The following is a 57,671-nucleotide window of genomic DNA, read 5'->3' as shown; positions in this document are numbered from 1 at the left end:
TGATCAAGTAACAATTCCAGCTAATGCGGATTTATCCAAGCAGCAAAAAGAGACTTTTTCACATTTAGAAATTCGTACTGGTGATCGGGTATCGGTTCGAGATCTTTACACGGCCATGTTTACGAATTCTGCTAATGATGCAGCCTTTGCGTTGGCCACTTACCTAACCCCCGCTAATCAAACTACCCAGTCCGTCATTCAGGGGTGGGCTAAGGAATTAAAGTTAAGTAAATCAGAGTGGTATAACGCTGCTGGTCAGCAAAATGGGGATGCCTTTGATAATCGGATAAAAACGGCACCGGTTTCGGCTGCTAATCGTGCCAGTGCTAAAGAGGTGGCCCAAATTGCTAGCGCTGATCTGGACTTGGATCCAACCTTAAAAACTGTGGGGCAACAGCCTTATTTGACCTATACCAAAAATGGCCGGATTAAAACAACTATCCTAACTGATTTTGGACAAGATAATGGTCAAACTGCGGCCCAATTAAAAAGTCCGTATAATTTATCTATTGTGGGTCTTAAAACCGGTTCAACGCCCGAATCAGGTGCTGCTTTGACTGCGATAGTGACAGATGGCCAAGGACACGAATTTTTGACAGTTATCAATGGTGCTGGTGATTATGAAGATCATGTTCAGCGTTTTCAAAAATCGCTTGACATGGTTGGGCAAGTTTTGGATGAAAAGCAGGCGCGCACATATCGTAAGGGTGAAAGTTTGCAGGCTCTGCCAGCGCCTAATACGCAGGCTGGTAAAATAGCAGTGCATGTAGCTAATAATCAAACCTTTTGGGTTAAAAAGGGGAAATCATTAGCATTAAAGCTGCTTGACCATATCACTGAATCGCAAATTAAAAAGGATGAACTTATTGGTACTGCTGAAACTAAATTAAGAGCTGAGTATTTACCGTCAAATACGAATCGGCAACAAAAGATTTTATTAGCCAGCAGTCAAAGCAGTGGTCCCGCTAATAATTGGCAGAAAATTTTACGCTTTATTTGGCCTTAACTTGTGAAATAAGTACTTCGATGTTCTTTATCGCGGTGAATATGCTATAATCGCGGTAGCGTTTACAAAAGCAGAAAGGGTTAATTGTTATGACACATATCAAACTAAATACTCAACATGTAGCACCATTTATGAGTGAACATGAGTATGAAGAAGTGCGGCCTTTAATCGCCATGGCAGATCAAGAATTACGCCAAGGAACTGGTGTAGGAGCAGAATATTCAGATTGGTTAACATTACCATCTGATTATGATCGGGCAGAATTTAAGAAGATTCAAGAAGCAGCTAAAAAAATTCAATCTGATTCTAAAATTTTAGTTGTGATCGGAATTGGGGGCTCTTATTTAGGGGCCAAGATGGCTTATGAATTCTTACACCCTTCTTTTAACAATGAATTAGCTGCCGATCAGCAGGCCGGCGTGAAGGTTTACTTTGCTGGTAATTCGCTGTCTTCAACATATTTGACAGACTTAATTCGTGTAATTGCTGATCAAGACTTTTCTGTAAATGTAATTTCTAAATCTGGTACTACTACTGAACCTTCTGTAGCCTTTAGAATCTTTAAACAATTGCTGGAGAAAAAATATGGTACTGAGGGAGCTAAGAAGCGTATCTATGCCACTACCGATGCTAGTCGGGGGGCTTTGTACGAAGAATCCCAAGAAGCCGGATACGAAACATTTGTCATTCCAAACGGGATTGGCGGACGGTTCTCAGTTTTGACGGCGGTTGGTTTATTGCCAATTGCTGCTAGTGGTGGGGACATTGAACAATTAATGGCCGGTGCCAAAGCGGCCCAAGACGATTACAGCCAACCTAACTTGGATGATAATGATGCTTATCGTTATGCAGCTATTCGACGTACGCTTTATGATAAGGGCTTTACGACGGAATTATTAATTACCTGGGAACCAAGTATGCGTTACTTAGCTGAGTGGTGGAAACAGTTAATGGGTGAGTCTGAAGGAAAGAACCACAAAGGTATTTATCCTTCTTCTGCTAATTTCTCAACTGATTTGCACTCCTTAGGACAATACATCCAAGATGGTCGGCGGGATTTGTTTGAAACGGTGATTCGTTTGGATAATCCTCAGGCTGATTTGGACTTGCCTAAAATGGCTGACAATCGTGATGGGTTGCAGTACCTAGAAGATATGACAGTCAACGATATTAACGTTACCGCAGCTAATGGGGTGGCTTTGGCCCATGTTGACGGTGGTGTTCCTAACATCGCTGTTCATATTCCTAAACAAGATGCCTATACTTTAGGCTATATGATTTACTTCTTTGAATTAGCGGTTGCAATCTCAGGATATAGCTTTGCCATTAATCCATTTAATCAACCTGGTGTGGAAGATTATAAGAAAGCAATGTTTGCCCTGTTGGGTAAGCCTGGTTATGAGGCTGAAACAAAGGCATATCGTGCTCGTTTAGATCAGTAATAAAAAAGACTTGAAAATATTTTCAAGTCTTTTTTAGTTGAAGAATTGTTGCATAGCTTGCATACTTTTATCGGCACCAACAAAATAAACGGTGTCGCCTGGTTCAATCACAGCGTAAGGCCCCGGCGACAAGATCAAGTCGTTTTGATGCAAAATGGCCACTACGGTAGCCCCTGTATTTTGCCAAATATTTAATTTCCCAATTGATTGATGTAATTTATCACTGGAAGCATTGGGAATGTATTCATAAGGCGACATGGGGCTATGTTGTTTAATTTGAACGGTCTGTTCCTGTAAGGTTTGTAAGAGATCTTTAAGCTCATTTAGATTATTACTTTGTGTTTGTAAAATATTTTTAATTTTTTGATTGGTAGCTTGAATATCTTGACTTTCCTTAGTACTGTTTAGGAAATCCTGAGCCTTTTCGCGGGATAGAACTTCAACGCCACTACCATGAACCGGTTTTACAATGCCTAGATCGGCTAAAACGCTAATCGCTTTGCGGGCGGTTTCGGCTGATACACCAAAAGTAGCCGCTAAAGTTGAACGAGCATGTAATTTTTGGCCAACTAGAAAATGATTGTCCACAATATGTTGGGCAATTTCTTGGGCAATTCTATGGTAACGTGGTTCACGAATTCTTGGCATATGACTGATATCCTTGGCGTGTATATGAACAATTAAAAATAGGAATGTGAGCGATTTGACAAAAGTGACCACTAATGTAAAAATAGTAGGTGGTCACTATTGACCACCACTTACAGTAAACGGGTGGTCACTTGTAGTTTATTTTAAAATACATAGTTAGTCAATACTAGGAGGATATATGCCTAAAGTTGAAATTAAGCATCTAACTAAGATTTTTGGAAAACATCAAAAAGCTGCATTGAAGATGGTTAAAGAAAATCGTAGTAAAGATGAAATTTTAGACAAAACCGGTAGCACAGTTGGGGTTTACGATATTAATTTGGAAATAGAAACCGGTGAAATTTTTGTCATTATGGGATTGTCCGGTTCCGGTAAATCAACCTTGATTCGTTTGTTGAATCGGTTAATTGAACCTACCAGTGGACAAATTTTTATTGATGGAGAAGAAATCACCCATTTGAATAAGCGACAAATGTTAGAAATTCGTCGTAAGAAAATGAGTATGGTTTTCCAGAACTTTGGTTTGTTTCCACATCGGACGCTGTTAGAAAATACGGAATATGGTTTGGAAGTCCAAGGGGTTCCAGCTGAAGAACGGACTAAGCGAGCAGAAGCAGCTTTAAATAATGCTAAATTATTGTCCTTTAAGGATCAGTATCCTAGCCAATTATCCGGTGGTATGCAACAGCGAGTTGGCCTAGCGCGAGCATTGACCAATGATCCTGATGTTTTATTGATGGATGAAGCCTTTTCAGCCTTGGATCCTTTGGTTAGACGGGAAATGCAAGATGAATTGCTTGATTTACAGGCCAATGTACAAAAGACCATTATCTTTATTACCCACGATTTAAATGAGGCTTTGCGATTGGGTGATCGGATTGCCATCATGAAGGATGGTCAATTACAGCAAGTAGCGACTGGAGAAGAAATTTTAACTAATCCAGCCAATGACTATGTAAAAAGCTTCGTTGAAGATGTTGATCGTTCGCGTGTTTTGGTGGCTGAAAGCATTATGGTACCAGGATTTACGGCTAATGTTGATACTGATGGGCCTAATGTGGCTTTGCATCGCATGTCTAAAGAAGAAGTTTCTGGTTTGGTGGCCATTACTAAACAGCGTAAATTCTTGGGTTACTTAACATCGGATGAAGCTGTCAAGGCGCGTAAAGAACAAAAGCCTCTGCGAGATGTTGTGGAACCGATGCCAACGGTGACACCAGATACTTTGATTGCTGATATCATGCCGATTATTTACGATGCCAAATCACCGGTAGCAGTTGTTGATGATGACCAACGTTTAAAGGGCATTATCATTCGGGGAGCCGTGATTGAGGCACTAGCTGCTACGGAGGGAGATGGACATAACGATGCCTAATTTAATGATGACTTCTAAACTGCCGTTAGAACAATGGATTAGCGATGCAGTGGCCTGGTTAACCAAAAATTGGGCCGGATTTTTCAACTTAATTCAACAACTAGGCCAAGGGGTTATGGATGGCTTAACTGGTTTTCTAATTGCCATTCCCATGCCTTTAATGATTGCTGGCTTAACCCTTATTGCGATTGTGACTAGTCCTAAGAAGTGGGGATTTCCGGCTTTAGTTTTGGCAGGCCTTGCCTTGGTTGCTAATCAGGGATTGTGGAATGACTTGATGAATACGACCACGTTGGTTGTGATGGCCAGTGCGGTTTCCTTAATTATTGGTATTCCATTAGGAATTATTATGGCTAAGTCAGCTAAGACTGAAGCGATTGTGAAGCCAATCTTGGATTTCATGCAGACCATGCCAGCCTTTGTTTATCTAATTCCAGCTGTAGCCTTCTTTGGCATCGGGGTGGTACCGGGTGTTTTTGCTTCGGTTATCTTCGCTCTGCCACCAGTAGTTAACTTTACTAACTTGGGTATCCAACAGGTACCAGTTGCTTTAGTTGAGGCGGCTGATTCCTTTGGTTCAACTACCTGGCAAAAACTTTTTAAACTTGAATTACCTAATGCTAAAAACACAATCATTGCCGGAATTAAGCAAACGATTATGCTGGCACTTTCTATGGTCGTAACGGCCTCTATGATTGGGGCACCCGGTTTAGGACGAGGAGTCTTGTCAGCTGTGCAACACGCTGATGTTGGTTCTGGTTTCGTAAACGGAATCGCGCTAGTTATTTTGGCTATTATCATTGATCGTTTTATTCAGAAGTTAGATACTAATCCAGAACAAGTTCAGGCCGTAAGTCATGGGAATGTGCGAAAATGGATTGTCTGGGGAACGATTGTCGTTGTTGCATTAGGTGGTATTGTCAACGGTATGATGAGCCAAAAGGCAACTGGTAAAAAAGTTAACATTGGTTATGTTCAATGGGATTCTGAAGTGGCCTCTACTAATGTTTTAGCTGCGGCAATGCGCCAACATGGCTATAATGTGACAATGACACCTTTGGACAACGCTGTTTTATGGCAGTCATTAGCGAACAAACAGGTTGATGCAACGGTGTCAGCTTGGTTGCCTAATACGCATAAAAAGCTTTATAGCAAGTATAAACAGGATGTAACCTTACTTGGTCCTAATTTAAAGGGCGTTAAATTAGGGTTGGTAGTTCCTGATTATATGAATGTTAATTCCATTAGTGATTTAACCAATCAGGCCAACAAGACAATCGTTGGGATTGAGCCGGGTGCTGGTATTATGACAGCTGCCCAAAAGACAATTGATTCCTACCCTAACTTATCGGGCTGGCAGCTTCAAGCATCATCATCCGGTGCGATGGCTACTGCTTTGGATAAAGCTTACAAAAATAAACAGCCAATCATCGTGACTGGTTGGTCACCACATTGGATGTTTTCTAAATATCATTTGAAGTATTTGGAGGATCCTAAGGAAACCATGGGTACTACCGAAAGTATTAATACGGTGGTGCGCAAGGATTTGAAGAAGACTAGTCCGGACGTCTACAAGGTTATGAAGAATTTCAAGTGGTCTAAGGATGACATGGAAAAAACCATGCTAGAAATTCAAAATGGTAAGTCACCAGAGGCAGCTGCTGATGATTGGATTAAAACTCATCAAAAGCAAGTTGATCAATGGTTTAACTAATTTAAAAAGCTTCCCAGTTGGGAAGCTTTTTTCTTATATTTTAGTTCTTCTAAAAATTTGCAGCAGTTGTTTTGTAATATTTTCATCGCTGTAGGATAACACGTTTTTGGCATATAGCTTTTCACCGTAATGGGTTAATGCTATTAGGGTCAGCGTGGCGAGGGCCAAAGAAATAATGGCTTGTAACCAACTGGCTTGGTGATTGGCTAGTTGACCGGGCATGAGTGATTGGGACATAAAGGGAATATAGCTAATAACTTTAATTAAACCATTTTGGTTACCCATGGAGCCAGCTAAAACACCAATTAGATAGGGAATCATTGCTAGCATGGTAATTGGAGAAAGCGCTTGCTGAATCTGCGAATTGTCGTTGACCAATGAAGCTGTAATGGCTGCTAAGACGAGGTAAAGACTAGTTGCAATTAAAATACAAAAGATGGTATAGATTAAAAATAATGGGGTAATGCCTGATAAAAGCTTTAGTCCCTGTTGAAAGATTGGCTGGTTTCGGGTAGCTAAGTAGGCGCCGGTACCAGCTAGAAGATAGGCTAATAGTTGGGTGGCTAAGAGGGCAATGACGCCCATAATTTTACCTAAATACTGGATATGAGCTGAAGAAGCGGCCAGCAGTGTTTCCATGATACGGGAGGATTTTTCATTGGCAATCTCATTAGCAATAATGGAAGCATAGGTCATGACAATAATCATAATAATGACACTCACGCCCGTGGTTAGAAGACCATTTACAATTGCATTACTGGTACTATCCTGGCTATGATGGTCGTCTTGTACAATACCAGTTATCTTGTAGGGCTTGGTGATGGCGTTGATTTGCTCGGTGTCTAGACCGTATTGTTGCGCTTTATCTTGGAGTGATAGCTGTTTTAGAAAATTCTGGAGTTGATCTTGATCGATTCGATTACTTTTTGGCTGGCGAATTAAAGCTGCTTGGTTATCACCAATTTTTAAAATGGCATCAATTTGATTTTTTTTAAGTGCTTGTTGCGCGGTTTGCTCATCGGTAATCGTACTAATTTTAATATTTAGCTGATTTTGGTGTTGCTTTAATTCGGCTCTGACAGTTGCTTGATTAATAACTGCAACAGTTGCTGGACTATCATTTTGAAAAAAGGCAAAACCGGCTCCGATTGCGGCCCCAACTATTAGTAAAATAAAAGGTCCCAGAACCATCCACCAAAAGCTTTTACTCTTTAGGTGGGTAAAGTAGGTGTGTTTAATGGTGAGGAGTAGTTGATTATTCATGAATTGCGACCTCCTGGCGGAAAATTTCATCAAGGGTTGGTGGTTGTTGACTAAAGGCGGGAATGTAACCATTGGCAGTGACTAGCTTGAATATCTCAGGCCCAACGGTTTCATCCTCTAAGGTTATTTGCCAACCAAGACCACTGTTTTTGATACTTTTAACACCGGCTAATTGCGTTAGGCTTTGAATATTAAAATTAGGTGCTTCTAAATAAAGGTTAGTACGGCCGAATTGTTCTCGAATGGCTTGTAGGGGACCTTGCAGTACCGTTTTACCCTGTTTGAGCATGGTTAGATGGTCAGAAATTTTAGTCACATTATTCATATCATGACTCGAAAAAATAATCATCGCGCCCTGATCACGGAAGCGTAAGATTTCATCCATCATTAAGCTCGTATTAACTGGATCAAGACCTGAAAAGGGTTCATCTAAAATAATAAAGTCCGGTTGGAAAATTAAAGCTGCAATCATTTGGACTTTTTGGGCATTTCCTTTGGACAGTTTTTGCACCTTGTCAGTTGGCTTGCCGACCACGGCGAGGCGCCCCATCCAGTGTTTAAGAGCTTGTTGAGCATCAGCACGAGCCATGCCGTGCAATTGGGCCAGGTAAAGAATTTGTTCCTCAATAGTTTGTTTTTGGTAGAGGCCGCGTTCTTCAGGTAGAAAACCAATTTGTTGACGTTGGCGGGGACTGAAGGGATGACCGTTCCAGGTGATTGTGCCACTGTTGGGTTGGATAAAATTAAGAATCATACGAAACGTGGTTGTTTTACCAGCACCATTTTGCCCGATTAAACCCATTACCTCACCAGGTTTGAGGGCGAGATTTAAATCGTTAACAGCAGTATATTTACCAAATGTTTTATTAATATGTTGAAGTTCTAGCATAAGCGAGTCCTTTTGAATAGATTTTTTAGTATGTTGAGATTGTTTGATTGATGGATGAGCTATTTATCTTCATAAATAAAAATATCTTCAATTGATTGGTTGAAAAAATGAGCGATACGATAGGCTAACAGTAAAGAGGCAGTATATTTTCCCTTTTCTAGGGCAATGATAGTTTGGCGGCTGACTTCAAGTTGATCGGCTAACTGGGCCTGAGTAATTTGGTGCTCTTTACGTAATTGTTGAATGTTATTTTTCAAAAATAGCCTCCTTAAGTAAAGTTAACTTTACATTTAATTTATCATAGATTTTTGGTGATGTAAAGTTAGGTTGACATTTTATTGGAGAATTAGAAAAACTATATTTTCTAATTGACGAATGCCTCTCCATCTAGTAAACTGGTAAATGTTGTTAACTGGCCCCATGGTCAAGTGGTTAAGACGTCGCGTTCTCAGCGCGGAATCGAGGGTTCGACTCCCTCTGGGGCTACTAGGTATTAAATTGAAGTAACTAAGAGGGGCTAAGAAGCACTAAAAGGTGCATTCTTAAGCCTTTTTTGTTTTTTACAGGTTGATTGAATAACTAAGAGAAACTAAGAAAAACTAGGGAAAACTTCCCACAAAACGCCCCACAAAATAAATAGTCCTATCAGCAATGTAACGGCATTTAAGCCGTTTTTTATTTGTTCAAATGCCCCACAAACTTCCCGTAAATAGTAAAATACTTTGTTAGTATATTGTTGATGTGAATAGGACAAGTGTGTTTACAAGCACGGTTGTTAGACCACCGTAGTTATAACTACGCAGGTAAAAGATAGATACCAGTACATAGTTGATTGATGGGGGATGAATGGCAGACTACAAAGACAGAATATTAAAAGCCTACTTCACTGGTAAGATGGCGTTAGCAATTAAACAACGAGCTTTTAACGTCAAGCATGGCCACAATACGCAAGACGATATAAACCGAGGCATTCATGCTCAAAACACTATCAGTAGGCAAGCAGAGACTCAAATAGCTGTGATAGATGGCGACCCGTACATAAACGCTACTAGGGAGGCCATGGAGTATATTAGTGAGTGGCTAGAAGTCTTTGATGAGTTAGATCAACAAATTATCAAACTAAGATACACAGGCCATAGCTGGGTAAACATTGAGCAGCGGCTACTTATTAGTAAGAGTGCAGGTCAAAGACGTCTTAATGAGTCTAAGACATGGCTAGTGCTAGATAATAGCTACTTGCTCGGCATAAGGTCGTAAGAATCTGATAAAACTTAATATAACAAGAGTCATTAACTTAGTGCTGAATTGCAGACTAATATAACAAAAGTAGTCCTAAATATACCTGTTGTTTGATGATAGTAGATAATCATTGTTTAGAAATTAACTCTCATTAGAGTATTGGAATATAACAAATTGTAAGGGTGTCTAACTAGTCTAGTTGTTACACTAGTTTCATTATAAAAAATAGGGAAGGGAAAATTTAATCATGTCTGTTGTCAGAAAAGGAATGAATACTTTTGATATTAAGATACTAGGGATTATCTTAATGTTTGTTGATCATATTCATCAAATGTTTTTCTATGCCGTGCCCCAGTGGATCGACTATTTTGGTAGACCAGTAGCTACACTTTTTTTCTTTGTTAGTGTTGTTGGGTTTTCGCATACTAGTAACAAAAAGAAATATCTATTACGCCTATATATTGGTAGCTTGATTATGGTTATTGGTAGTGCGTTAATAGGACATTTAGCGCCAGCTAGTGGGCCAATGAGTAATTTTGGATTAGCTAATAATATTTTTCGAGATTTATTTTTGGGTGTTGTTTTAATGTATGGTGTTGATGCTTTTCAACACTTTATTAAGACTCGGAAAATTTTGGACTTTTTGAAGGGAGCTTTGTTACTTAGTTTACCAATATTATTATCAATCCCAGTTCTATTTGCAGGACAATTACCGACTGCGATTCTTATTGGATACACTACACTAGTTCCCAATATTTTGATTACCGAAAATACTTTTATGATTTATGTAATTCCACTATTGTATGTTTTTCGTAAGAAACGTTTATTGCAAATACTGATCATTGTGCTAACGTCTATGATTTTCCTTGTTACTGGTGGCGGCTCACAATGGCTAATGATTTTTGCCGCAATTCCAGTATATTTATTTAATGGAGAAAAAGGTAACAGTATGAGAGGGTTCTTCTATGCTTTCTATCCAATTCACATTTGGATTCTTTATGCGCTGTCTTGCTGGATTAGTGGTTAAGTACAGTCCAGTAATATTGCTAATTCTAAGGGAAAATTAATATAATTTTGAACAACGTTTAAACGTGTTTTAAGGTCGTTTGAACGTTTTTATTTTGCATTGGTATATCTTGCAAGAACGAAAACATAAAAAGCCAGATAACCTCGAATCCATTGGTACCATCAAGAGACGTCAATGGGAGGGTAAAAAGCCATGTTTAAGCGATTTTGATTAGACTATGCTTAACAAAAAAGTCGTGATTAAAAAGTTGCGGTTAAAATATAAAAGACCGACATAATGGATATGTACATTATTTTTAACCACATTAAAGAGTAAATATTGTTCAAAGTTCTTGATGGTCATGAATTAGTTAAGTTATTTTTAAACATGTCATAGATAAGCCAAAAAGACCCTAAATGTGGCAAAATTAAATAGTGTATATTTATTCTTTGAAAGTTAGATGGTGAAAAATGGTTGCAAGTATTGAAACCACGGTGAAACAGTGGGGGGATGGACAGATACGCTCTTTAGGGTGGCCAAACATTGCCTCTGAGAATGAAAGTGTAGATCCACGAATTGATGAAACATTAAAAAGTAACCCATCCAAATTAGGTGGTGAAGGTGGAGGAAGGCCAGATTATACGGTTATTATTTCTAATGGTGATAAAACGATTCCCGCCTTCATTGAGTACAAGGGTTCAAAAGGAAAGTTAGAAAAATTAGACAAGCAAGATTTAGTTGTCCTGCGTGGGAATACTGGCGATTTTGATTATAAGAGCGCAATTTCAAAATACGCGGTGAATGGTGCTAGTTATTATGCTATGAATGCATTAAAGGGGACTGATTACCCAGAAGCATTAGCCGTTGGTGTTAATGGAACTAAGGATAGTACTGGAAGCATTAATTATGAGATTAAGTGCTACGTATTGAACCAGAAAGACCCAGAACTGCCAATCTTTTTAGGTAGCTACAGCAACTTTGACTTTCTGAAAAACAGTGCTACTGAAAAGTCTTATCTTTTTCAAAAGATAGCGGACGTCCAATTAGATCCACGAGAACTTGAACAAAGACTAATTCGTGATGACGCTAAAATTGAAGCCGTTTTGCAAGAACTAAATCAAAAGATTCACGATGAACAACAGATTATCCCGAGTCAGCGAATCAACATTGTAGCGGGGTCTTTGATGGCTGCTGTTGGGGTACAAGATAGTAAAGGCGACTGGAAGGTTCGTCGACTAAATCCTAGTGACTTGACGGGTTCAACAGAAGAAGGAAATACTGACGGTGAAAAGATATTAATTAAGGTGCGTAGCTTCTTAAAAAAGCGGAATTTACCAGCACCCAAACAGAAACAAATTTTAGATTATCTACAACCTAACTTCGTTAACAGTAATTTAAATAAAAAGTCGGCTAATGAATTACAAACACCACTTAAGACCATTTACCAAGAGATTTACGATAAGTTAATTCCAATCTATGATGTCACGGGAATTAATGATTTTACTGGTAAGTTGTTTAATGTCATGAATGCTTGGGTCGATGTTCCCGATGGCGGGGCAAACGATGTTGTTTTAACGCCACGGTATATTACACACTTCATGGCACAATTAGCACAGGTTAATCAGGATAGCTATGTTTGGGATTGGGCTCTTGGGTCGGGTGGCTTTTTGATTTCTGCCATGAATATTATGATTGGCGACGCTCATATTAACTATGCCAATGACTTAACTAAACAATATGAAAAGATTGAAAATATCAAGACTAAGCAATTACTAGGTGTTGAGTTATTGCCTAATGTTTATATCTTGGCCGTCTTAAACATGATTCTCATGGGGGATGGCTCTTCTAATATCGTTAACGATAATTCTTTAACTAGTTATGAAGGTAAGTACGCTTATAACGAAGGCCCTTTTCCTGCTGACGTATTCTTGTTAAACCCTCCATACTCTGCTGAAGGCAACGGTATGATTTTTGTGGAGAAGGCTTTCAGCAAGCAGAAAAAGGGCTTTGGTGCTGTCATTATCCAAGATAGTGCCGGAAGTGGTAAAGCTACTGAAATAAACAAACGTATTCTCAAAAATAATAAATTAAAGGCAAGTATCAAAATGCCGATTGACCTGTTCAAGGCTAGTGTGCAAACATCAATTTATCTGTTTGAGGTTGGAAAGCCACACAAAGCCGATGACAACGTTTACTTTATTGACTTACGTGAAGATGGCTACACAAGAACTAATCGTAAGAAGGCGAAAACAAATTTGTTTAATACCAATGATGCCAAGGGCCATTACCAAGAAGTCTTGGATATTATCTTAGATCGCTCTAAGAAAACAGATTACTTTACTGAGGGTGATAATTACTATAAGGGGACGATCGACCCTGAAAGTGGTAAGGACTGGAACTACAACAAAAAGATTGATACAACACCAACCGAAGCAGACTTTAAAAAAACGGTTAGCGACTACTTGAGTTGGGAAGTTTCTCAAATTCTTAAAGGGGAAAACCAGGATTTTTAATGAGCCCTAATTCGAATGTTGAGAAAAGAGTTAGGGCCAAGTATCCTGATATTGAGATTAAGAAGATTCTATTGAGTCAGATATTTAATAAAATTGGTCGTGGAAACATATCGCGGCAGAAAGATTTAATTCCATCCAAAAATGGAGTAAATCTAATTGTTCAAAAAAATGTAGATAACGGTTATTCAGGAAACTTTGAACTAGGCGAGAACCGAATTTTTAAAGCGCAATCAATTATTATTGGTAGGCAAACTGGCTGGGTTTACTATCAACCTGAGAAGTTTATGACTACTGATGGTGTATTAGTTTTGGAAAGTGATTTTCAAATTACTGATAGTCAAGGATTATATTTAGCAAGCGCAGTTAATAAACAAATGGGACCCTTTGGTTATAATAATCCTGTTTCAGTTGCCAAATTAAAAAAATTGGATATCTATTTACCATTTAGTTCAAACGGGATGATTGCTTTTGATTACATGGAAGCGTACATCAAGGAGCTTGAGGCTGAGCGCATCAAGGAGCTTGAGGCTTACTTAGTTGCTACTGGACTAAATGATTATGTCTTGACTGATGAAGAAGAAAAAGTGCTTGGTCACTTAAAGAGTGGTGAAATAGAATGGGGAGTATTTAAAATAACTGACGTTTTCAATATAACTAATACACATAATATTCTTAAAAAAGATATTGTGCCTGATAGTGGCTCTACTCCATATGTGACTGCCGGAGAAAATAATAACGGAGTATCTACTTGTATCACTTATGATTTGGGTAAAATTGAACGAGGAAATTCCATTTTGATAGCTGGTAAAACAATGGTTGTTACCTACCAACCTCAAGATTTCTTTTCCAATGACAGCCATAACCTTTCTCTGAATTTACGTGAAAATAATAGATATGAAAAAAATACTCAGTTGTTTTTAGTCTCTTCTCTAAAGGCTGCCTTGTTCCATAAATATGAGTGGGGCAATTCTATATCAAGTAAAAAAATAAAATCGGATTACATTAGTTTGCCTATAAATAACGACAAGAGGCCAAATTATCAAATTATGAGTGTATATATAAAGGCTATTGAAAAGTTAGTAATTAAAGGTGTTGTTGAGTGGAAAAATAAGCAGATTGAAGCGACCAGGGATGTTGCGAATTCTGACTAGTCAAAAATATATTTTAGGTCATGCCAAAATAGGCATGGCTTTTTTGTTCGATTTATAAATAGACCATATAAGGCGATTTTAGTGTTTTTATTTATCGTTAGTATCCGTTAAGACGTAAAATGAATTAAAACGTTAGATACCCCCGCCCCCGTTTGTCACAACGAGAGAGCGCTCACATATCGTCGTCTTATAAAAAAGTTCAATTTTTGAAAATTTTAGGTAGGGGGGTACCCCTGACAAATCCCAGTGTTAAGCGATTTGTGTTTTTGCCATTTTTGGCAGAAAAAGGCGCTAAATAGGGCGATTATTGAGTGCATTCTAGCTATTTGGAACAGCTATAAAGCCAGTGATAGCAATAGTTTAGCCGTTATTGGACTAAAAGCGTGCGCATTTTAGAGTAAGTAGCCATATTCTAAAAAAATAATAAGTTGACGGCACTTAAACCATTGATATATAGGCGTTAGTAGCTGTTTTTGCTGTTCTCGTGGGAACATTATCGGTGTTTTAGGGGATGTTGTCCTAAACTGGACAACTTAGAAACAAACGAGAGTGCTGTGCCCAAAAGTGGGTATAAATATGCCCCACGATTGACTAAAAGAAAAATAAGGTGTGACTTTTAGGCTGGGGTGTCAAATTACCATTTCAGACCTGCTACTGTGAGCTATAGAGTCAGGGTACAAGAAAGTCCTATCTGTCCTAACATTAAGTAGGTGCAGGGGGGTGGCAAATCACCACTCCCTAAGTTGAACTTAGACCGTGATGATGTTTGCTGAATTGTTGAAATGCATTGCCATATCTGGCAACGGTGTAGTATTTTTAGCCAGTACTGGCGAATGTGTTTGAGATGACGCCCTGAAACGAGGCCTCATATAAAGGAGTGTCTGTTTTGGACAGTTCTAATTAAATAGTTAAATATCATGGTGAAATATTGTTTTGAGTTAGTTAGTTTTGTTATCATGAAGAAACAAGAGGAACTTAAAGGCAACGATATGAAAACGTGGAGTGCATTACAGGTTGTAGATTGGCTAAGAACTTACAACTTTGCTGAACTAAAAGAAAATGAAAACGCAGAAGAGCTGACACAAATGAAGGCTATGAAGCTCTTATATTACATTCAGGGTATTGCCTTGGCAGCTTATGGGAAAAAGCTTTTTACAGAGGACTTACTTGCTTGGCGTTATGGCCCCGTGGTGAAAGATGTGCATGATAAGTACAGCGGTATGCGTGGTATCGTCAATATTGTAGTAAATGATTATGATGTGAACGAGAACAACGGGATTGATCCGGAAGCACGCAAGAATTTTGAAGAAATTTCTAACGACGATGACGCAGAAGTAGTGTTAGATACTGTAATGGAATTTTATGGCAGCAAGTCTGCTATTGAATTGATGAAGTTGACGCACAACGAAACACCTTGGCAAGAAACAGCTCAGAGTGATGTTATTGATCCAGTTCTTTTGCAAACCTACTTTAAAGAAAATGTTTTGAACTAGGTATGAGCATGGCCAAAAAGAAATCAAGCTTGAAGCTTAGGACAACAGAAACAGACAATACCAAAGTTACATTGGTACAAGAAAGGCCAAACGATTATTTTTCTTTTAATTGGAGTTTTATAACTAGTTCAAAAAAGTACGCTTTTGAGAACTTGGATAATTTAAAACTGACAATTCTCATTAAAAAAATTCATTTATTATCACAGAATAAAAAAGTTGAAGTACTATCCCTTTCTAAAAAGAATGGGCTTGAACAAATTAAAGTCAGAAACCTTAAGCATAATCGGTTAAAACACGATATTGTACCAGAAGAGTTTAAGAACGGCGAACGTGCGAAACGTTGTGGCGAAGATTATTGGGTGTTTAGATTGGGCGCCGACGGCCGAGTGATTGCTAAGATTGATGATAATATTGTTTATATTATGGCTATTGATACTACTTTTGATCTGTATGATCACTAACACAGCTATATGACATAGATAGTAAAATAAAGACCTCATGAGTTCAGCTCGCGGGGTCTTTTTGTTTGTGTTTAAACCAGATTATCTGGCAGAAGGGGGATGAGGTAGCTTGCTGATGGTTGCGAAAAGGTTGCAACTTTGTGTGCAACGGTTGCAAAAAATGCAATAGTCATAAACGTTGATATAATAACGATATCAAGCGGTACAACTTTAAAAAGTGTGCAACAGGGTTACAAAATTTGCTTAATGATTGAGACATTATGAAACTGATTGAAGACTATCCAAAGTTGAATATAAAGCGTTTAGAGCTGTCTAAGTATTATCAGCCTAGCAGTGTAACATGGCACGATAAAAGCATAGCTATAGCCACCACATCCCCAAATTATGGCGGTGTACGGCATTGGCTAGTATGCCCAGTTTGTCAGCAAAGGAGAACGGCATTGTATTATGTGAGTCACAGTGTGACTTGTCGGCAATGTGGCAACCTTTACTATACTTACCAAGATAATAAGGCGAATAGGGATATTATCTGTAAGGCATTGGCGCTAGATATTCAACTCAATAAGCAATTAAGAGCCATTAACCCAGTAGAGTGCAATATATTACCACCTAACTATATAGGCTATATCAATGTTTCAAAGCCAAAGGGGATGCACTGGACAACGTACGAGCGTAAGCTTGGCAAAGTCCACCAGCTTATAGATGAATTAAGCACGATATTAGGCGTATACAAGCGTTTAAGAAAGCAACACGGAAATGAGATAGCTAAGCAGTTAGACAAGGCACAAGGACGCATATACACAGCATAGTCAGCAAAATAAAAAGGCTACCTAGATGGTTGGCCTCTTTTTTTATTTATTGTAGATGTAATAGCTTAAATAGTTCTGTAAACAAGCCTGTATCAATCATTACGAATAGACCAATAGCAAAGTAGATCAAGCGGGTTAGTGGCTCACCCCATCTATTTAGCATCTTCTTAACTGGTGCATACTCTTTTATAAAGTTGATAGCGATTAATATAATAATTGTCAATACAACGAAGTATAGTGCAATTAATGCGATAGATTGGGCTGGGATAGTAGCCAACACTGGGACATATACTGCTATATTATCGGCTCCGCAGCTTGTTAGATAGATTAGTAGCACGCTCATAACTTCTTTAGTGGTGCTTTTATGTTGCTCCTCGTTGTCTCCTTCTCCCTTGATGGCCATGATAATAGGGATAAGACCCAAGAAACCAATACACCACTCAGGTATTAAGGACTGAATAGCTTGACCAGCTACCACACTTATCAAGAAGACTAGCAACATGCCAGACAGGTAGCCAATAAGCACATTTTTAAACTTATATGTGTTCAATAGCATCAATAAAATAAGCATAAAATCAAGGTTTACACCTAGATACAACATTGTGATTAGTGGAAAATTCACCATTTATTTACTCCAATACTTTAGCTTGTAACGTTGCCAAAATACTAAAGTACTTGATAGATAAGTGGGTGTATATAGCCACATTGGCAGATATTACAGGCATCTCCCATAGCTTTAAGTTTCCTTTCTGTGTGGTTATTCAGCTTTCTTGTTGGTTGGTAGCGCTGGACTGGTTAGCACCATCTTGACCGCTTACCTTGTTGCCGTTGTTATCATACCCGTGCGCCTTAGCCCATTCTCGTTGACCTTTTACCCAGTCATCATCCCCAGACTTTAGATAATTAGGTGTGCTACTGGATTGAGCTGGATCGAGTTGCTGATAGTTGGCTGTGTCCTGTTGTATTTGTGTTACAGGTTGCTGTTCTGTATCTTGGCTTTGTGGTTGCTGTACCACTTGTTGGCTAGTAGCTTGCGCTTGAATGCTGGATACTTGGCTAGAGCTTGAGGCCATACTAGATGAAATAGAAGAGTTAGAGTTACTTACTTTACTGCTCTTGTGGCTTGTCTCGTGCTTGCTAGTCGTGTGCTTATGGTTGCCAGTAGCAAAGATAGTAAAACCAACTACTAGGGCAGTAATAACGATTATTGAGACTATAATAGTGCGCTTGTGTTTCATGGTGTGGCCCTTTCTTATTAGGCTTTATTAGATTTTTAGGCCGTAAAATTTTCATGTTTTCCCAGGTTTAGAGTTAAACAGTGTCAAGTTATGACAAGTTGCTATTCATCACCTTGTATAGCCATTCTTAACCTAGAAAGGCAATGTAACCAATCATAGACAGCACGGCAATAACGCCTAGGGCGATAAACCATGGCTTTCTATAAAGGGCGTCTGTTGGCGGTTGGTAGTCGTTGTTATGTTGTTTGTTTTTCATGTACTTACTCCTCATCCCCATTGTTGTTTACATTCTTACTGCTACCGTCCTCATTGGGGGCGTTTTTTTGTTTACCTGTATTGGTTGAGGGGTCTAGCTCATCTAACAACTCACTAAGAATCTTGATTAACTCTGATTTAAAATCTGGATCTTCTTTAAATATGGACGGATCACTGATGGCCACATTTAGGAAGTGCATTACATAGTAAATAGTATAAATAGAGCTGGCGTTATCAGATAGTAATAAGTTGATTGCTTCAACAATGTAGGCATTTTGATTGGGGTTGAGTTGGTCATTGTCTAATAACTTACTAATTTGTGCTATTTGTATCTTTGCCTGCTTAGCTGTGTTTGAATTTGACTTAGCCATAGCCATAGCATCAGAAACAACCTGTAAGGGTTTAGTAATAGATTTAATTTGCTGAGAAACGTTAGGAAAAAAATTTGGGTAAATGTCCGAAAAGTTTGGGTAATGAGCTATTAGATTTTGTAGGGCTACTTTTAGTTCTTCAATGGTTTCGGGGTCTTTTGTGTCCTGATTAATAACGTTATCTAGGTCAATTATGTCTCGGCCTTGTAGGTAGGAAATCGGCGAACCAAAGTAATCTGCCAACTTTTGCCATACTTCATATTTTCCGTTTTCAACGACACCGGTTTCGTACCTTGATAAGGTAGCGTGACTTACACCGATGGCTTTTGATAATTGGTCGAGAGTTAAGTTTTCATTTTCCCTCATTTTTCTAATTCTATTATTTTTCAAGAACATAACCTCTTTAGTTTATCTAATAGAATAATAACATTTTTTACGAAAAACGAAAAAGTATATTGACTTTACGAAAAACGTACAGTAACATTATTTTTGTTATTGTACGAAAAACGTAAAAGGAGTACACATGAAAGCACTGACAAAGAACTTTGTTGACGCCCTAATAATTAAACAAGCACGAGAGCGACTTAATTTTGGGCAGTTAGCAGAACAGACAGGCGTGAATAGCGTGACAATTTCACGCATTATCAATCGCAAAGTAGATACAGCTCAGGAACGGACATTTGACAAGCTGAATGATTGGCTACTAGCAGAGAAGGTATAGGGGAAAAAACATGGAACTAGTTTATTATCACGGGCTAACAAAAGAGCCCTTTACGACAGCAAAGGTTATCTCTGATTTTAGTGGGGTAGATATCGAAAGTATCAACCGACTAACAAGAACACACAAGGAGCGGTTAAAGAAGTTTGGTAAATTGCATTACTCATTAGAAAAAGTAAAAGATAAAACGGATTTGAAATCCGTTTTAAGTAAGCAACGATCTTCCAAAATTTGGCATTATAACGAGCGACAAGCAACGGTGCTAATCACTTACTTACGAAATACTGATAAGGTGTTGGACTTTAAAGACGCTTTGGTAAATGCCTTTTATGAAATGAAGCAAGAACTTGATAAACGCAGGGTAGAACGGCAAGTAAACCGCCTGCTAAACATTGGGCTGGCTGAGACGATTAAGGAATATCTACCTGACGATAAGCACGCCTACAGTAATTATCACCGCTTAGCATTCTCTTGTACTACTGGCATGACCCAAGCCCAATATAAAAATGCCTATGGGGTGGATGACCCACAAAGTGCCTTGGATAGTGTTCAGAGTCAACGCCTAGAACGAGTTAAGCAGCACATCGCTTTATATATCCAAGATGGCAAAGAGTACCAGGATATTAAGCGTCAGTTACTAGCAGACTTTTAGATAATTTAACGATTTCAAATCGCAAAACCTAATAGATTGCTGATATATGGGGTTTTGGCATTTGAAATGCCGAAACCTAATCGGAATATTGCGACTGTGTGTCGCAGTATTAGCGAATACTTACTCAGGAAAAAGTAAGTATTAAAGCCATTTGAAATGGTAAAAATAGACTAAAAAGGGGATGAAATGACACCACGACAGTTATTAAAGGCCTACTTTACTGGACGAGCACGTATGCTGCTAGCTCATACAGTGACGAGTAACCGCTATGGCCGTGAAAATGCTGAATTTTGGCAGGATGTGATTAATCAGTTTGATCAGTATTTAGACCAACAACCAGCTAAGTTAGTGGACATGCAAAAAGAACACTACCTGCATGGCGTGCCCTTTGGAACGTTTTATAACATTGTGGCACCTACACAGACAATTAATGACATGAATAAGCAACTCATAGCGATAGCAAAAGCTATTAAACAACCAGAGCGATTAAAAGGAATGGAGGTATAAGCATGAGCGTAGCAATGGCACGCACAGCAGAACAATTTGAGGCGTTATTAGCAGCCCAACGCTGGCCTAGGTGGTTGAACTTGAAACAGGCGGCTGAATATTCAGGGTGTGCAGTCGATACCTTTAAACGGCACCTTATTAAAACGGGTCGAGTACAGGCCAAGGTTACTGACTTTGGTAAGCGATACGACCGTGATGAAATTGACCAGGCAATAAAGAACTATTACTAGGAGGTAGTACATGGATCACTTATTTAGTATTTGTAGCAGTGTCGTTGTGTTCTTGGTGGCAATCGTGGCCGCCTATGACATTGGCTATAACACAGGGAAAGACGATACACGTAGGAAATAGGAAAGGGAGAGCATGAAAAAGGGCATAAAAAAAGAACATTCCTCTAAAAGTTTGGCGACTTGGACGGAATGAACTCGATAACAAAGCCTTTTTAATAGCTCTTATACAGGTAATTATAGATGAAATCAGCAACGAATAACAAGGGAAAAGTATCCAATTCTTTATTTTTAGATGTAATTGACGCCACTGGCTTAAAAATGGATCACATTGGCATTCTTTTAGACCATCTTCAGGACGTTATCGAAGACGTGCAGAGTATGCCAACCAACGAAGCCGTATCACAACGTTTAAACCAGCTTTTAGACACTAAATTATTTATTGATAGTGAGGTGGGGGAATTGCTAGACAAACTAGAGCAAGCCACAGTGAAATCACAGGAGGGCAACTAATGGACGACTACACACGGGAAAAGCTAAAAGAAGAACTGGCTCTGATTGATAGTGCTAAGGAATATATAGCCCTGCTACAAAATATTTTGCTAAATGAGTCGGTTAGCTTGCCTACGATCATCCCCGAAAAAGGCCAGCTAGAGAACTTTAAACGGGCTAATTTAATTGTTACAGCTACTAAATTAAGTGGCGCCGTTAGTTGCTGACTGATCACATTGAAACGGCTAGAAACGCCCTAGAGGAGGTAATAGGATGACCGAAGTAAGGATGACCGAAGTAAGGCACCAAGAACAACTTACCGGAATTGAAAAGCGAGTATATGAGTCCTTGCCTATAGGTGCTGCTAACGCTATCAAGGTTAAAGATCTAGCCTTACAGTTACATGTACCGTGGCGCAGGCTCTACACAATTTTGCACGCTCTGGCTAGTCGTGGTTATCTTGTCGGCAGTTCACGTACAAAGCGGGGTGGCGTGTTTAAGATACAGACTAGTTCTGAGTATTGGTATAACGTCCGTATGCTTGAGAAGAACGCTAATAGCTATCGAGAGCGAGCCAACGGTTTACGGCAACACGAAAGGCGGTTTGAGTAATGGCAGCCAATCAATTAGCAGTTATTCAAAGTTATCTGGATTTAGGTGCTTATGTATTCATGGCCTTACCAAACAGCAAACACAACGCTACCGAGGGCGGTTATAAGAACAGCTTTAATAGACTTGCTGATTTACGAGCATGGGTAGCCGATCATCCCCAATATAAGGGCGGTAATATTGGCATTGATTTAGATAAAAGCCCCTTGATTGTGATTGATATGGATAAGCATACGGGCAACGGGGTTCAGTCGCTTGGCCAGTATTTCAAGAGCAATGGTGTAGACCCGGAAAGCCTGCAAGAAACCTATATCGAACGTACGGCAGGCGATGGGTTACATGCCTTTTATCGGCTTAATAACGGTCAGAAACTAAACCACCATATCAAAGCCCTTGAGAGTGTTGATATGTTGACGACTGGGGGTGTGATTGTGGCACCGTCCCAAGTTGATGGAAAAGTATACCGAGCCCTTACACCGCTGAACACGATTAAGCCTGTACCTGATTGGGTTGGAAAGCTGGGAACAACTAAGACCAGCCACAAGCACAGGGAAGCCCGTTACAGCACTGTAGAGCGTTGGGAGATGGTGCGAGATGGCTTTACTACTGGCCAACGAAATGACCAGGCCACTAGCCTATTTGGTTATCTCTTAAATATTAAGGGAATGTTACTAGAAACAGCGACTGAGATTGTCAGTGAGATCAATGCCCGCAGTAATGAGCCACTACCAACTAGCGAGCTTGAGACCATCTTTGTGAGTGTTGCTAAGAAAGAGATCGCTCGAAGAAAGCGAATCAATCAGCAAAGAAAACAATACAAAGGAATGGAGGCTTAATCTATGCCAGATATTGAAGAATTAAGCCGAGAGCTCCAGGAAGTAGAGCAGTATAACTCTGATATTCCTAGTTGGGTCTATATGAACCGTGAGGGTAAAGTTGAAAAAATCGACTTACTAGAGGTTGCTGATTTAATCAAAGAACAAACGCATTTTTTTAACACGTCTAATAACTTATCGGGTTATTACTACAATGGACAATACTGGGTAGCATTAGAAACCAAGGCGAAGCGGGACAACATGCTAAGAAATGAAATCGCTAAGCTACTGGCTACTTATCGCAACCCTAATCGGGTTACCAATGCCTTACAAAATCTATTAGATACAGCGACTAGAGATGATTTAATTGGGATATTTGAGCAACGTCCTGCCCTAGTATCGTTTAAAAATACGGCACTAGATGGCGACACAATGGAGATGTTGCCCAATAGTCCCAGTCTCTATATTCTGGGTGGTTTTAACTTTGACATTAGAGCCAATCAAGCAACTCCACTCACAACTAAGCTTTTTAATCGAGTGTTAGGCGAGAACAGTCAATTCATGCTTGAATTTGTCGGAAGTATGTTTCGTAGAGAATACCAGCCCTTTCAATACCTGGTTATTATTCAGGGGTTAGCCGGTACGGGAAAATCCTTTTTAACTGAAATCATCCGGGCAACAGTAGGACAAGAAAACACGGCCAGTCTATCACTCTTACAACTTGCTACCGAGAAATTTCTCACGGGGATGTTATACGGGAAATTTGCTAACATTAAGAACGATATTGAGAGTAAGTTTATAACAGCCACGGCCACTATTAAAAACGCTACTGGTGATGATACGATGACGGCACAATTTAAGGGCGAGAATGGCTTTCAGTTTATGAACCATGCCAAGCTACTCTTTACCAGCAATGACACCCCACATATCACGCCAGATATTGGTATTGAGCGGCGTGTCATTGTCATACCCGCTGTAGGAGATAAATACACGGGTGCTAAGCAAGACAAAGCGGACTATTTGAAAGAGCGCGGGGCGTTTGTCTACCAAGCTATTAAGGCACAACACGAGGCCATTCAGCGTAATAGTATGAGTATCACGCCCAGTATTGAAGCCACAACTAAGGAATGGTACAGCCAAGGCGATGATATTAAGCAGTGGGCAGAAGAACACCTACAAGTGTGTGAGGGTAGGCGACCAACAGCTAAAAGTATTTACTTTAAATTTGTGCAAGATTTTAAAGACGGAGGCCATAAAGAGCAGGTAACTGATCGAGCATTTTTAAAACGGCTGCAAGAAATTGGGTATACCATTAAGCCTGCTGCGTCTGTAAGCCAATTAGATGAAGAGCCAAATAAAGTAAGGCGTAGGATTATAAATTTTAGGTATATGGACTAAATTAGTTAGGTTTTTAGGGTTTTATCTAGCGTTTTTCGAAAAAGTTTAGACTTATTTTAGAGTGCAAACCGTTGGGGCTCTAAGCCCTTTAGATGTTTTAGACATTATTTTATATCTTAAGAAAAAATAATAGGTATATATAAAAGAATATATTTATAAGGAATTGAGAATATGTCTAAAATCGACAAACGACTTACAGCCCCAAGGCATACAGGTCTAAAAAATGTCTAAATAAAGTGTAAAAACACCCCTAAAAACCAAAAATAACACCGTTACACTGTACAGATTGGCAGATATAGGGCAGAATAAAAGTGTTTTAGTTACTGTTAGTTGCTAATAGTGATTAAAGCACCTTTTTTCATCCCCAATTACTGCATTCTGTACATAGCTGATAGGACTTAGAAAGCTATAAAAGGTAACTAGACCAATGTATGTAAGAGAGATTGAAACGAAAAAAGGTAAGGTCTGGGAGATTCAAGGCTATCTAGGTAGACAGCCAGACAATACCCCAGCCAAAGCAAAGAAACGAGGTTTTAGCAGTAAACGCAGTGCCTTAACTTGGCTCAACAACGAAAAAGTACTGTTTGAAGCTGGCCAAAGTAAGTACAACAAAAAAGAGCTACCTGATGTTCTCACGATCAGACAACTCTATGAGATGTGGCTGGACACTTACCAGTACACGGTAGAAGAAAGTACCCTAAACAAAACGTTAAGAATATTTAGGCTGTACATCCTACCTTTTTGGGGCAACACACTGGCCAACGATGTAAAGCCTTTAGCCTTACAGCAATATGTTAACACATTACAAAGTAAGATTATTTATTACCGTAAAGCAGTGGGATATTTTCGTAAGTTGTTAGATATGGCTGTGCGCTTTGGTATGCTGGCTAGTAATCCTTTTGATCAGATTGATTTACCTAAACAACGCAAGGTATCAGATTTAAAGCCTAAGTTTATGGATGTTGACGAGTTTAAGGCCTTTATCGAGGTGTTAGATAGTCAATACTCTAAAATCAATCAGCAAGCCTATACGTTATTAAGATTAGCCGCCTTTACGGGGATGAGAACTGAGGAGTTACTAGCGTTACAATGGCAGCACATTGACTTTGAACATAACTATATTCATATCGAGCAGGCGCTAGGACGTGGCCTAAATGGTGGTACTTATATCAAAGCGCCTAAGTCGCGAACTAGTCAAAGAACGCTCAAGATTGATAGTGAGATGATGAGGATACTAGCTAGATGGTTTGAGTCCAGCATTTATAATAGCCCGACTGATTATGTGTTTAATCACGACGGTAAGACTTTGCAGGTACTAAGGCCGAATAAATGGCTACACGATGTGTCAGCAAGATATAGCGTAGCTAGTGGCCTATCAATGCACAAGTTACGACATACCTGGGCAACTTTGGCATTAGATCGAGGGGCAACCATTAAACAAGTTCAAACCTATCTGGGTCATGCAGACGCCTCAATCACTTTGAATGTTTATAGTGAAATAACGAGGCAAGCTAGTGATAATACAGCCGAACTATTGAGCGGTTTAATTGACTAAAACGCCCCGTAAAAGTTCCCATAAACGTGTAAGCGTTGATATAACAGCATTATATATACTCCCTCTGGGGCTATAAAAGGCTATCTACTGTACAAAGCAGTAGATAGCCTTTCTTTTTTTGTATTCGTTGATATGACAGACTTTATATCCGTTTTATTGGCCCAAGCTAAATCAATTTTTAGAACGGAGTGTTACAAATTATTTAATCAACAATACCGTTTTTAAAAATAAAAATAATACCAATCATATAATTAATTTCCGCCCCACTATTCATAGAAAATACTATTTAAATTCAAAAATATGAAAATGAAAGTATACAATTGAAAATTTTCATGTATACTAAATGTAATAAATCTAAGGAGAATTGCATATGTCATTTGAAGAAAAGCTAGATGCTACCAAGGATCAATTGGAAGGAAAGGCTAAAGAAGCCCAGGGGAAGGCCAAGGAATTGGCTACTGATGCCAAAGATGCAGCTAAGAATTTTGCTGAAAAAGCCAAAGAACAACTAGACCAAATTACTAAGAAATAGTATGAAAAAGGTTTCGGTTTAATTGTCATAAAGCGAAACCTTTTTTGTTGTTTTACGGGAATGATGATAATTTCGGAGAATAAACATGAAAAATTTTTTCAATGAGTTTAAAACCTTTATCACCAAAGGAAATATTTTTGACCTAGCCGTTGGTGTAATTGTCGGTACAGCCTTTGTCGCCTTAGTAAAGTCATTAACGACTAATTTAATTAACCCTTTGATCGGCGTTTTTACTGGCCAAGCATCGAGTTTATCGAATTTGAAGTTGGTTGTTACTGACAATCTCGTCTTTAGTTATGGCGCATTTTTAAATGATTTCATCAACTTCTTGATTACTGCCTTGGTGGTCTTCGTGTTGGTTAAGATTATCAATAAATACATGATTAAGCCTAAAGAAGAAACTACAAAGCCCAATCAAGAATTGTTGGTCTTACAAGAAATTAGAGACATTATTGCTAATTCAAAATAAGCTGGTTGGCTATTTTGGATTAATAGTTTAAAAAAGCTCGATGAAAATGATATGAACCTCGGAATTTGGACAAACTAAGTTTCGAGATTTTTATCAAAATAATCGAGCTTTTTGAATATGTAGGGGACTTACATCATCAGTAAAGTTGAAATGTATGACAGTAGCAATGCTCATTTAGGAAATGTATTTGCTGGTGAAAGCCCTATGTACGCGTCCGGAGACGTGTTAGTTAGAATTGGATTTGTATATCAAGAGATACACGTAGTTGGCTTTTAACGTGATCCCTAGCACGTATGTAATGGGACTTATATCTGAAATAGCGTGCAGATTGGTAGGAACACTAAGTACTTTCAGAATGCCCATTGATGGTGTTAATTAGTTGGTCATCCGCCCAGGTATGTAAATTAGGACTTATACCAACGGTCTATCTGAGCATAGACATCGGTGAAAAGAGGAGTTGATGTATACCGTTGGTGGCCTAATGATGCTAGGACTTACAGCACTGGTCATAAAGTTGAAAGAGCTATTGGGTTTATGTTGAGAGATATAACAGACCAGTGAAAGCCTATATGTAGTGGGACTTGTATCACTAGTAGCATTAATTCTAGTGACGAAATAGATAAATGGATGACCAGTGAATGCCCACTGCTATTGGAAATTATTCAAAATTAATAATAACTTGGACCAGCTTGCCGATAATTTTAATCGGTGAGCTGTTTTTCTCAAAGTCGTGATAACGATACTCTAGGGTTTTAAAACTATCGGATAACCAGGTGTCAGATTCGAGCCGAATTCGGTCGGGATAACTATAGACATGCCGGAGTGTGGCCGCTTCAATTCCGATAATGACGGCTTCAATATCGCCATTCATTATTTTAGAGGGAGTGACTTTAGCTAAAATAGCAATCGCTCCTTTAGGAATAATGCGATTCATGCCATCGGTTCGTACTCGAAAAGCTAAGAGATTTTCTAAACCATACTTGGTCAATAAATCATCATTAACCCGAATACGACCGTCGATATCTTCTTGGGCTCCTTGAGGATAACCGCTGGATATTTGTCGATAAACTGGTAAGAAATCATTGCTTTTAGGCATTGAAATTTCGGAAGTGGTTAATAAATGGGGTTGAATGATGCCTGCGGCACTAAGCATTTCCTCGTTTGAAACCCGTAAACCATGGGCTAATTTATATAGCGTTTCGGGTTTGGGGATGTTGCGCTTAGCATTTTCAAGTTGTGATATGTATGAATTAGCCATGCCTGCCTGTAAAGCGACTTGTCGAATCGAAAAGCCCTTTGCCAGGCGAATATTTCGGATTGTATTGCCAAAATTTTTGTTTGTAGATACCATGTTGCTGTCCTGCCGTGTTACGAATCTTAGTTTAGAGGTGCAACAAAATCATATACCAAAAATGGATAAATTATGAATAAAACCCCAGTAAAAGTACTTGCAAATAAATAACTACCGACGTATTTAGCATGAGATTATTAGAAATAATTGGGACAAATCAAAAAGAAAATAATTGGGATGTAATTCTTGAAAAAAAGAAATGGAAGCGTTATCATCAAGGTGGAAAAAGTTAGGAGGATAACGTAATGAAGAAAGTTGCGATGGTTACTGGTGGTGGACAAGGTATCGGAGAGGCGATTGTTAGGCGTTTATCCGATGATGGCTTTGCTGTTGCAGTAGCTGATTTGAATTTAGAAACAGCTCAAGGCGTAGCCCAGTCTATTAATGACAATGGTGGTCAAGCGACCGCCGTGCAAGTTGATGTATCTGATCGGGATAGTGTTTTTGCGGCAGTGCAACAGACCGCTGATGCTTTCGGTGATTTCAATGTATTGGTTAGCAACGCCGGTTTAGGCCCTACGACACCAATTGATACGATTACTCCAAAACAATTTGACTTGGTTTACCATGTCAATGTTGGCGGTGTTTTGTGGGGTATCCAAGCTGCTCATGAGATGTTTAAAAAGTTTGGTCATGGCGGTAAGATTATCAATGCTACTTCACAAGCGGGGGTAGTTGGTAACCCTAATTTGGCCTTGTACAGTGGTACTAAGTTTGCTGTACGTGGGGTGACTCAGGTTGCTGCCCGTGACTTGGCAGCCGAGGATATTACGGTCAATGCTTATGCACCCGGTATTGTTGATACGCCAATGATGCGTGATATTGCTCACCAAGTTGGTGCTAATGCTGGTAAAGATGATGCTTGGGGTATGCAAAGCTTCGCTAAAGATATCGCTTTGGGTCGTTTGTCTCAGGCTAGTGATGTGGCGAACGCAGTTGCTTTCTTGGCTGGACCAGATTCAGATTATATTACTGGTCAAACCCTTGAAGTTGATGGTGGTATGCAGTTCCATTAATCCTTAATAATTAGTTAATAAAAAACTTTCAGTCCATTTAGTTGGATTGAAAGTTTTTTTGTTAAAATAGGCTACAATACGCAGTAATAAGTGGAACAAGGAGACAAGTACATGAACGAATTAGTCAAGGTAGAACTCGACGATATCCTCACCCTACAAAAAATTGGCATGGAAACCTTTGCGGATACTTTTGGTACTGCAGATAATCAGGCTAATTTAGCCCAGTATTTTCAAGAAAATTATAACGTAGATCAAATAGCCCAAGAACTTGCTAATCCAGAGAGTCAATTCCAGTTTCTTTATCATAAAGGGCATTTAGCTGGCTATATGAAAGTGAATGTTGGACAGGCGCAGTCTGAATTTCAACAGGAAAACGGACTAGAAATTCAGCGTTTGTATATCAAAAAGGAATACAAACGCTTGGGGTTGGGCAGTCAACTAATCAACAATGCTATTGAACAAGGGAAACAGCTAAATAAAGACTATGTTTGGTTAGGTGTCTGGGAACATAACGCCAAGGCAATTCGTTTCTATGAAAAAATGAATTTTCATGCATTTAGTGAACATGATTTTACCTTTGGAGAAGAAATTCAACGCGATATTCTAGTACGACGGGAACTTGTTTAAAACCCACATCCACTAAGTGCGCGCAATTAGGTGAAAATACGATAACAATTGTTACATTTTGATTGCAGTTTTTTTATTTTTAGTAGCAGATTTAGAATAGGCCAATAAAACATGATACAATTTTTTTACCAACTCGTATTGTATTACGGGTCTACGGAGCATTAGATTGGCTTTTGACTACAGGACTGTTTTTTATCAGGACAGTAACAAAGATTTACAACACTCCAAAATTCTACTTATTATCGTAGTTATAATGTAAGTCCAATGGCGATAAGCACCCAACTCTGGGTGCTTTTTTATTGTCCATTTTCGCGTAACCAAGGGCGTTCAGAGTGTTCACTCTCGGTTAAGATCCGGTGTAGGGTTGCTTGGGCTTGCGGGACAAACATAACTGGCTCCGGATTTACCGGTACGAATTGTAAATCTAAGGTTTCAGTGCCATCTTTTTGTAAAGAACCACCAACTTGGCGGACTTCAAAACCAATCCCGATGGTTTCCTGGGCATCTCCCCAGGAATTTTTTTCAGTAATATTAGTGGATAATCCTAACATTCGGACAACTTCGACGTCCAAATTGGTTTCTTCTTTAAACTCACGTACGACGGCCTGCATGGGCGAATCGCCATATTCTAGGTAACCGCCAGGAAAGCCCCAACCGTGATCGGAATCCCAACGTTTTTCTAGTAAGATAGCAGTGTGCTCTGGATTCCAAAGAACCCCAAAAGCTGATACAAAAATCATGCCTTCATGCCCAACTTTGGCCCGCATCCGGGCGATATAATTTTCTTCCATGAATTAATGCCTCTGTCTATTATTTTTCTTTCATCTTATCAAAATTAGGGACGGGTATGGGAACGTTAATCGTAGGTATTTAGGAGCATGTTATACTACTAAGAGTGTTTTAAACAGAAAATATGGAGTTACTATGACAAATCAAAAACCAGCGGTTTGGTATGAGCATTTACATACTGAAAAGCACACGGGTGCTCGTCGTGGCCGGATTCATACACCTCATGGTGTTTTTGAAACGCCAATGTTTATGCCAGTCGGGACCCAGGGGGCAGTTAAGGGTGTTGATGCCCGGACCTTAAAAGAAATTGGTTCTCAATTTATTTTGAGTAATACTTATCATCTCTGGGTGCGACCAGGAGATGAATTAATCGCTGAAGCCGGCGGATTGCACAAATATATGGGTTGGGATCAGGCAATTTTGACTGATTCGGGTGGTTTTCAAGTATTCTCCTTGTCGGATGCTCGTAAATTAAAAGAAGAAGGGGTTACCTTCCAAAACCACGTGAATGGGGATCGAATGTTCTTGTCGCCTGAAGTGGCCATGCGAATCCAAAATAATCTAGGTTCGGATGTGATGATGCAATTAGATGAAGCCATTCCATATTTTGAACCCTATGATTATGTGAAGGAATCGATGCAGCGATCCTTGCGTTGGGCGGACCGGGCTCAGCAGTACCATAAAAAAACGGATAGTCAGGCCTTGTTTGGGATTGTACAGGGGGCTGGCTTTCGGGCTTTACGAACTGAATCAGCGCAAGAATTAGTTAAAATGGATTTACCTGGGTATGCCGTTGGGGGTCTTTCAGTCGGAGAATCTAAGACGGAAATGAACCGAGTGCTTGATTTTACTATGCCACTTTTACCAGAAGATAAACCGCGTTACTTGATGGGCGTGGCCGCACCGGACTCTTTGATTGATAGTGTTATGCGTGGAATTGATATGTTTGATTGTGTCCTACCAACTCGAATTGGCCGTAAAGGGACCTTAATGACCCGCCATGGTCGGGTAGTGATTCGCAATTCTAAGTATAAAAATGACTTTACGCCAATTGATGCTGATTTATCCTACTACTCTGATAATGCCATCCGTACCAATCAATTTGGCAATTTAGCCCAGTATGATATTCCGGGTTACAATCCTTTCCAGACTTTAACACGGTCCTATCTACATCATTTATTTAATGCCCATGAATTATTGGGCGCTCAGATTGCTTCGGCCCACAATTTGCGCTTCTTATTGCAGTTTATGGAAGATATGCGACGGGCAATTGAAAATGATGAATTATTAGAATTCCGTGAACAAGTGATGGAAGAGTATGGTTACAATAAACCAAATGCCCGTCTATTCTAAAGTTTGTTATAATTGTTGTTAAGAAAAATAAGGAAGTGTTTTATTTATGTCAACTAGTTTAATTTTGCCCCTAGTTTTGATTATTGCCATGTTGTTTTTCATGTCACGGAATCAAAAGAAGCAACGGGCTCGTCAAGAAGAAATGAAGAATAACTTGAAGAGCGGGGCTCACGTGGTGACTATCGGTGGGATGCATGCCGTAGTTGAAAGTGTTGATACTGAAAAGCAAACGGTTGATTTAAACGCCGAGGGTGTGATTTTAACTTTTGATTTGACAGCTATTCGCACGGTTAAGGCTGTTGAAACCACTCAAGCTGCACCAGCAGCGGCTACTGATGATTCAACTGCTCCTAAGGAAGTCAGCGAATCAACCACTGATTCACAAAGCACTGCGACTCAGACTGAATCTGAAAAGTAATGATTGATTGTTTAAAGAGGCCTTTGGCCTCTTTTTTAGTAAAGTTGAGCGGGTTAAGTTTGATTGTGTTAAGATTATGGCTACTCTGACTGGAAAATAATTCCAGTTCGCTGGAAGGGGATTATTATGCAAATTCTACTTGGGCATGCTAAAAAGTATCGCCTTGAAATATTTTTTACTGTCTTAGCAGTAATGATTATGGCGGCAGCTTCACTTTGGCAGCCGCACCTACTTCAAAAAATGATTTCAGCGATTATTGCTGATAATCAAAATCAAGTGATCGAATATGGAATTCAATTGGTGGGATTGGCGGTAATTGGCATTGTTGCCGGCGTCCTTAATACCGTTCTGGCCGCTAAGGTGTCTCAGTCAATTGCGGCTGACATTCGGGCGGAACAATATCGTAAAATCCAAACTTTTTCTTTTGGTAATATTGAAACTTTTTCGGCCGGAAACTTAGTGGTCCGGATGACTAATGATGTCAATCAGGTACAACAGCTAATTATGACCCTATTGCAATCTTTGTTGCGGATTCCCATCTTATTTGTGGGTGCGGTGATTTTGGCCATTGTCACCATTCCTAGTTTGTGGTGGATTGTGGTCTTAATGATTGCTGCTATCTTACTATCCTCGCAGGGAATCTTTAAGCAGATGGGGAAATATTTCTTTAAAATACAAAATTTAATTGATTTGAATAATACCTTGGCCAAAGAAAATCTACAAGGGGTTCGAGTAGTCAAGTCATTTAACCAAGAAGCCAGTGAAATTGAACGTTTTTCAAATAATACCGATGACTTAGTAGATGTCAATATTAAAATTGGCTATCTATTTAACTTCTTGTTTCCAATTTTTATGGTGATTTCGTATTTGGCGATTGGAACAGCCTTGTTGTTAGTCGGACAGGATATTGTGGGCCACCCAGATAATTTAGCGGCGATTACGCCCTTTATTTCCTATGTAATGCAAATTTTGTTTGCCATTATGATTGGTGGGATGGTTTCAACTTTTGCTTCACGTGGTTTTGTTTCTTTAGGGCGAATTCAAGCGGTTTTGTCGACTGAACCTGATATTGTCTATGACGCTAAGGCACCGGAAGAAATGCTAACTGGGGATGTTAGTTTTAAACATGTAAGTTTTACTTACCCGGGTGATGACCAACCGGCCTTAAAGGATATTTCTTTTGATATCAAGGCCGGTGAAATGGTCGGAATTGTCGGTGCGACTGGTTCCGGTAAAACGACTTTGGCGCAGTTGATACCTCGTTTATATGACCCGACACAAGGAGAGGTAGCGGTTGGTAATATTGATTTAAAACAGGTTAATGAGCGTTCCTTACGGCAAGCCGTATCCTTGGTGTTACAAAAAGCGATTCTATTCTCGGGGTCAATTGCCGATAATCTGCGGCATGGTAATCCGCAAGCTAATACCGATGATATGAAACGGGCGGCCACGATTGCTCAAGCGGCTGAATTTATCGATCGTTATGAAGATGGTTTTAATCATGAAGTTGATGAACGCTCTTCCAATTTTTCAGGTGGGCAAAAGCAACGTTTGTCAATTGCTCGAGGGGTGATTGGCAAACCCAAGGTCTTAATCTTAGATGATTCAACTTCTGCTCTGGATGCCCGCAGTGAAAAATTAGTACAAGAAGCTTTAAATCGTGATTTACAGGGGACTACAACGCTAATTATTGCCGAAAAAATTAGTTCGGTTATTCATGCTGATCGAATTTTAGTCTTAGATCAAGGTCAACTAGTGGCCGTTGGTAATCATCATGAACTACTAAATTCCTCACCAATTTACCGTGAAATTTATGAAACTCAAAAGGCAAAGGAGGACTAACAATGCGTGAATTTACGCAAGCAGTTGCCTATTTTTATAATTATTTAAAACGCTATTGGCGAGGCCTATTATTTGCTATCATTGCGGTTTTGGTGGGAACTTATGCCCAAATCAAAGCACCGGTGTATCTCGGCCAGGCCATTACCGCTTTGGCGACCTATTTGGGTGAGTATTTGAACCCAATGACGCATCATCAGGCTAGTATGAATAGCTTTTATAATGCTCTGTGGGCCATGGTCTTCTTTTATGGTTTAACGGAAATCGGTTTGGTGGCCTCGGGGTTAATTACCAGTCGGATTAGTGCTAAGTCAACTGGGGAAATGCGCGTCAGTCTTTTTTCTAAGTTGCAAAAAATGACGATTCGTTATTTTGACACGCATCAAGACGGTAAAATTCTTTCATTATTTACTTCGGACTTAGATAATATTTTTAATGCCATGAATCAGGCGATTTTTCAGGTGGTTTCTCAGGGGCTGTTGTTCTTAGGTGTCATCTGGATGATGTTTGAACAAAGTGCCACCATGGCCTGGGTAACCATGGCATTGACACCGGTAGCGATTTTAGTGGCTTTAGTTATCATTCGCCGGGCTCGTTATCACATTACCCATCAACAGCAAGCAATTAGTCGGATGAATGGCTACATTAACGAGCAGGTTAACGGTGAGAAAATTATCATTACCGAAGGCCTGCAACAAGAATCAATTCGTAATTTTGATCCATTTAATGAAAAAGTTAAAGAAGAGACCTATAAAGGTCAGGTTTATTCCGGAATGCTCATGCCTTTGATGCAAGGCTTATCTTTACTAAACTTGGCGATTGTCATTTTCTTTGGTTCCTGGTTAGTCTTGCATAGTGGCATGAATAAAGCGGCTGGCTTAGGCTTAGTGGTTGTTTTCGTTAATTATTCCCAACAGTACTATCAGCCCATTAGCCAATTGACTTCAATCTATAATATGTTACAGTTGGCCATTACTGGTGCGGGTCGTTTAACTAAGGTAAAAGCTGAACCGGAAGAAGTTGATCAAGCCCGTGGTACGGTTTTGCCGTCTTTAAAAAATAGCGTACAGTTAGATCAAGTTCGTTTTGGTTACAATGCTCAACAAGAAATCTTGCACGATGTATCAATTGATGTTCAAAAGGGCCAGATGGTGGCTTTAGTTGGGCCAACTGGTTCTGGTAAAACGACAGTGATGAACTTGTTAAATCGCTTTTATGATGTTAATAGCGGGCAGATAACCTTTGATGGGACCGATATTCGTGAGGTTGATTTAAAATCTCTCAGAGATCAGGTTGGCATTGTTTTACAAGAATCAGTGATTTTTAGTCGTTCGATTGCCGAAAATATTAAATTTGGTAAGCCAAGTGCGACTGACGAAGAAATGATTGCGGCCGCTAAGCAGGCTAATATTCATGAATTTATTATGTCCCTACCAGAGGGTTATCAGACGCGGGTTAGTGATGAAAACTCGGTTTTCTCAACGGGACAAAAGCAATTATTATCGATTGCGCGGACAATTCTAACCAATCCCGATTTCTTAATTTTGGATGAAGCCACTTCCAATGTGGATACTGTGACGGAAACAAAAATTCAAGAAGCGATGAATAATGTGATTGCCGGCAGGACTAGTTTTGTGATTGCCCACCGTTTAAAAACAATTCTAGGTGCTGATAAAATTGTGGTCTTAAAAGATGGCCGGGTTATTGAGCAGGGAACCCATGATCAATTATTGGCTGAACATGGTTTTTATGCCGATTTGTATCATAATCAGATGGTCTTTGAATAAGACTAAAAAGCGCTCCAGTCGTATTGACGGAAGCGCTTTTTACATTGGAATGGTTTTTTAATAATGATATACTAGCATTACTGCCGTCACTTAATCTGATTCAAATATTGGGGTTAATTATGAAAATAGGAATATTTACCGACACCTATCTACCACAGGTAAGTGGGGTTGTCACTTCCATTCAAACACTAAAAGATGCCTTAGAGGCGCAAGGTCATGAGGTATATATTTTTACCGCTACTGACCCTAAAATTGCTAAGGATGCGGATGAAACGCATGTGTATCGCTTTTCTAGTATGCCATACTTCGGTTATAAAGACCGTCGTGTTACCTTTCGAGGTTTGATTCAAACTGTTGAAATTGGTAAAGAATTAAACCTAGATATTATTCATACACAAACAGAATTTTCTTTGGGTTTGATGGGTAAATTTGTTGCTCGTCGATTGAAAATACCAGTGGTACATACGTATCATACGATGTATGAAGATTACACGAATTACTTTGCCCGGGGCATGTTGCTAAAGCCTAGTGGGGTTGGTCCTTTGGTAAAGGCCTATTTGAAGGGAATGTCTGGGGTGGTTGCGCCTTCGCAATTAGTCCGGGATACTTTGATTCGTTATGGCGTGACTGATATTCCAATTCCAGTTATTCCGACTGGGGTTGCCTTACCAGACGTGAAAGAGGATCAGGTCGATTTGCGTGCCAAATACGGGTTTACGCCCGAACAGCCAGTGGTATTGTCATTGGGACGATTAGCACCTGAAAAAAATATTACCATGACAATTTCGGCTTTTTCTGAGCTATTGCAGTCTTATCCAGATGCCCAGTTAGTGATTGCTGGCGATGGACCAGCCCGTAAAACTTTAGAAGAACAGGTCGATGATTTAGATTTGCAAGATCACATTACCTTTGCCGGTATGGTAGGGCATGATGAAGTTTATGATTACTACCGGATGGCCAATGTTTTTGTCAGCTCTTCTGATTCTGAGACCCAAGGCTTGACCTTTATTGAGGCCATGGCGGCTGATCGTCCCTTTGTAGCCATTCATTCACCTTACTTAGATAATTTGGTGGATAGTCCGGCGATTGGGACTTTAGTTGATGACTATGATGAGTTTTTACAAGGAATTGAATTTTACTTAAACAATCCTCAAACAGCTGCTGATAGTCAAATTCGTAAAGAAAAAATGTATAACGTCGATGCGAATACCTTTGCTACCCGGGTCGTTAACTTTTATCAAGAAGTGTTGGAAAATTATCGCTCAACGCAAACTTCTGATGAAGATAAAGAAGAATATTTGAATGACGAAGAGATTGGCTACATTAAGCGAATTTTGCGCAATCCCTTCCGGAGAAACTAACTTGAAAGTACTTTTATATTTTGAAAACCAAAAATTGATTTCTAAGTCTGGTATTGGCCGGGCGATGCGTTTACAACAAGAAGCTTTATCGCATACCAATGTGGAGGTTACGACTGATCCGCATTGTAGTGATTATGATGTGTTGCATATTAATACTTATGGCGTTAACAGTATGCATATGGTTCGTCGGGCGCGTCGAATGGGTAAAAAAGTGGTTTACCACGCTCATTCAACTTATGAGGACTTTCGTAACTCTTTCGTAGGTTCCAACTGGATTGCCCCTTTTTATAAGCATCATTTAGTCTCATTATATCGTCAGGGGGATGCGCTAATTACGCCGACGCCATATTCTAAAAGTCTATTGCGCAGCTATGGTTTAACGCAGCCAATTTATCCAATTTCAAATGGGATTAATTTGGCTAAATATGCGCAATCTAGTGATAAAGTCGCTAAATTTCGAGAACATTTTAATTTAACCCCTGATCAAAAAACAGTCATTAGTGTCGGTTTGTTTTTTGAACGTAAAGGAATTTTTGATTTTGTTCAATTAGCGGAAAATAATCCGAATATTACTTTTATCTGGTTTGGCTATACTGATCCTAAGTTGATTCCAGCCAAAGTCCGACGGGTGGTTGAGGGTGCTCATCCAAAAAATCTGATTTTCGCTGGTTACATCACGGGGGATGTTATTTTGGGTGCCTATCAGGGGGCTGATTTATTCTTATATCCTTCTTTTGAAGAAACCGAAGGGATTGTTGTTTTGGAGGCATTGGCCTCTAAGCAAAATACTTTGATTCGAGATATTCCGGTGTATGACCCTTGGTTAACGGACCAAAAGAATTGTTACAAGGCCAAAGACGTCGCTGAATTTCAAACCAAGATGGATGCTATCTTAAATGGGCAAGCTCCTGATTTAACCGAGGCTGGTTATCAAGTCGCTCAAGCACGCGATTTAGCAGTCATTGGACAGCAATTAGCCCAAACTTATGATAAAGTCCTTAGTCAATAATATGACTAATAGCAAGGAGAAAATGATGTCAAAACGTAATCAGATTTCTGCTGGTATCGTAGTCATACTAACGGCGATTACGGTTTATTATTTAGTTCAAGAGCTAAAAGGGAAGGGTAAACAACTCGAAGAGGCCTTACGCGTTTTAGATTGGCGCTGGTTGGCTGCCGGATTAGTCATGATGGTGGTTTCCATCCTCTTGGAGGCCATGGCCACGCGGGCCTTAATGAATGCTAAGGATCAAGAACATATTCACTGGACTACTTTAATTAAGGTCCCGCTGATGAACCTATTGGGTAGTGGATTAACGCCCTTTGCGAGTGGGGGTCAGCCGGCCCAGTTGTTGGCTTTAGCCAAGGCTAAAATTGAAACCGGGCGGGCTTTATCAACTATTTTAATGAAATTTTTAGTCTACCAGATTGTGGTTGTCCTTTTTTTTATCGTCGCCTACGGTGCTGCTGATAATTTTATTTACCAATATGTTGACCACACTTTTGCTGAATTTATTCCTTTTGCGATTTTTATTCATGCCATTGTGATTGTGGGGATTTTGCTGGTAATGTTTTGGCCGGCCTTTACGTTAAAATTGGTTCATTTGACGGCGCGTTTGATTGGTCACTTTACCAGTCCGAAACACTATCAAAAAATTGTTGACAGTATCGAAGTGAAAATCAATAATTTTCATTTTGAGTCCCGCCGGGTTATTAAAAATAAACGGGCCTTGTTAGAATCGACTTTTTGGACAATATTACAGCTAGTTGTGTTCTATATGATTCCTTATTTTGTGATTCGAGCCTTCGGTTATCCTGAGGTGAATCCGTGGTTAATTGTGACGATGAACATTATGATTGTCATGGTGATTTCACTCTTCCCCGTTCCTGGTGGTGTTGGTGGGGCTGAACTGAGTTTTAAGTTACTCTTTACGCCCTTTGTTAGTAACCCAGCTACCTTGATTTTAGTAATTCTGCTATGGCGTTTGATTACTTACTACTTTGGTATTTTTGCTGGTATAATTGCCTATATTTTGCCAACTAAGCAGTATGATTAAAAGAGGTGATAAAGATGCCTTTAGGTTCACCAACTAGTGATTTAAAACAGATTATGACCCGGTTACGGGCGATGACTGAGTCTACTAATGATACGCATCAGTTACGCCGTTTTGAAGTTTATGGCGTTGAGGTCTTGCAGGTAAGTTACGATCAGACCCAAGGCCTATGGCGGGTCCGGGAACATCGTCAATTCCGTGAGTTTGAGTTTGATGATATCGACCTAGTGGCGATTGAAATATATGATGTATTGCACGATATGCAGTTGGTTTTCTGAACGGATTAATTTATTGAGGAAAAAATATGATGTCCTTTTTGAAACAGGTGTTAAGCCCAAAACAGTGGTGGCAACAAATTAAGAAAACAACGGATTCTTCCGCACCCATCGTTTGGTTTTTTATCCTAAATGTTATTTTAGTTTGGGTTAAAACCTATGTTAATTATTTGATGAATTTTAACTTAGGGGTTGTGGGACCGATTCAACAATTTTTGTTAATTTTAAATCCCATTCCAACGGCAATTATTTTATTGAGTCTAGCCTTGTATTTCCGAGGTGCGCTTAGTTATTGGCTGGCGATTGTCATGAATTTGATTCAATCAATGTGGCTGTTTGCTAACGTTTTGTACTATCGTGAATTTTCGGACTTTTTATCAATTGGTATTATTGGATCGGGTAGTTCGACTGGGAATAATCTAGGTAAATCAATTGTGGCAATTATTCATTTGTCTGATTATTTGATTTTCTTAGATATTATCTTGCTGATTCTTTTATTGATTTTCCGTCAAATTAAAATTGATAAAAAAGGCATCCAAAAACGATACGCCGTTTTAACTACTCTGTTAGGAGTGGTTCTGATGTTTGTTGATTATGGGATTGCTTCGGTTGATCGTTCGGGTCTGCTAACACGTTCTTTTGATAACAATTATATTGTGAAGTATTTAGGACTTAATGAGTATGTGGTTTTCAATGCTGTCCAAACTTACAACCAATCCAATAGTCGAAAACAGGCTAAACCAGCTGATTTAAAGAAAATTCAGGCCTTTACGACTCAAAATCAAACGCCCGCTAATGTACAATATTACGGCACGCAAAAGGGTAAAAATGTCTTTGTCATTCATTTGGAATCCTTCCAACAGTTTTTAATTGATTACAAGGTTGATGGTCAAGAAGTAACGCCTAATTTGAACCAGTTCTACCATGATCAAAATACGCTGAGTTATGATAATTTTTACAATCAAGTTGGTCAAGGAAAGACTTCCGATGCGGAAATGATGCAGGAAAATAGTCTTTATGGTTTGGCCACTGGTTCAGCAATGGTTAAGTATGGCACCAACAATACCTTTGAGGCCATGCCAGCTGTTTTGGCACAGCAGGGCTATACTTCGGCTGCCTTTCACGGAGATGTGGGCACTTTCTGGAATCGAAATAATACCTATAAGTCCTTTGGTTATAACTATTATTTCTCTAAAGAGTTTTATCCTAATGCTAAAAAATCAAGTAACAACGTTGGTTATGGTTTGAAGGATAAGATTTTCCTTAAGGATTCGGCCCAGTATATTGAACAGTTACCGCAACCGTTTTATGCAAAGTTGATTACAGTAACCAACCACTATCCATATGAATTAGATAAGCAAAATATTGCCTTCCCAGCTACCAAAACCGGTGACAATACGGTTGATGGCTACGTCCAGACAGCCCATTATTTGGACCAAGCTTTTGGTGAATTCATTGATTATATGAAGAAGGCTGGTTTGTATGATAATTCGGTCTTTGTTCTTTATGGTGATCATTACGGTATTTCCGAAAACCATCAGCCAGCAATTGCCCAGTTGTTAGGTAAGAGTAGTGTGAATAATTACGATTTAGCTCAGTTCCAAAAGGTACCGTTTATGATTCATGCGACTGGTCTTGAGGGTGGCGTTGATCATACTTATGGTGGTGAAATCGATATGATGCCAACCTTGCTAGATTTGCTGGGGGTTCCTACTAATGGAATGACCATGTTTGGCCACGATTTGTTGTCTAAGGCGGATTCGCAAGTAGTTGTATTTCGGAGTGGTGATTGGGTAACACCAAAGTATATGAAGTACCGTAACCAGTACTTTAATACGGAAACTGGTGAGACTCTAAATATTAATCAGGATCCAGAGTTGAAGGCTGCTGCTAAAAAGGCTCAGGATTATGCTGATAAATCGCTATCTTACTCGGATAAAATTATTACAGGGGATTTGCTTCGCTTTGACACTTCGCGTAGTAATTTCCATGCTGTGAATAAAAAAGACTTTGACTACCAAAAATCGGCTGCCTTAAAAATCTTAAAGCGTAATCAAGAAAGTAATCCATCCAGTGTATTGGCAAAAAATAATGGTCATTCTAGTACCAGTGACTATACTACCGATGCGCCTGAATATAGTAATGGTAATGCTAAATAAGCACTTGGCGAGCAAGTCGTTCATTAGAACGCTTGTTCGTTTTTTGTTATAATAAGGCTTAACAAAGTAAATGACAGTGGGGCGTACATGATTACACAAGAGGATAACCACCAATTTGAAGTGGTATCAAAGTATCAACCAACCGGTGATCAACCTAAGGCGATTAATAAGCTGGTTGATGGTCTTAAAGCTGGTGTTAAGGAACAAATTTTATTAGGAGCAACTGGAACGGGAAAAACTTTCACCATTTCCAACGTAATTGCCCAAAATAACAAACCAACCTTAGTTTTAAGTCATAACAAGACTTTAGCCGGACAACTTTATAGTGAGTTAAAAGAATTTTTCCCCAATAGTGCGGTAGAATACTTCGTTTCTTATTATGATTATTATCAACCCGAAGCGTATGTACCCAGTTCGGATACCTTTATTGAAAAAGATTCTTCGGTCAACGATGAAATTGATAAATTACGGAACTCAGCGACTAGTTCACTGTTTGAGCGTAATGATACGATTGTGGTGGCTTCGGTTAGTTCAATTTTTGGATTGGGGGATCCCCGTCAGTATCAAGATCACGTGATTAGCTTGCGAGTCGGTCGGGAGTACGGTCGAACTCAGTTGATGCGGGATTTGGTCGACGTACAATTTACCCGTAATGATTTAGATTTTCAGCGTGGAACTTTCCGAGTACGGGGGGATGTTGTCGAAATTTTCCCAGCTTCGCAAGATGAAATTGCCTTACGAATTGAATTTTTTGGCGATGAGATTGACCGTATCCGAGAAATTAATTCTTTGACTGGTGAGACAGTTAGTGAACGCGATCATGTGGCTATTTTCCCAGCCAAGCACTTTATGACTGATGATGAACGGATGAAGGCGGCCTTGATTGGTATCCGGGGCGAAATGGAGGAGCAGGTTAAGGCCTTTGAGTCTGAAGGGAAGTTATTAGAAGCCCAACGAATTAAACAGCGGACTGAGTATGATTTGGCTATGTTAGCTGAAATGGGTTTTACCAGTGGAATTGAGAATTACTCACGCTGGATGGATGGTCGTCAAGCCGGCGAAGCGCCCTTTACCTTGCTTGATTTCTTTCCCAAGGATTTTTTAATTGTTGTCGATGAAAGTCACGTTACCATGCCGCAGGTACGAGGAATGTACAATGGTGATCGAGCCCGTAAGCAGACCTTGGTTGATTATGGATTCCGTTTGCCATCAGCCTTAGACAATCGACCTTTGAAATTACCTGAATTTGAAAAACATGTTCATCAAATTATTTATATGTCAGCGACACCGGGGGATTATGAGTTAGCTCGGGTACCCAAGGCTGACATCGTGGAGCAAATTATTCGGCCAACCGGTCTACTAGATCCTACGATTGAAGTTCGTCCAGTTATGGGCCAGGTTGATGATTTAGTGGCTGAAATTAATAAACGAGCCGAAGCTGATGAGCGAGTTTTCATTACAACTTTGACGAAACGAATGTCCGAAGATTTGACGGACTATTTCAAGGACTTGGGCATTAAGGTGGCTTATTTACATTCTGATATTAAAACTTTAGAGCGGACAGCCATTATTCGAGATTTGCGTTTAGGTAAGTATGATGTCTTAGTTGGAATTAATCTTTTACGAGAAGGAATTGATGTGCCTGAAACCTCTTTAGTTGCTATTTTGGACGCTGATAAAGAAGGTTTCTTGCGTAATCCTCGTTCCTTAATTCAAACGATTGGGCGAGCTGCTCGTAACCAAAATGGTCATGTCATTATGTATGCCGATAAGGTGACTAAATCGATGCAAGAAGCCATGGATGAGACCCAGCGACGGCGTGATATTCAAATCGCCTATAACAAAGAACATGGGATTACCCCAACGACGATTAAAAAAGATATTAGAGACTTAATTACCGTTACCCATGCTGTTGATCATAGTGATGATCAACTTGATTTGACTAAGGTTGCTTTTAATGACTTACCTCGTGATGAACAAAACACGATCTTAGAAAATATGACGGGTCAAATGAAGGCCGCAGCCAAAGATCTTGACTTTGAAACGGCTGCCAATTTACGGGACAGTATTATGACTTTAAAGGCTCAAGCCGGACTATAAGGGGAAGGATAAAGATGGCAAAAGATGTAATTGAGATACGAGGTGCTCGTGCTCATAATTTAAAGAATATTAATGTAGATATCCCTAAAGATCAGTTAACAGTAATTACTGGTCTATCCGGTTCTGGAAAGTCTTCCTTAGCTTTTGATACCCTATATGCCGAAGGTCAACGGCGCTATGTTGAGAGTTTAAGTTCCTATGCTCGTCAATTTTTGGGACAAATGGATAAACCGGATGTTGACTCAATTGATGGATTATCTCCAGCGATTTCAATTGACCAGAAAACCACTTCCAATAATCCAAGATCAACGGTGGGAACGGTTACAGAAATTAATGACTATTTCCGACTATTATTTGCCCGTGTCGGAAAACCAGATGACCCCGCTGACGGTACCAAAATTATGTATACGATTGACCAAATGGTAGAGTATACGCAAAATCATTTAGCTGAGGGAACCCGTTTACAAGTTTTTGCTCCAGTTATTCAGGCTAAACGTGGAAGTCATTTGGGGACTTTTGAAAAAATGCGGAAGCAGGGTTATATTCGGGCCCGAATTGACGGCGAAATTGTGGAATTAGATGAACAAACTGATTTAGCACTAGATCGTAATAAAGTCCATAGCATTGATGTCATGATTGACCGGATTGTTTTACGTGAAGATGCTCGTTCTCGTTTGTATGATTCTATGGAAGCAGCGGCCAATTTAACTGGTGGCCTAGTGGAATTAGACATCGTCACCCGGGGGGATGATGAGCCGGTAGCCCCCTTAAAGTTTTCGGACCATTATTTAGGTGATTTGGGTGACTTTCGAGTTGGCCGGTTAGAGCCCCGTTTGTTTAGTTTCAATGCGCCAATGGGAGCTTGTCCGGCTTGTCAGGGATTGGGTGTGACCCGAGAAGTCGATATGGATTTGATTATTCCCGACCCTGAAAAAACCTTGCGCGAAGGGGCAATTGCTCCTTGGAATCCGATTTCGTCCAATTATTATCCTGAAATGTTAGCCCAATTTTGCCAACAATTTAAAATTGATTTAGATACACCCTTTAAAAAATTGTCTAAAGAAAAACGGCAGCTAATTTTAGAAGGATCCGGTACCAAAGAATTTCACTTCCACTATAAAAATGACTTTGGTGGTGTGCGGGATGTTGATATTCCTTTTGAAGGAGTTCTAAACAACATCAGTCGGCGCTTTAACGAAACTAATTCTGATTTTACGCGGGATCAAATGGCGCAATACATGACTGAGTTAACTTGTAAAGTTTGTCGCGGGTACCGCTTAAATGCTGCTGCTTTATCAGTTAAGGTTAAAGGAACTAATATTGGTCAATTGGCCGAATTATCGGTTGAAGATGAAATTGACTTTTTTAAAGATATTCAATTAGGACAGCAGGATCAAGAAATCGCTCGTCCGATTATTAAAGAAATTCGCGATCGTTTAGGTTTCTTAAAAAGTGTTGGATTACAATATTTGACTTTAGCACGCTCGGCCCGAACGTTATCGGGAGGGGAATCACAGCGGATTCGCTTAGCGACTCAAATTGGGTCTAATTTATCGGGAGTCTTGTATGTACTCGATGAGCCATCGATTGGGCTCCATCAACGGGATAACGACATGCTCTTGGGCTCGATGCAAAGTATGCGTGATTTGGGCAATACTTTGGTCGTTGTGGAACACGATGAAGATACCATGCTGGCCGCTGATTATTTGATTGATGTTGGTCCCGGGGCCGGTTCATTGGGCGGTGAAATTGTTGCGGCTGGCACGCCCCAAGTAGTGGCCAATGATTCTAAATCTCTAACGGGTCAATATCTGTCCGGTAAGCGTTTCATCCCAGTACCGGAAAAGCGTCGCAAGGGCAACGGCAATGAAATTATTTTGCGCGGAGTCAAGGAAAATAATTTAAAAAATGTTACGGCGAAATTTCCCTTGGGTAAATTTGTGGCTGTTACGGGTGTTTCTGGATCTGGAAAATCAACTCTGGTCAATACCGTCTTGAAACGGGTTCTAAAGCAAAAATTAAATCACAATTCACAAAAGCCAGGTGCTTATCGTGTGGTTGAAGGAATTGAGAATATTGAACAGGTAGTTGATATTGATCAATCACCAATTGGTCGTACACCCCGTTCTAATCCAGCTACTTATACTGGTGTTTTTGATGATATTCGGGAATTATTTGCCCAGACCAACGAAGCCAAATTACGTGGTTATAATAAAGGCCGGTTCTCCTTTAACACTAAGGGTGGCCGTTGTGAGAACTGTCGCGGAGATGGTGTCATTAAAATCGAAATGAACTTCCTACCGGATGTTTATGTGGCCTGTGAAGTCTGCAACGGCACTCGTTATAATTCAGAGACCTTGGAAGTGACTTATAAAGGCAAGACAATTGCCCAGGTATTGGATATGACGGCCGCCCAAGCCTTAGAATTCTTTGCCCCCATTCCTAAAATTGCGCGTCGCTTACAAACCATTAATGATGTTGGTTTAGGCTACGTAAAATTAGGTCAGTCGGCCACGACTTTGTCTGGTGGAGAAGCTCAACGGATGAAATTGGCTTCGGAATTACATCGTCGGACGAATGGTAAAACGGTCTATATTTTGGATGAACCAACAACTGGTTTGCATACCGATGATATTGCGCGTTTGCTGGAAGTACTAAACCGACTAGTGGATGCGGGCAATACCGTGATTGTGATTGAACACAATTTGGACGTCATTAAATCAGCTGATTGGTTGATTGATTTAGGTCCTGAAGGGGGTGCTGGTGGTGGTAAGATTTTGGTGGCTGGTACACCGGAAAAAGTCGCTAAGGATCAGCATTCATATACTGGAAAATATTTAAAAGCGATTATGGAGCGTGACCGTCAGCGAACTGAACAGCAAAGTTAATTAATAAAAAGGACGACCGTTAGGTCGTCCTTTTGGGTTTAAACAGCGACGGGCGCTTTAATCGCTGGTTCGCTAGTATAGTCGATGAGTTTGATATCATCCATGGTGTAATCAAAGATTGATTTAACAGCTGGATTCAACCAAAGTTGAGGGAGGGGATGCTGAGGGCGCTGTAATTGTTCTTGAACCTGATCTACATGGTTTTTGTAGATGTGGGTATCACCAATGGTGTGAACAAAGTCGCCAACTTGATAACCGGTTTGGGCTGCAATCATATGAATTAAGAGGGAGTAGCTGGCAATATTAAAGGGTACGCCAAGGAAGAAGTCACCAGAACGTTGGTATAACTGAGCACTTAATTTGCCATCAGCTACATAATATTGACTCAATACATGACAGGAAGGTAATGGTGCTTGAGGCGTAGTTTCGGCATTCCAAGCCGATAAAATCAGGCGGCGGGAGTTCGGGTTGTTTTTAATTTCATTAATTAGGCGGCCAACCTGATCAGTGCTGTTACCATCTGGGAGGACACTGGCCCAATTCCGCCAGAGTTTACCGTAAACTTCGCCGATGTAGCCAAATTCTTCCATGAAGGCATCATCGTTTAAAATACGATCAACAAAGATTTGCTTTTGTTCTTGATAGTGGGCATTAAAATCAGCATCAAGGGGTGCTCGGCGACCAAAATCGGTCATATCTGGTCCTTGATATTGATCAGATTCAATCCACTTTTTAAAGGCCCATTCATCCCAAATGTGATTATTATGTTCGAGTAAAAAGCGGATGTTGTTATCACCTCGTAAAAACCAAAGTAATTCACTTTTGATTAATCCAAAGAAAACTTTTTTGGTGGTTAAAATTGGAAAACCTTCGGCTAAATTAAAGCGCATCTGGGTACCAAAAATTGAATAGGTACCAGTTCCAGTACGGTCTTCTTTAAAGGTACCTTCGGTTAGAATTTTTTGGGCTAAATCTAAGTAGACAGTTTCGTTTTGACTCATGTTTTTACCTCTTTTTATTCCGTAGTGTTAATAAATTGTTCTAAATTAATTTGAGTGGCAGTTTTAGCCTCAAAGGGGACGTGAATCAAAGGCACTTGTTTTTCAGCTAAGAGGGATTGGGCAAATTCGTCATTGCGGTAGTTTCGCATGAACTTAATAGAGGTAATCCCGGCTTGCAGTAATAATTTAGTGCATTGTAGGCAAGGAGCATCTGTCACATATAAGTGGGCGCCGTTAACAGCAATCCCCATTTTGGCTGCTTGAATTAGGGCATTTTGTTCGGCATGGACAGCGCGCACGCAATGACCGTCAACCATATAGTCGCCGACCTCAGTACAGTGGGGTGTGCCGGAAACAGCACCATTATAACCACTAGCAATAATGCGATTTTCATAAACTAGAATAGCGCCAACGTGTAGCCGAGTGCAGGTTGAACGAGTAGATAAAATTGCGGCTTGGGCAATAAAATATTGATCCCAGTTAATACGATTATCGGCCATAGTGTCCCCCTCAATGTTAAAATAGATTCAATATCTAGTTTAGCACGCATATCTGGGAGAATATTATTATGAGTAAAATTTTAGATGGTAAGGCAGTAGCTCAAATTATTAATGAACAAACATCTCAGGCCGTTAGACAGTTGGCTAAGCCAGTGCGCTTGGCAGTTGTTTATGATCCGGAAAATGCAGGAAGTGACTTGTACGTAGGTATGAAATCCCGTCAAGCCGCTAAAGTTGGCATTGAAACCCAAGACATTCCTGTCCCGGCCGATGCAAACACTGAAACAGTTCAAGAAATTGTACGAGATTTAAACCAGGATCACACCATTACTGGTATTTTAATTCAAAGTCCTTTACCAGAAGCAGTTAATGAACAAATTATTTTTTCGACTGTTGCACCAAGTAAAGATGTAGATGGCTTGGGGGCCGTTAATCAGGGCCTATTATTTGCGGATTCCCCCTTGCCTTACACTATTGCTGCTACTCCGCAAGGTGTGATGACTTTACTCAAGCACTATCAAATTGATCCAGCCGGTAAAACAGCCTTGGTGATTGGCCGTTCTCAACTATTTGGTCGTCCGATGGCAGCATTATTAAATAATGCTGATGCAACCGTAATTTTAAGCCATCGGTATACCCCAGCGGCCCAGTTAAAATCTTTTTTGAAACAAGCCGATTTAGTGGTCGTTGGCGTTGGACAACCAGATTTTGTGTTAGGGGAGGATTTGAAACCAGGCTGTGTCGTCATTGACGTAGGGATGAATATCGTTGATGGTAAGGCAACGGGGGATGTTGATTATTCCTCAGCCAGTCAGGTAGCGGACTATATTACCCCAGTTCCTGGTGGTGTTGGACCAATGACGATTGCTACTTTATTAGAAAATACCGTTAAAGCAGCACAAGAAAATAATTAATAATTTTACTAGAGAATCCTTGGGGGTTCTTTTTTTTGTTATTTTTTTTGCTGGGATTCGTAGTATAGCTGTGAGGCAAAGGAGAAGACATGTCAATTGATAGTATATTAAAAGAAGTCATGCAGCTGCGGGCCAGCGATTTATACCTACTGCCCTACCAGTCAAAATATCAGCTAAAGTGCCATAGCCAGGGCCGGTCGCATCTATTGCGACAGCTATCACTAGAGGAAGCCCACCAGTTTATCGCTACGATTAAATATCGCAGTGAGATGAATATTTCTGAAAGTCGTCGACCTCAATTGGGACGATTTACTTTTGAAAATATATGGATTCGAGTTTCGACCGTCGGTGATTTTTTAGACCGAGAAACATTAGTATTACGTTTTATTTACGATCAGCAAGGTGGATTAAATTGGCTCTTGTCGGATCAATTTGAGACTTTGAAAGTCGGTTTGCCAGATGCTGGTTTATTTGTGATTGCCGGTCCAACAGGCTCAGGGAAAACAACTACTTTGTATGAATTATTACGGCAATTTCAAAAAGAACGTTTAATTTTAACCATTGAGGATCCGGTTGAAATTTATGAGCCGAATTTTGTGCAGTTACAAGTTAATGAAGCAGCAGGGATTGGCTATCAAGAATTAATCAAGGTTGCTTTAAGGCATCGACCAGAAATTCTACTAGTGGGTGAAATTCGTGACCAAGCAACAGCCAAGGCCGCCCTTCAGGCAGCTTTAAGTGGGCATTTAGTTTTATCAACCATCCATGCGCTTTCAGCCCAAGATGTACGTCTCCGGTTACTGGAGTTAGGCGTGGACGCTGGACAACTAGACGTGGCGTTACAAGGAACTATTTATCAACGTTTGTTACCAGCCGTAGATCAAAAAATAGCTGCCTTGGCTGAATTTTGGTTTAAACAAGATCAGCAATTAAGCAATACATGGGAGGAGGGACTGTATGCTGCTTTACAAGCTAAAAAAATTACATCAGCAACCTACCAGCAATTTAAAAAAGTTCAAACGACATGATCAAGTTCGTTTTTTTCAAGAGTTAGGGGAGCTATTGGATTCTGGCTACAGTATTGTTCGTAGTTTGGATGTTTTAGAAAAAAGTCATCCCCAATGGCAGCCAAAATTGGTCTATGTACAAAAGTACTTGGCTCAGGGGAGTAGTTTAGTAGAGGCTCTGCGCCCTTTTATCAGTACCGCAATTGCGTTACAGCTCTCTTTGGCTAAGAAGCATGGAGACTTAGCCCAAACATTAATCATTTTAGGAAAAAATCTGTCTAGAATTAGCCAGTAAGAAGAAAAATTAAAACAAGTTATGCGCTATCCAGTGATTTTATTGGTGTTATTAGCATTTATGTTAATAGCGCTACGCTATTTTTTATATCCGATTATGAGTCAATGGTCGTCAGCTAATGTTGTTGATAGTCGATTAGATTGGTTATTAGTAGGGAGTGGCTTAGCCACATTAATTGCTACTTTAGTGATTTGGCATTGGTGGACTAAAAAAACAGCCTTATCACGGCTTAATTTACTAGTCCATTTACCAATTATTGGTGGATTGGTTAAAACTGCCCTAACTTACCAGCTTAGTCAGCAGTTAGCTATGCTGTTATCGAGTGGTTTAACCATCCCGGAAATAATTGAAGAATTGGTCCAACAGCCGGCTGATAATTTAGTCGTTGATTTAGCTCGGTTAGCCCAAGCTAGCCTCTCACAAGGAGGGACCTTGGAAAATTTTATTTGGCAACAACCATATTTTAATGCGTCAGTGGCTGGTTACTTTACTAGGGGACATACGACTGATAAATTATCAGCCTACTTAGCTTATTACGCCAAATTACAGTTTAACGCCTTGGTAAGACAGACAGATCGCCTGATTGCCAGTCTTCAACCAATCTTTTTTGCCGTGGTTGGGCTGGCCATTGTTGGACTTTACTTAGCGATGTTGCTACCTATGTATCAAAATATCGGAGGAATGAATTGATGAAAATAATGAAAAAAACGAAGGCTTTTACCTTGATTGAAGCGGCGGTAGTGCTCTTTATTATCGGGTTATTAATGTTATTAATCTTGCCTAATTTAAATGTACAACGAAAAAATGCCAGTCAAACTCACGCTAAAGCAATGGTTGCTATGGTTCAAACTCAAATTGATTTATATCAAAATGAACATCCTGAGGCCAGTGATGTTACCTTAGACGACTTGGCGCGGGAACATTACTTGAATGGAAAGCAGGTTGATAAAATTAAGGATTTGAAGATTGGTATTAGTCAAAATGAAGCCCATCAATAAGGCCTTTACTTTAGTAGAAGCCCTGGTTACTTTAGCAGTAGTTGCTCTATTAATTTTAATTGGGGGACATCATTTTAGTAGTCAGCCCGGCGTTAAAGTAGACCAGTGGCAAACAAGTTTTGATAGTCACTGGCAACACGCTCGGAACTTAGCTCAGGGGCACGGACAAGCCGTTAATGTTAACTTTGGATTGGAAGCGGTTAGTTTTAACCAAACAACGTTAACTTATCCGAAAAATTATCGTTGTCATCAAAATCAATTAGTAAAAATTTTACCAACAGGCTATGTGGCACCGACAACGATTGTTTTAGAAAATGGTTTGCAACAAAAACTAGCAATTATTTTTAGCTTAGGAGGAGGCGATTATCGTTTTCAAATCGAGCATTAGGGCTAGACCGGCTTTTGTTTTGGCTGAAGGAATGTTGGCTTTGCTCATCGCTACTGCGATGGTAACTTTTGAACATGAACAAGTGGCGAATTTTCAGACGCAAAAAAGGCGGTTAGAAAAAATTGGCAATCAAACAGAAACAAAAAAACGTGCAGCAATGGTGGCCTGGCAGCAGTGGACCAAGGACTCAGTTACCAGCCTTCACAATGATCGAAGCCCTGATCGCTCTGGCCGTGACGGTCTTAGTATTGATGAGCCTTCAAATGGTCGCTCAACAACTACAACACAGCAGTCAAAAAAATCCTCAGATTAATTTACAAGTGGCTCTAAACCAGTTGAATTTACAGCACTATCAAATAGAGCGGGTTAACCAAGGTGAAATTTTAGTAAAAAATAGTACTGGAGAATCCGCCAGCTTAAAAGTGATGAAGCATCGACTAGTTGTGGTCAGTCCCCAGGCGGGACAAGTTATTTTAATGCATGATGTTGATGCCGTTACTTGTTTAGCTCAGTCGGGCTATCAGATTTTACGTCTTAAGTTAAATAATGGCCGCATAATTGAAGGCTCTTTATTCTTGCCCAACCAATCAATAAAGGATAATTATCATCATGATAAATAAACAGCCAGCGTATATTTTAGTGACTACTTTACTAGTGTTAGGTTGTTTGAGTGCGGCCTTAGTTTTGCAAAATGGTATTTTTAAAGAACAGTTGGTGTCGCAGCAGGAGTTAAATCGTAATACTGAAATCGAGCGCATTCAAATTTTAGCTAGCATTGCCTATGGTCAACAGGCCCGTTCTAGTTTTGACTTAGAAGGACATCATATTGAGATAAAAGACCACCAGTTATTGATCTACTTTAAGGGACATAATAGCTATCAGCGCTCGCTTTTAGTTGCTCATCAGGAGTGAAACCGCTAAAATAAAGACATGATAAATAGTAAAATTCCAGCATATTTTGACAGTATTTTTGCTGTTGTAGAATATTATCGAACTACTTACAAAGTTAGCTTAACAGCCGCCTTAGTGGCTGTTTTAGAATACTTATCCGACGGGCAACCTAAGGATAATCCCCTCTTTCAAGATACTCAGGGACAAAATTTGAGTGATAAGATGGGGCAGATTGATTGGGATAGCTTAGATTTAACTGAAAAGCGTAATGTCTTACAGTTGTTACTTTTAAAGGTGAAACGAGCTGATCATGCCGATATGAACAGTCAATTAACCCCCGATGGGATTGGTTATTTATTGGGCGACTTAGCCTATCAGACCGCTGGTGCCCAAAGTGGGGATAAAATTTTAGACATGACAGTCGGTAGTGGTAATCTACTGTGGACAGTTGATGAGGTGTTTGAACACCATCAAGTGCATTTAAAGCGACTGGGTTTTGATAATGATCAGGTTCAGTTAGCATTAGCCCATGTAAGTGATCGACTTTTGCACGATGACGAAACCGACCTTTATCAAGCCGATGTATTGGCAGTGCCAGAAGATGAAAAAATTAAGGCTCAGCTAGTTATCAGTGACTTACCAGTTGGTTATTATCCGCAAACGGTGCCTGATAAATATGAAATGCGTGCAGTCGAGGGGAAGTCCTTTGCTCATTTTTTGCTGATTGAAGAGGCGATGAATTTAGTTGCTGCTGACGGATGGCTTTACTTTCTTGTACCGGCCAATATTTTAGAAGGCCCGGAGCATGAAAAGTTACTCAAGTTTTTAGCCACGAAGGCTCAATTGAAGGCTTTTCTTAAGTTACCAGAAAATTATTTTCTAAATGAGGCTGCAGCTAAAGCTATCTTGATCTTACGTCCTAAAGAGGCTAATCCTAAAGGAGAGGTATTGGTAGGAACGTATCCTTCCTTAAAGGAACCAAAGGCTTTTGAAGATTTTTTGCAAGATATTAAAAGCTGGGTTAAACTGAACCGTAGCAGATAATGTAAAATTTTAAAAATATGAGTTAGGGGTTAATAATGGCTAAAATAATGGCGGTGAATGCGGGTAGTTCTTCCTTAAAGTTTCAACTATTGGAAATGCCAGCCGAAGAAGTTATTGCACAAGGTTTAATCGAACGAATTGGTATGGATGATGCCATTATTACGATTAAATATCAAAATGATGGTTCCGTGGTTGCAAGTGACGACATCACTTTGTCTGACGATGGGAAAAAGGCGAAGTTTAAAGTTGTTGCGCCTGTTAAAGACCATCAGGTCGCAATCAATGTGATGCTCAAGCATTTGAGCGAGCTAGGAATTATTGAAAACCTCGATGAAATCGTTGGTGTTGGGCACCGTGTTGTTTCAGGTGGGGAATGGTTTAACAGTTCAGTGATTGTTGATGAAGAGGTTTTGCATAAGATTGAACGTTTGGCGGCCTATGCGCCTTTGCATAACCCAGCCAATGCGATGGGCATTCGAGCTTTCCAGAAGATTTTGCCACACGCTGTATCAGTAGCGGTCTTTGATACTTCTTTCCACCAAACAATGCCTAAGGTCAATTACCTTTATTCCTTGCCTTATCAGTACTATACCCGTTATGGTGCCCGTAAATATGGGGCTCACGGTACCTCTCACCGCTATGTAGCTCACCGTGCTGCTGAAATGTTAGATCGTGATATTAACGATCTTAAGTTGATTACTTTGCACTTGGGTGCTGGAGCTTCAGCTACAGCCGTTCAAAACGGTAAGTCATACGATACCTCGATGGGCTTCACACCCATGGCTGGCTTGACGATGGCTACTCGAGTTGGGGATGTTGATGCATCATTAATTAACTACATCCAAGAACATGAACATCTTTCAAACGAAGAAATGATGGATGTGTTGAACAAGAAGTCTGGTCTTTTGGGTATTTCCACTATCTCCAGTGATATGCGTGATTTGGAAGCAGTTCGTGATACCAATGAGCATGCTAACTTGGCCATTGATATTTTTGTTAACCGAGTTGTCCGTTATGTTGGTCAGTACATTGCCGAAATGAACGGAGCTGATGCCATTATCTTTACCGCCGGTATTGGTGAAAATGGTTATGAAGTCCGTAAGGAAATTATTGATAAGCTTAGCTACTTTGGTGTTGAGATTGACGATGCTAAGAATACCGGTATGCGTGATGAAGCCATTGTGTCAACCGATGATTCTAAGATTAAGGTTTTGGTTGTACCTACCAATGAAGAGTTAATGATTGCTCGTGATGTACAAACTTTAATGGGCGAAAAATAATTTAGTGTATAATACCAATTAAGTAACTAAAACTACCGGCTATAAGCTGGTTGTTTTAATTTAAAATCCAGTTTTCATAAGGTGAATAATTATGCGGGTTCAAAAAAGAAGGCGTAAGAAACGAAGTTTTTTCGTTAAATTAATGGCAGCCATGGCGGTCATTATTATTGCCTATTTTTCTTTTAAGATTATTTCGGATACAGGTTATCAGGCCTTAAATCCCAATGATACAAAGTTTAAAGCGGTAACAATTAAGTCAGGGTCAACACCACAAGAAATGGGTGATACGCTGCAAAAAGAAAAGATTATTCGTAGTTCCCGCGCTTTTGCTAAGTATGCTAAACAATATGGTTCTGAGAAGTTGATTGCCGGAACTTACTTGCTTTCAGCGGCCCAGGATGTGGAATCGATTTATAAGCAAATGACGATTGGGCCAACAGCGGCACCGCAGTTGCCGGAGGGTTATGCTTATATTGGCAATACGCAAACGCCAGAGCAAACCGCTCAGTCGATTGCCACGGCCACTAATGTACCGAGTGCTAAAATTCTTCAAGCCTACGATGATAAAGATCTAATTAAGAAGATGGAAGCCAAGTATCCACAGCTGATGAAGGGGGTAAACCCTTCTGGTAAAACAACCTATAAGTTGTATGATTACGTTTATCCCGGTGTTTATAACTTGAAGGGATCTGGTAATGCCGATGCAGTAGTTGAAAAATTGTTAGGGATTGCCAATGATGATTTGAAGCCTTATTACTCAGAAATGAAGGCTAATGGCATTCCAGCCCCAACCGTGATTTCTCTAACTTCTGTTTCTGGTAAATCGGAATTTGAACGACGGTTGAAGTTTATTAAAAAGATTGCACCATATGCCCAAGAATTAAGTAAGGAATATGGTATCTTAGCTTCTATTTCGATTGCCCAAGCCGCTCACGAATCTAACTGGGATAGCTCGATTTTGTCATCTAAGTACAACAACTACTACGGTGTAAAAACTCAAGACGAACGGGCTGGTAAGTCTGTTGTCTTGGAGACTAGTGAAGTTGTTGACGGTGAGACTCAAACCCAAAAAGCCCGGTTTGCGGTTTATAAGTCCTGGAAGGACAGCATGAAACAGCATGCGGAAACGTTAGCTAAGGGAAATACTTGGAATCCAGATCAGTTTAAGGATGTCTTAGCTGCTAAGAATTATAAGCAAGCCGCCAAGGCTTTGCAGGATGATTCTTATGCGACTGACACTAATTATACGCAGCTTTTGATTAAGTTAATTGAATCTTGGAATTTAGAACAATATGACAAGTAAAAATAATATAGACCCGTGAGGGTCTATTTATTTTTGTTTAAGGAATGAATAAAATGCTTGTGTAAACGTTTTCACAAGTGTACAATATCACTTGTAATTAATTTGAAAAGGAGTGGTATTTACTATGAATGCTGCAATTTTACTGGCCTTATTGCCAGCCTTGTTCTGGGGGTCTGTTGGACTTATCAGTACAAAAATGGGTGGAAGCGCTGCTCAACAGACGTTGGGTATGACCTTTGGTGCTTTACTCTTTGGATTAGGAACCATGTTTTTCTTCGTTATGCCACGAGGCATTTACCTTGGTAAAGAAATCTGGGTCGTTGGAATTCTATCTGGTTTAGTTTGGGCCGTGGGAATGGCCTTCCAGTTCTTGATGTTTAAGCAGATGGGTGTTTCAATCGGAATGCCTCTATCAACGGCTGCTCAAATTATCATGAATGCTGTGATGGCTGCGACTGTCTTGGGCGAGTGGATTAACATCAAGATGTGGTTGGTGGGAATCGTTTCGATTGCCTTAGTTGTGTTTGGTGCTACTTTGATTTCTTTGCCTGACAAAAAGTCAGAAAAGAAAGCTGAAAGTGCTTTGAATGGTAAGGGCTTGCTTTACCTGGTTATCTCAACTTTGGGCTTTATGCTGTACTTCGTGTTGCCTAATTTCTTGAGTAAAATCGAATACATTAAGCCATCTATCAAGGCTGCTAACAATGGAATTGACTATATGACTGCCATTGTAGGGCCACAGGCCATTGGGCAGGTAGTCGGTGCCTTGTTGATTGCGGTTTTGATTTTCCGCGAACAGAAGGTAATGTTTGCAGCGCCAACATGGCGTAACATCTTGACTGGTTTGACATGGGCTTTGGGTAACATCTTCATGTTTATCTCAACTGCTGCGCCATCAATCGGTCAGACAATTGCCACGACTTTCTCACAGCTAGGTATTATCGTGGGAACCTTTGGTGGAATCTACATCTTGCATGAAAAGAAGTCAAGCGGACAAATGCGTAATATCTTAATCGGGACGGCCTTAGTTATTATTGGTGCCCTAATTATCGGAAATATTCATAGTTTTGCTTAAAATAAAAAAACGCCGTTGAAGTGCGCCCTCCAAATTGGAGAGAAGTAATGTCATAAATCTTGTCGCTTAATTACTACGGTAATTAGGCGACTTTTTGTTTTTGATACTGCG

The 57,671-nt window shown here is 39.9% G+C and carries 60 protein-coding genes and 1 tRNA gene (1 of these 61 running past the window's edge); 49 read left to right on the top strand and 12 right to left on the bottom strand.

Annotation, left to right across the window (positions count from 1 at the left end):
* Window positions 1-1,006, top strand: partial view of a D-alanyl-D-alanine carboxypeptidase family protein gene (locus tag C7384_RS06955; protein WP_089939311.1) — the 3' portion only. Its footprint begins 323 nt before the window's first position; only the last 1,006 of its 1,329 coding nucleotides appear in the window; its start codon lies beyond the left edge, outside the window; its stop codon occupies window positions 1,004-1,006.
* 89 nt (window positions 1,007-1,095) lie between these two features.
* Window positions 1,096-2,448 (top strand): glucose-6-phosphate isomerase, encoded by a 1,353-nt coding sequence (locus C7384_RS06950; protein ID WP_089939314.1) that lies wholly within the window; start codon window positions 1,096-1,098, stop codon window positions 2,446-2,448.
* 33 nt (window positions 2,449-2,481) lie between these two features.
* On the opposite strand, the gene C7384_RS06945 is transcribed toward C7384_RS06950, so the two are convergent.
* A complete protein-coding gene (locus C7384_RS06945) occupies window positions 2,482-3,096 on the bottom strand; it encodes a GntR family transcriptional regulator (RefSeq protein ID WP_089939316.1) in 615 nt (204 codons plus the stop codon).
* Window positions 3,097-3,274: 178 nt separating this feature from the next.
* On the opposite strand from C7384_RS06945, the gene C7384_RS06940 reads away from it, so the two are divergent.
* Together C7384_RS06940 and C7384_RS06935 are read left to right on the top strand one after the other, a co-directional pair.
* A complete protein-coding gene (locus C7384_RS06940; protein ID WP_089939318.1) occupies window positions 3,275-4,471 on the top strand; it encodes a quaternary amine ABC transporter ATP-binding protein in 1,197 nt (398 codons plus the stop codon).
* The gene (locus C7384_RS06935) at window positions 4,464-6,185 is read left to right on the top strand and encodes an ABC transporter permease/substrate binding protein (RefSeq protein ID WP_089939320.1); all 1,722 of its coding nucleotides are present in this window, start codon (window positions 4,464-4,466) and stop codon (window positions 6,183-6,185) included. The genes C7384_RS06940 and C7384_RS06935 overlap by 8 nt, the downstream gene beginning before the upstream one ends.
* Before the next feature lie 33 nt (window positions 6,186-6,218).
* On the opposite strand, the gene C7384_RS06930 is transcribed toward C7384_RS06935, so the two are convergent.
* Genes C7384_RS06930 through C7384_RS06920 form a run of 3 tightly spaced genes read right to left on the bottom strand, consistent with a single transcriptional unit; the run spans window position 6,219 to window position 8,594 of the window.
* On the bottom strand, window positions 6,219-7,448 hold the full coding sequence (locus C7384_RS06930; protein ID WP_165806798.1) for an ABC transporter permease: 1,230 nt from the start codon (window positions 7,446-7,448) through the stop codon (window positions 6,219-6,221).
* Window positions 7,441-8,337 (bottom strand): ABC transporter ATP-binding protein, encoded by an 897-nt coding sequence (locus C7384_RS06925; RefSeq protein WP_089939323.1) that lies wholly within the window; start codon window positions 8,335-8,337, stop codon window positions 7,441-7,443. The genes C7384_RS06930 and C7384_RS06925 overlap by 8 nt, the downstream gene beginning before the upstream one ends.
* A 59-nt stretch (window positions 8,338-8,396) precedes the next feature.
* Complete coding sequence (locus C7384_RS06920; RefSeq protein WP_089939325.1) at window positions 8,397-8,594, bottom strand: helix-turn-helix transcriptional regulator; 198 nt, start codon at window positions 8,592-8,594, stop codon at window positions 8,397-8,399.
* A 157-nt stretch (window positions 8,595-8,751) separates the two neighbouring features.
* On the opposite strand from C7384_RS06920, the gene C7384_RS06915 reads away from it, so the two are divergent.
* The 7 genes from C7384_RS06915 to C7384_RS08275 all read left to right on the top strand — a co-directional run bounded on the left by C7384_RS06915 (window position 8,752) and on the right by C7384_RS08275 (window position 16,200).
* Window positions 8,752-8,823, top strand: a tRNA-Glu gene (locus C7384_RS06915).
* 360 nt (window positions 8,824-9,183) lie between these two features.
* A complete protein-coding gene (locus tag C7384_RS06910) occupies window positions 9,184-9,594 on the top strand; it encodes a DUF722 domain-containing protein (RefSeq protein WP_089939327.1) in 411 nt (136 codons plus the stop codon).
* Between the two features lie 229 nt (window positions 9,595-9,823).
* Window positions 9,824-10,603, top strand: coding sequence for a TraX family protein (locus tag C7384_RS06905; protein WP_089939329.1), 780 nt, complete (start codon window positions 9,824-9,826; stop codon window positions 10,601-10,603).
* A 449-nt stretch (window positions 10,604-11,052) separates the two neighbouring features.
* Entirely contained in the window at window positions 11,053-13,095 is a 2,043-nt protein-coding gene (locus C7384_RS06900) for an N-6 DNA methylase (RefSeq protein WP_089939332.1), read from the top strand.
* A gap of 71 nt (window positions 13,096-13,166) precedes the next feature.
* Complete coding sequence (locus C7384_RS08280) at window positions 13,167-14,246, top strand: restriction endonuclease subunit S (protein ID WP_243400731.1); 1,080 nt, start codon at window positions 13,167-13,169, stop codon at window positions 14,244-14,246.
* Window positions 14,247-15,202: 956 nt separating this feature from the next.
* Complete coding sequence (locus C7384_RS06890) at window positions 15,203-15,739, top strand: Panacea domain-containing protein (protein ID WP_243400730.1); 537 nt, start codon at window positions 15,203-15,205, stop codon at window positions 15,737-15,739.
* A gap of 8 nt (window positions 15,740-15,747) precedes the next feature.
* Entirely contained in the window at window positions 15,748-16,200 is a 453-nt protein-coding gene (locus C7384_RS08275) for a hypothetical protein (protein WP_243400729.1), read from the top strand.
* An 855-nt stretch (window positions 16,201-17,055) separates the two neighbouring features.
* On the opposite strand, the gene C7384_RS06875 is transcribed toward C7384_RS08275, so the two are convergent.
* From C7384_RS06875 to C7384_RS06865, 4 genes are all read right to left on the bottom strand, one after another.
* Window positions 17,056-17,634: a cadmium resistance transporter gene (locus C7384_RS06875; RefSeq protein WP_089939337.1), complete on the bottom strand. Its 579-nt coding sequence runs from the start codon at window positions 17,632-17,634 to the stop codon at window positions 17,056-17,058.
* A gap of 136 nt (window positions 17,635-17,770) precedes the next feature.
* Complete coding sequence (locus C7384_RS06870) at window positions 17,771-18,247, bottom strand: hypothetical protein (RefSeq protein ID WP_133240786.1); 477 nt, start codon at window positions 18,245-18,247, stop codon at window positions 17,771-17,773.
* 127 nt (window positions 18,248-18,374) lie between these two features.
* Window positions 18,375-18,503, bottom strand: a complete 129-nt coding sequence (locus tag C7384_RS08330; RefSeq protein ID WP_256465520.1) for a hypothetical protein — start codon at window positions 18,501-18,503, stop codon at window positions 18,375-18,377.
* Window positions 18,504-18,507: 4 nt separating this feature from the next.
* Window positions 18,508-19,263: a helix-turn-helix domain-containing protein gene (locus C7384_RS06865; protein WP_165806797.1), complete on the bottom strand. Its 756-nt coding sequence runs from the start codon at window positions 19,261-19,263 to the stop codon at window positions 18,508-18,510.
* Window positions 19,264-19,396: 133 nt separating this feature from the next.
* On the opposite strand from C7384_RS06865, the gene C7384_RS06860 reads away from it, so the two are divergent.
* From C7384_RS06860 to mscL, 12 genes are all read left to right on the top strand, one after another.
* Entirely contained in the window at window positions 19,397-19,594 is a 198-nt protein-coding gene (locus tag C7384_RS06860) for a helix-turn-helix transcriptional regulator (RefSeq protein WP_089939342.1), read from the top strand.
* Window positions 19,595-19,604: 10 nt separating this feature from the next.
* The gene (locus C7384_RS06855) at window positions 19,605-20,243 is read left to right on the top strand and encodes a Rha family transcriptional regulator (RefSeq protein ID WP_089939345.1); all 639 of its coding nucleotides are present in this window, start codon (window positions 19,605-19,607) and stop codon (window positions 20,241-20,243) included.
* A gap of 186 nt (window positions 20,244-20,429) precedes the next feature.
* Window positions 20,430-20,750 carry a hypothetical protein gene (locus C7384_RS06850; RefSeq protein ID WP_089939347.1) on the top strand — a complete coding sequence of 107 codons (321 nt, stop codon included), beginning with the start codon at window positions 20,430-20,432 and terminating at the stop codon, window positions 20,748-20,750.
* A gap of 2 nt (window positions 20,751-20,752) precedes the next feature.
* Window positions 20,753-20,980 (top strand): hypothetical protein, encoded by a 228-nt coding sequence (locus C7384_RS06845; RefSeq protein WP_243400728.1) that lies wholly within the window; start codon window positions 20,753-20,755, stop codon window positions 20,978-20,980.
* A gap of 240 nt (window positions 20,981-21,220) precedes the next feature.
* A complete protein-coding gene (locus C7384_RS06840; protein ID WP_089939349.1) occupies window positions 21,221-21,490 on the top strand; it encodes a hypothetical protein in 270 nt (89 codons plus the stop codon).
* Window positions 21,490-21,696 (top strand): hypothetical protein, encoded by a 207-nt coding sequence (locus tag C7384_RS06835; protein WP_089939351.1) that lies wholly within the window; start codon window positions 21,490-21,492, stop codon window positions 21,694-21,696. Before C7384_RS06840 ends, C7384_RS06835 begins: the two co-directional genes overlap by 1 nt.
* A gap of 46 nt (window positions 21,697-21,742) precedes the next feature.
* Window positions 21,743-22,081 carry a hypothetical protein gene (locus tag C7384_RS06830; RefSeq protein WP_089939353.1) on the top strand — a complete coding sequence of 113 codons (339 nt, stop codon included), beginning with the start codon at window positions 21,743-21,745 and terminating at the stop codon, window positions 22,079-22,081.
* Entirely contained in the window at window positions 22,081-22,914 is an 834-nt protein-coding gene (locus tag C7384_RS06825; RefSeq protein ID WP_089939355.1) for a bifunctional DNA primase/polymerase, read from the top strand. The genes C7384_RS06830 and C7384_RS06825 overlap by 1 nt, the downstream gene beginning before the upstream one ends.
* A gap of 3 nt (window positions 22,915-22,917) precedes the next feature.
* Window positions 22,918-24,291, top strand: coding sequence for a DNA primase family protein (locus tag C7384_RS06820; RefSeq protein WP_089939357.1), 1,374 nt, complete (start codon window positions 22,918-22,920; stop codon window positions 24,289-24,291).
* A 427-nt stretch (window positions 24,292-24,718) separates the two neighbouring features.
* On the top strand, window positions 24,719-25,846 hold the full coding sequence (locus C7384_RS06815; protein WP_089939359.1) for a tyrosine-type recombinase/integrase: 1,128 nt from the start codon (window positions 24,719-24,721) through the stop codon (window positions 25,844-25,846).
* A 370-nt stretch (window positions 25,847-26,216) separates the two neighbouring features.
* Complete coding sequence (locus C7384_RS08155; RefSeq protein WP_165806796.1) at window positions 26,217-26,378, top strand: hypothetical protein; 162 nt, start codon at window positions 26,217-26,219, stop codon at window positions 26,376-26,378.
* Between the two features lie 85 nt (window positions 26,379-26,463).
* Window positions 26,464-26,847: a large conductance mechanosensitive channel protein MscL gene (mscL, locus tag C7384_RS06810; protein ID WP_089939361.1), complete on the top strand. Its 384-nt coding sequence runs from the start codon at window positions 26,464-26,466 to the stop codon at window positions 26,845-26,847.
* 658 nt (window positions 26,848-27,505) lie between these two features.
* On the opposite strand, the gene C7384_RS06805 is transcribed toward mscL, so the two are convergent.
* Window positions 27,506-28,198, bottom strand: a complete 693-nt coding sequence (locus C7384_RS06805; protein WP_089939363.1) for a helix-turn-helix domain-containing protein — start codon at window positions 28,196-28,198, stop codon at window positions 27,506-27,508.
* A gap of 245 nt (window positions 28,199-28,443) precedes the next feature.
* Between C7384_RS06805 and C7384_RS06800 the strand changes: the two genes are divergently transcribed.
* Window positions 28,444-29,214: a (S)-acetoin forming diacetyl reductase gene (locus C7384_RS06800; protein WP_089939364.1), complete on the top strand. Its 771-nt coding sequence runs from the start codon at window positions 28,444-28,446 to the stop codon at window positions 29,212-29,214.
* A 111-nt stretch (window positions 29,215-29,325) separates the two neighbouring features.
* A complete protein-coding gene (locus C7384_RS06795; RefSeq protein WP_089939366.1) occupies window positions 29,326-29,841 on the top strand; it encodes a GNAT family N-acetyltransferase in 516 nt (171 codons plus the stop codon).
* Between the two features lie 296 nt (window positions 29,842-30,137).
* Here the strand turns inward: C7384_RS06795 and C7384_RS06790 are convergent, their stop codons facing one another.
* Window positions 30,138-30,632, bottom strand: coding sequence for an NUDIX domain-containing protein (locus C7384_RS06790; protein WP_089939368.1), 495 nt, complete (start codon window positions 30,630-30,632; stop codon window positions 30,138-30,140).
* Window positions 30,633-30,765: 133 nt separating this feature from the next.
* Here C7384_RS06790 and tgt point away from each other — a divergent pair, with 133 nt between their 5' ends.
* The 11 genes from tgt (at window position 30,766) to uvrA (ending at window position 46,864) form a co-directional block, all read left to right on the top strand.
* Window positions 30,766-31,983, top strand: a complete 1,218-nt coding sequence (gene tgt, locus C7384_RS06785) for a tRNA guanosine(34) transglycosylase Tgt (protein WP_089939370.1) — start codon at window positions 30,766-30,768, stop codon at window positions 31,981-31,983.
* A 46-nt stretch (window positions 31,984-32,029) separates the two neighbouring features.
* Entirely contained in the window at window positions 32,030-32,401 is a 372-nt protein-coding gene (yajC, locus tag C7384_RS06780; RefSeq protein ID WP_089939372.1) for a preprotein translocase subunit YajC, read from the top strand.
* Between the two features lie 126 nt (window positions 32,402-32,527).
* On the top strand, window positions 32,528-34,243 hold the full coding sequence (locus tag C7384_RS06775; protein WP_089939373.1) for an ABC transporter ATP-binding protein: 1,716 nt from the start codon (window positions 32,528-32,530) through the stop codon (window positions 34,241-34,243).
* 2 nt (window positions 34,244-34,245) lie between these two features.
* Complete coding sequence (locus C7384_RS06770; RefSeq protein WP_089939375.1) at window positions 34,246-36,027, top strand: ABC transporter ATP-binding protein; 1,782 nt, start codon at window positions 34,246-34,248, stop codon at window positions 36,025-36,027.
* A 119-nt stretch (window positions 36,028-36,146) separates the two neighbouring features.
* Window positions 36,147-37,388 (top strand): glycosyltransferase family 4 protein, encoded by a 1,242-nt coding sequence (locus C7384_RS06765; RefSeq protein WP_089939377.1) that lies wholly within the window; start codon window positions 36,147-36,149, stop codon window positions 37,386-37,388.
* 1 nt (window position 37,389) lies between these two features.
* On the top strand, window positions 37,390-38,397 hold the full coding sequence (locus tag C7384_RS06760) for an LTA glycolipid anchor biosynthesis glycosyltransferase, IagA/BgsA family (RefSeq protein WP_089939378.1): 1,008 nt from the start codon (window positions 37,390-37,392) through the stop codon (window positions 38,395-38,397).
* Between the two features lie 25 nt (window positions 38,398-38,422).
* Window positions 38,423-39,445: a lysylphosphatidylglycerol synthase transmembrane domain-containing protein gene (locus C7384_RS06755; RefSeq protein WP_089939380.1), complete on the top strand. Its 1,023-nt coding sequence runs from the start codon at window positions 38,423-38,425 to the stop codon at window positions 39,443-39,445.
* A 14-nt stretch (window positions 39,446-39,459) separates the two neighbouring features.
* Window positions 39,460-39,720, top strand: a complete 261-nt coding sequence (locus C7384_RS06750; RefSeq protein ID WP_089939382.1) for a DUF1797 family protein — start codon at window positions 39,460-39,462, stop codon at window positions 39,718-39,720.
* A gap of 26 nt (window positions 39,721-39,746) precedes the next feature.
* On the top strand, window positions 39,747-41,876 hold the full coding sequence (locus tag C7384_RS06745; protein ID WP_089939384.1) for an LTA synthase family protein: 2,130 nt from the start codon (window positions 39,747-39,749) through the stop codon (window positions 41,874-41,876).
* Window positions 41,877-41,963: 87 nt separating this feature from the next.
* Entirely contained in the window at window positions 41,964-43,976 is a 2,013-nt protein-coding gene (gene uvrB / locus C7384_RS06740) for an excinuclease ABC subunit UvrB (RefSeq protein WP_089939386.1), read from the top strand.
* Window positions 43,977-43,990: 14 nt separating this feature from the next.
* A complete protein-coding gene (uvrA, locus tag C7384_RS06735) occupies window positions 43,991-46,864 on the top strand; it encodes an excinuclease ABC subunit UvrA (protein ID WP_089939387.1) in 2,874 nt (957 codons plus the stop codon).
* A gap of 38 nt (window positions 46,865-46,902) precedes the next feature.
* Here uvrA and C7384_RS06730 read toward each other — a convergent pair whose 3' ends face one another.
* Entirely contained in the window at window positions 46,903-47,865 is a 963-nt protein-coding gene (locus C7384_RS06730; RefSeq protein WP_089939389.1) for a thymidylate synthase, read from the bottom strand.
* A 14-nt stretch (window positions 47,866-47,879) separates the two neighbouring features.
* The gene (locus C7384_RS06725) at window positions 47,880-48,365 is read right to left on the bottom strand and encodes a deoxycytidylate deaminase (protein ID WP_089939391.1); all 486 of its coding nucleotides are present in this window, start codon (window positions 48,363-48,365) and stop codon (window positions 47,880-47,882) included.
* Between the two features lie 68 nt (window positions 48,366-48,433).
* Between C7384_RS06725 and C7384_RS06720 the strand changes: the two genes are divergently transcribed.
* The 13 genes from C7384_RS06720 to C7384_RS06665 all read left to right on the top strand — a co-directional run bounded on the left by C7384_RS06720 (window position 48,434) and on the right by C7384_RS06665 (window position 57,560).
* Window positions 48,434-49,279, top strand: a complete 846-nt coding sequence (locus C7384_RS06720) for a bifunctional 5,10-methylenetetrahydrofolate dehydrogenase/5,10-methenyltetrahydrofolate cyclohydrolase (protein WP_089939393.1) — start codon at window positions 48,434-48,436, stop codon at window positions 49,277-49,279.
* An 89-nt stretch (window positions 49,280-49,368) separates the two neighbouring features.
* Window positions 49,369-50,307, top strand: coding sequence for a competence type IV pilus ATPase ComGA (gene comGA / locus C7384_RS06715; RefSeq protein ID WP_165806795.1), 939 nt, complete (start codon window positions 49,369-49,371; stop codon window positions 50,305-50,307).
* Window positions 50,237-50,581 (top strand): type II secretion system F family protein, encoded by a 345-nt coding sequence (locus tag C7384_RS08270; protein ID WP_243400727.1) that lies wholly within the window; start codon window positions 50,237-50,239, stop codon window positions 50,579-50,581. The genes comGA and C7384_RS08270 overlap by 71 nt, the downstream gene beginning before the upstream one ends.
* 96 nt (window positions 50,582-50,677) lie before the next feature.
* Entirely contained in the window at window positions 50,678-51,271 is a 594-nt protein-coding gene (locus C7384_RS08265) for a type II secretion system F family protein (RefSeq protein WP_243400726.1), read from the top strand.
* Window positions 51,271-51,579 carry a competence type IV pilus major pilin ComGC gene (comGC, locus tag C7384_RS06705; protein WP_089939395.1) on the top strand — a complete coding sequence of 103 codons (309 nt, stop codon included), beginning with the start codon at window positions 51,271-51,273 and terminating at the stop codon, window positions 51,577-51,579. Before C7384_RS08265 ends, comGC begins: the two co-directional genes overlap by 1 nt.
* The gene (locus C7384_RS06700) at window positions 51,563-51,967 is read left to right on the top strand and encodes a prepilin-type N-terminal cleavage/methylation domain-containing protein (protein WP_089939397.1); all 405 of its coding nucleotides are present in this window, start codon (window positions 51,563-51,565) and stop codon (window positions 51,965-51,967) included. The genes comGC and C7384_RS06700 overlap by 17 nt, the downstream gene beginning before the upstream one ends.
* A 19-nt stretch (window positions 51,968-51,986) precedes the next feature.
* The gene (locus C7384_RS08215) at window positions 51,987-52,280 is read left to right on the top strand and encodes a hypothetical protein (RefSeq protein ID WP_176760698.1); all 294 of its coding nucleotides are present in this window, start codon (window positions 51,987-51,989) and stop codon (window positions 52,278-52,280) included.
* The gene (locus tag C7384_RS06690; protein ID WP_116585383.1) at window positions 52,231-52,587 is read left to right on the top strand and encodes a hypothetical protein; all 357 of its coding nucleotides are present in this window, start codon (window positions 52,231-52,233) and stop codon (window positions 52,585-52,587) included. The genes C7384_RS08215 and C7384_RS06690 overlap by 50 nt, the downstream gene beginning before the upstream one ends.
* Window positions 52,577-52,879 carry a hypothetical protein gene (locus C7384_RS06685; RefSeq protein ID WP_089939400.1) on the top strand — a complete coding sequence of 101 codons (303 nt, stop codon included), beginning with the start codon at window positions 52,577-52,579 and terminating at the stop codon, window positions 52,877-52,879. The genes C7384_RS06690 and C7384_RS06685 overlap by 11 nt, the downstream gene beginning before the upstream one ends.
* Before the next feature lie 18 nt (window positions 52,880-52,897).
* Window positions 52,898-53,902 (top strand): class I SAM-dependent methyltransferase, encoded by a 1,005-nt coding sequence (locus tag C7384_RS06680; protein WP_089939402.1) that lies wholly within the window; start codon window positions 52,898-52,900, stop codon window positions 53,900-53,902.
* Window positions 53,903-53,937: 35 nt separating this feature from the next.
* Entirely contained in the window at window positions 53,938-55,182 is a 1,245-nt protein-coding gene (locus C7384_RS06675) for an acetate/propionate family kinase (RefSeq protein WP_089939404.1), read from the top strand.
* Window positions 55,183-55,273: 91 nt separating this feature from the next.
* On the top strand, window positions 55,274-56,485 hold the full coding sequence (locus tag C7384_RS06670) for an endolytic transglycosylase MltG (protein ID WP_089939406.1): 1,212 nt from the start codon (window positions 55,274-55,276) through the stop codon (window positions 56,483-56,485).
* 124 nt (window positions 56,486-56,609) lie between these two features.
* The gene (locus C7384_RS06665; protein ID WP_089939408.1) at window positions 56,610-57,560 is read left to right on the top strand and encodes a GRP family sugar transporter; all 951 of its coding nucleotides are present in this window, start codon (window positions 56,610-56,612) and stop codon (window positions 57,558-57,560) included.
* Window positions 57,561-57,671 lie beyond the last annotated feature (111 nt).

It is taken from the genome of Convivina intestini (assembly GCF_003096575.1).
In the GTDB taxonomy this organism is placed as follows: domain Bacteria; phylum Bacillota; class Bacilli; order Lactobacillales; family Lactobacillaceae; genus Convivina; species Convivina intestini.
The sequence above is the reverse complement of the archived record's forward strand: the minus strand, read 5'-3'. Positions and strand labels throughout refer to the sequence as shown.

Excerpts from the sequence above, each read along its gene's own strand:
- C7384_RS06680 (WP_089939402.1), top strand. The coding sequence starts at position 52,898 with ATGATAAATAGTAAAATTCCAGCATATTTTGACAGTATTTTTGCTGTT.
- tgt (WP_089939370.1), top strand. The coding sequence starts at position 30,766 with ATGACAAATCAAAAACCAGCGGTTTGGTATGAGCATTTACATACTGAA.
- C7384_RS06870 (WP_133240786.1), bottom strand. The coding sequence starts at position 18,247 with ATGAAACACAAGCGCACTATTATAGTCTCAATAATCGTTATTACTGCC.
- C7384_RS06930 (WP_165806798.1), bottom strand. The coding sequence starts at position 7,448 with ATGAATAATCAACTACTCCTCACCATTAAACACACCTACTTTACCCAC.
- C7384_RS08330 (WP_256465520.1), bottom strand. The coding sequence starts at position 18,503 with ATGAAAAACAAACAACATAACAACGACTACCAACCGCCAACAGACGCC.
- C7384_RS06840 (WP_089939349.1), top strand. The coding sequence starts at position 21,221 with ATGAAATCAGCAACGAATAACAAGGGAAAAGTATCCAATTCTTTATTT.
- C7384_RS06720 (WP_089939393.1), top strand. The coding sequence starts at position 48,434 with ATGAGTAAAATTTTAGATGGTAAGGCAGTAGCTCAAATTATTAATGAA.
- C7384_RS06925 (WP_089939323.1), bottom strand. The coding sequence starts at position 8,337 with ATGCTAGAACTTCAACATATTAATAAAACATTTGGTAAATATACTGCT.
- C7384_RS06855 (WP_089939345.1), top strand. The coding sequence starts at position 19,605 with ATGGAACTAGTTTATTATCACGGGCTAACAAAAGAGCCCTTTACGACA.
- C7384_RS06745 (WP_089939384.1), top strand. The coding sequence starts at position 39,747 with ATGATGTCCTTTTTGAAACAGGTGTTAAGCCCAAAACAGTGGTGGCAA.
- C7384_RS06845 (WP_243400728.1), top strand. The coding sequence starts at position 20,753 with ATGAGCGTAGCAATGGCACGCACAGCAGAACAATTTGAGGCGTTATTA.
- C7384_RS06900 (WP_089939332.1), top strand. The coding sequence starts at position 11,053 with ATGGTTGCAAGTATTGAAACCACGGTGAAACAGTGGGGGGATGGACAG.
- C7384_RS06675 (WP_089939404.1), top strand. The coding sequence starts at position 53,938 with ATGGCTAAAATAATGGCGGTGAATGCGGGTAGTTCTTCCTTAAAGTTT.
- C7384_RS06905 (WP_089939329.1), top strand. The coding sequence starts at position 9,824 with ATGTCTGTTGTCAGAAAAGGAATGAATACTTTTGATATTAAGATACTA.
- C7384_RS06935 (WP_089939320.1), top strand. The coding sequence starts at position 4,464 with ATGCCTAATTTAATGATGACTTCTAAACTGCCGTTAGAACAATGGATT.
- C7384_RS06860 (WP_089939342.1), top strand. The coding sequence starts at position 19,397 with ATGAAAGCACTGACAAAGAACTTTGTTGACGCCCTAATAATTAAACAA.
- C7384_RS06850 (WP_089939347.1), top strand. The coding sequence starts at position 20,430 with ATGACACCACGACAGTTATTAAAGGCCTACTTTACTGGACGAGCACGT.
- mscL (WP_089939361.1), top strand. The coding sequence starts at position 26,464 with ATGAAAAATTTTTTCAATGAGTTTAAAACCTTTATCACCAAAGGAAAT.
- C7384_RS08265 (WP_243400726.1), top strand. The coding sequence starts at position 50,678 with ATGAGTCAATGGTCGTCAGCTAATGTTGTTGATAGTCGATTAGATTGG.
- uvrB (WP_089939386.1), top strand. The coding sequence starts at position 41,964 with ATGATTACACAAGAGGATAACCACCAATTTGAAGTGGTATCAAAGTAT.
- C7384_RS06805 (WP_089939363.1), bottom strand. The coding sequence starts at position 28,198 with ATGGTATCTACAAACAAAAATTTTGGCAATACAATCCGAAATATTCGC.
- C7384_RS06765 (WP_089939377.1), top strand. The coding sequence starts at position 36,147 with ATGAAAATAGGAATATTTACCGACACCTATCTACCACAGGTAAGTGGG.
- C7384_RS06755 (WP_089939380.1), top strand. The coding sequence starts at position 38,423 with ATGTCAAAACGTAATCAGATTTCTGCTGGTATCGTAGTCATACTAACG.
- C7384_RS06945 (WP_089939316.1), bottom strand. The coding sequence starts at position 3,096 with ATGCCAAGAATTCGTGAACCACGTTACCATAGAATTGCCCAAGAAATT.
- C7384_RS06795 (WP_089939366.1), top strand. The coding sequence starts at position 29,326 with ATGAACGAATTAGTCAAGGTAGAACTCGACGATATCCTCACCCTACAA.
- C7384_RS06770 (WP_089939375.1), top strand. The coding sequence starts at position 34,246 with ATGCGTGAATTTACGCAAGCAGTTGCCTATTTTTATAATTATTTAAAA.
- C7384_RS06830 (WP_089939353.1), top strand. The coding sequence starts at position 21,743 with ATGACCGAAGTAAGGATGACCGAAGTAAGGCACCAAGAACAACTTACC.
- C7384_RS06670 (WP_089939406.1), top strand. The coding sequence starts at position 55,274 with ATGCGGGTTCAAAAAAGAAGGCGTAAGAAACGAAGTTTTTTCGTTAAA.
- C7384_RS06815 (WP_089939359.1), top strand. The coding sequence starts at position 24,719 with ATGTATGTAAGAGAGATTGAAACGAAAAAAGGTAAGGTCTGGGAGATT.
- C7384_RS06665 (WP_089939408.1), top strand. The coding sequence starts at position 56,610 with ATGAATGCTGCAATTTTACTGGCCTTATTGCCAGCCTTGTTCTGGGGG.
- C7384_RS06790 (WP_089939368.1), bottom strand. The coding sequence starts at position 30,632 with ATGGAAGAAAATTATATCGCCCGGATGCGGGCCAAAGTTGGGCATGAA.
- C7384_RS06730 (WP_089939389.1), bottom strand. The coding sequence starts at position 47,865 with ATGAGTCAAAACGAAACTGTCTACTTAGATTTAGCCCAAAAAATTCTA.
- C7384_RS06825 (WP_089939355.1), top strand. The coding sequence starts at position 22,081 with ATGGCAGCCAATCAATTAGCAGTTATTCAAAGTTATCTGGATTTAGGT.
- C7384_RS06690 (WP_116585383.1), top strand. The coding sequence starts at position 52,231 with ATGGTCGCTCAACAACTACAACACAGCAGTCAAAAAAATCCTCAGATT.
- C7384_RS06940 (WP_089939318.1), top strand. The coding sequence starts at position 3,275 with ATGCCTAAAGTTGAAATTAAGCATCTAACTAAGATTTTTGGAAAACAT.
- C7384_RS08270 (WP_243400727.1), top strand. The coding sequence starts at position 50,237 with ATGCTGCTTTACAAGCTAAAAAAATTACATCAGCAACCTACCAGCAAT.
- comGC (WP_089939395.1), top strand. The coding sequence starts at position 51,271 with ATGAAAATAATGAAAAAAACGAAGGCTTTTACCTTGATTGAAGCGGCG.
- C7384_RS06685 (WP_089939400.1), top strand. The coding sequence starts at position 52,577 with ATGATAAATAAACAGCCAGCGTATATTTTAGTGACTACTTTACTAGTG.
- C7384_RS06820 (WP_089939357.1), top strand. The coding sequence starts at position 22,918 with ATGCCAGATATTGAAGAATTAAGCCGAGAGCTCCAGGAAGTAGAGCAG.
- C7384_RS08155 (WP_165806796.1), top strand. The coding sequence starts at position 26,217 with ATGTCATTTGAAGAAAAGCTAGATGCTACCAAGGATCAATTGGAAGGA.
- C7384_RS08275 (WP_243400729.1), top strand. The coding sequence starts at position 15,748 with ATGGCCAAAAAGAAATCAAGCTTGAAGCTTAGGACAACAGAAACAGAC.
- C7384_RS06725 (WP_089939391.1), bottom strand. The coding sequence starts at position 48,365 with ATGGCCGATAATCGTATTAACTGGGATCAATATTTTATTGCCCAAGCC.
- C7384_RS06835 (WP_089939351.1), top strand. The coding sequence starts at position 21,490 with ATGGACGACTACACACGGGAAAAGCTAAAAGAAGAACTGGCTCTGATT.
- C7384_RS06875 (WP_089939337.1), bottom strand. The coding sequence starts at position 17,634 with ATGGTGAATTTTCCACTAATCACAATGTTGTATCTAGGTGTAAACCTT.
- comGA (WP_165806795.1), top strand. The coding sequence starts at position 49,369 with ATGTCAATTGATAGTATATTAAAAGAAGTCATGCAGCTGCGGGCCAGC.
- C7384_RS06800 (WP_089939364.1), top strand. The coding sequence starts at position 28,444 with ATGAAGAAAGTTGCGATGGTTACTGGTGGTGGACAAGGTATCGGAGAG.
- C7384_RS06700 (WP_089939397.1), top strand. The coding sequence starts at position 51,563 with ATGAAGCCCATCAATAAGGCCTTTACTTTAGTAGAAGCCCTGGTTACT.
- C7384_RS06890 (WP_243400730.1), top strand. The coding sequence starts at position 15,203 with ATGAAGAAACAAGAGGAACTTAAAGGCAACGATATGAAAACGTGGAGT.
- C7384_RS06775 (WP_089939373.1), top strand. The coding sequence starts at position 32,528 with ATGCAAATTCTACTTGGGCATGCTAAAAAGTATCGCCTTGAAATATTT.
- C7384_RS06910 (WP_089939327.1), top strand. The coding sequence starts at position 9,184 with ATGGCAGACTACAAAGACAGAATATTAAAAGCCTACTTCACTGGTAAG.
- C7384_RS06750 (WP_089939382.1), top strand. The coding sequence starts at position 39,460 with ATGCCTTTAGGTTCACCAACTAGTGATTTAAAACAGATTATGACCCGG.
- uvrA (WP_089939387.1), top strand. The coding sequence starts at position 43,991 with ATGGCAAAAGATGTAATTGAGATACGAGGTGCTCGTGCTCATAATTTA.
- yajC (WP_089939372.1), top strand. The coding sequence starts at position 32,030 with ATGTCAACTAGTTTAATTTTGCCCCTAGTTTTGATTATTGCCATGTTG.
- C7384_RS06950 (WP_089939314.1), top strand. The coding sequence starts at position 1,096 with ATGACACATATCAAACTAAATACTCAACATGTAGCACCATTTATGAGT.